56 protein-coding genes (1 of these 56 running past the window's edge) are annotated in these 55,937 nt (G+C 61.8%); 25 read left to right on the top strand and 31 right to left on the bottom strand.

What is annotated here, in order from left to right:
• Both EET67_RS21575 and EET67_RS21570 read right to left on the bottom strand, forming a co-directional pair.
• Positions 1-356 carry the 5' portion of a hypothetical protein gene (locus tag EET67_RS21575; RefSeq protein WP_128628286.1) on the bottom strand. It extends 274 nt beyond the left edge of the window, so only the first 356 of its 630 coding nucleotides appear in the window; it begins with the start codon at positions 354-356; its stop codon lies beyond the left edge, outside the window.
• A gap of 111 nt (positions 357-467) precedes the next feature.
• The gene (locus EET67_RS21570; protein WP_128628285.1) at positions 468-746 is read right to left on the bottom strand and encodes a hypothetical protein; all 279 of its coding nucleotides are present in this window, start codon (positions 744-746) and stop codon (positions 468-470) included.
• 185 nt (positions 747-931) lie between these two features.
• On the opposite strand from EET67_RS21570, the gene EET67_RS21565 reads away from it, so the two are divergent.
• From EET67_RS21565 to EET67_RS21550, 4 genes are all read left to right on the top strand, one after another.
• Positions 932-2,371, top strand: a complete 1,440-nt coding sequence (locus tag EET67_RS21565) for a chloride channel protein (RefSeq protein WP_245451116.1) — start codon at positions 932-934, stop codon at positions 2,369-2,371.
• A 263-nt stretch (positions 2,372-2,634) separates the two neighbouring features.
• Complete coding sequence (locus EET67_RS21560) at positions 2,635-3,096, top strand: Panacea domain-containing protein (protein WP_128628284.1); 462 nt, start codon at positions 2,635-2,637, stop codon at positions 3,094-3,096.
• The gene (locus EET67_RS21555) at positions 3,050-3,424 is read left to right on the top strand and encodes a hypothetical protein (RefSeq protein WP_128628283.1); all 375 of its coding nucleotides are present in this window, start codon (positions 3,050-3,052) and stop codon (positions 3,422-3,424) included. The genes EET67_RS21560 and EET67_RS21555 overlap by 47 nt, the downstream gene beginning before the upstream one ends.
• 299 nt (positions 3,425-3,723) lie before the next feature.
• On the top strand, positions 3,724-4,041 hold the full coding sequence (locus EET67_RS21550; protein WP_210211149.1) for a hypothetical protein: 318 nt from the start codon (positions 3,724-3,726) through the stop codon (positions 4,039-4,041).
• On the opposite strand, the gene EET67_RS21545 is transcribed toward EET67_RS21550, so the two are convergent.
• From EET67_RS21545 to EET67_RS21500, 11 genes are all read right to left on the bottom strand, one after another.
• Positions 4,022-4,468, bottom strand: a complete 447-nt coding sequence (locus EET67_RS21545; RefSeq protein ID WP_128628281.1) for a hypothetical protein — start codon at positions 4,466-4,468, stop codon at positions 4,022-4,024. The two genes, EET67_RS21550 and EET67_RS21545, sit on opposite strands and share 20 nt — an antisense overlap.
• Positions 4,465-4,953 carry a hypothetical protein gene (locus tag EET67_RS21540; RefSeq protein ID WP_128628280.1) on the bottom strand — a complete coding sequence of 163 codons (489 nt, stop codon included), beginning with the start codon at positions 4,951-4,953 and terminating at the stop codon, positions 4,465-4,467. Before EET67_RS21540 ends, EET67_RS21545 begins: the two co-directional genes overlap by 4 nt.
• A gap of 248 nt (positions 4,954-5,201) precedes the next feature.
• The gene (locus EET67_RS21535) at positions 5,202-5,846 is read right to left on the bottom strand and encodes a head decoration protein (protein ID WP_128628279.1); all 645 of its coding nucleotides are present in this window, start codon (positions 5,844-5,846) and stop codon (positions 5,202-5,204) included.
• A 144-nt stretch (positions 5,847-5,990) separates the two neighbouring features.
• Complete coding sequence (locus EET67_RS25715) at positions 5,991-6,158, bottom strand: hypothetical protein (protein WP_165899993.1); 168 nt, start codon at positions 6,156-6,158, stop codon at positions 5,991-5,993.
• On the bottom strand, positions 6,155-7,132 hold the full coding sequence (locus EET67_RS21530; RefSeq protein ID WP_128628278.1) for a hypothetical protein: 978 nt from the start codon (positions 7,130-7,132) through the stop codon (positions 6,155-6,157). The genes EET67_RS25715 and EET67_RS21530 overlap by 4 nt, the downstream gene beginning before the upstream one ends.
• Before the next feature lie 93 nt (positions 7,133-7,225).
• The gene (locus EET67_RS21525; protein ID WP_128628277.1) at positions 7,226-7,546 is read right to left on the bottom strand and encodes a hypothetical protein; all 321 of its coding nucleotides are present in this window, start codon (positions 7,544-7,546) and stop codon (positions 7,226-7,228) included.
• The gene (locus tag EET67_RS21520; protein ID WP_128628276.1) at positions 7,543-7,815 is read right to left on the bottom strand and encodes a DUF6074 family protein; all 273 of its coding nucleotides are present in this window, start codon (positions 7,813-7,815) and stop codon (positions 7,543-7,545) included. Before EET67_RS21520 ends, EET67_RS21525 begins: the two co-directional genes overlap by 4 nt.
• Positions 7,802-8,722, bottom strand: a complete 921-nt coding sequence (locus tag EET67_RS21515) for a hypothetical protein (protein WP_128628275.1) — start codon at positions 8,720-8,722, stop codon at positions 7,802-7,804. Before EET67_RS21515 ends, EET67_RS21520 begins: the two co-directional genes overlap by 14 nt.
• Before the next feature lie 67 nt (positions 8,723-8,789).
• Positions 8,790-9,002: a hypothetical protein gene (locus EET67_RS21510; RefSeq protein ID WP_128628274.1), complete on the bottom strand. Its 213-nt coding sequence runs from the start codon at positions 9,000-9,002 to the stop codon at positions 8,790-8,792.
• A gap of 104 nt (positions 9,003-9,106) precedes the next feature.
• Positions 9,107-9,778, bottom strand: a complete 672-nt coding sequence (locus tag EET67_RS21505; RefSeq protein WP_128628273.1) for a hypothetical protein — start codon at positions 9,776-9,778, stop codon at positions 9,107-9,109.
• Entirely contained in the window at positions 9,775-11,106 is a 1,332-nt protein-coding gene (locus EET67_RS21500) for a tyrosine-type recombinase/integrase (protein WP_128628272.1), read from the bottom strand. Before EET67_RS21500 ends, EET67_RS21505 begins: the two co-directional genes overlap by 4 nt.
• A gap of 364 nt (positions 11,107-11,470) precedes the next feature.
• On the opposite strand from EET67_RS21500, the gene EET67_RS21495 reads away from it, so the two are divergent.
• Positions 11,471-14,752 (top strand): adenylate/guanylate cyclase domain-containing protein, encoded by a 3,282-nt coding sequence (locus EET67_RS21495; RefSeq protein WP_128628271.1) that lies wholly within the window; start codon positions 11,471-11,473, stop codon positions 14,750-14,752.
• Between the two features lie 19 nt (positions 14,753-14,771).
• Positions 14,772-15,455, top strand: coding sequence for a peroxiredoxin-like family protein (locus tag EET67_RS21490; RefSeq protein ID WP_128628270.1), 684 nt, complete (start codon positions 14,772-14,774; stop codon positions 15,453-15,455).
• A 139-nt stretch (positions 15,456-15,594) separates the two neighbouring features.
• Here the strand turns inward: EET67_RS21490 and gstA are convergent, their stop codons facing one another.
• Together gstA and EET67_RS21480 are read right to left on the bottom strand one after the other, a co-directional pair.
• Positions 15,595-16,200 (bottom strand): glutathione transferase GstA, encoded by a 606-nt coding sequence (gstA, locus tag EET67_RS21485; protein ID WP_128628269.1) that lies wholly within the window; start codon positions 16,198-16,200, stop codon positions 15,595-15,597.
• 121 nt (positions 16,201-16,321) lie between these two features.
• Positions 16,322-16,639 (bottom strand): helix-turn-helix domain-containing protein, encoded by a 318-nt coding sequence (locus tag EET67_RS21480; protein ID WP_128628268.1) that lies wholly within the window; start codon positions 16,637-16,639, stop codon positions 16,322-16,324.
• A 285-nt stretch (positions 16,640-16,924) separates the two neighbouring features.
• Here EET67_RS21480 and corA point away from each other — a divergent pair, with 285 nt between their 5' ends.
• The 3 genes from corA (at position 16,925) to EET67_RS21465 (ending at position 18,885) form a co-directional block, all read left to right on the top strand.
• Positions 16,925-17,896, top strand: coding sequence for a magnesium/cobalt transporter CorA (gene corA, locus EET67_RS21475; RefSeq protein WP_128628267.1), 972 nt, complete (start codon positions 16,925-16,927; stop codon positions 17,894-17,896).
• Between the two features lie 63 nt (positions 17,897-17,959).
• Positions 17,960-18,421, top strand: coding sequence for a MaoC family dehydratase (locus tag EET67_RS21470; RefSeq protein ID WP_128628266.1), 462 nt, complete (start codon positions 17,960-17,962; stop codon positions 18,419-18,421).
• A complete protein-coding gene (locus EET67_RS21465) occupies positions 18,418-18,885 on the top strand; it encodes a MaoC family dehydratase (protein WP_128628265.1) in 468 nt (155 codons plus the stop codon). The genes EET67_RS21470 and EET67_RS21465 overlap by 4 nt, the downstream gene beginning before the upstream one ends.
• A gap of 434 nt (positions 18,886-19,319) precedes the next feature.
• Here EET67_RS21465 and EET67_RS21460 read toward each other — a convergent pair whose 3' ends face one another.
• From EET67_RS21460 to EET67_RS21425, 8 genes are all read right to left on the bottom strand, one after another.
• Positions 19,320-19,865: an adenine phosphoribosyltransferase gene (locus EET67_RS21460; RefSeq protein ID WP_128628264.1), complete on the bottom strand. Its 546-nt coding sequence runs from the start codon at positions 19,863-19,865 to the stop codon at positions 19,320-19,322.
• Positions 19,866-19,989: 124 nt separating this feature from the next.
• Positions 19,990-20,850, bottom strand: a complete 861-nt coding sequence (locus tag EET67_RS21455; protein ID WP_128628263.1) for a cytochrome c1 — start codon at positions 20,848-20,850, stop codon at positions 19,990-19,992.
• 27 nt (positions 20,851-20,877) lie between these two features.
• Positions 20,878-22,182, bottom strand: coding sequence for a cytochrome b (locus EET67_RS21450; protein ID WP_128628262.1), 1,305 nt, complete (start codon positions 22,180-22,182; stop codon positions 20,878-20,880).
• 20 nt (positions 22,183-22,202) lie between these two features.
• Positions 22,203-22,766 carry a ubiquinol-cytochrome c reductase iron-sulfur subunit gene (petA, locus tag EET67_RS21445; RefSeq protein ID WP_128628261.1) on the bottom strand — a complete coding sequence of 188 codons (564 nt, stop codon included), beginning with the start codon at positions 22,764-22,766 and terminating at the stop codon, positions 22,203-22,205.
• Between the two features lie 221 nt (positions 22,767-22,987).
• Positions 22,988-23,305 carry a DUF6665 family protein gene (locus tag EET67_RS21440; RefSeq protein WP_128628260.1) on the bottom strand — a complete coding sequence of 106 codons (318 nt, stop codon included), beginning with the start codon at positions 23,303-23,305 and terminating at the stop codon, positions 22,988-22,990.
• Between the two features lie 11 nt (positions 23,306-23,316).
• Positions 23,317-25,185, bottom strand: a complete 1,869-nt coding sequence (locus tag EET67_RS21435) for an ABC transporter ATP-binding protein (protein WP_128628311.1) — start codon at positions 25,183-25,185, stop codon at positions 23,317-23,319.
• Positions 25,186-25,278: 93 nt separating this feature from the next.
• On the bottom strand, positions 25,279-27,147 hold the full coding sequence (locus EET67_RS21430; protein ID WP_128628259.1) for an ABC transporter ATP-binding protein: 1,869 nt from the start codon (positions 27,145-27,147) through the stop codon (positions 25,279-25,281).
• Positions 27,148-27,217: 70 nt separating this feature from the next.
• Positions 27,218-27,592, bottom strand: a complete 375-nt coding sequence (locus EET67_RS21425) for a hypothetical protein (protein ID WP_128628258.1) — start codon at positions 27,590-27,592, stop codon at positions 27,218-27,220.
• Between the two features lie 282 nt (positions 27,593-27,874).
• Between EET67_RS21425 and EET67_RS21420 the strand changes: the two genes are divergently transcribed.
• Both EET67_RS21420 and soxR read left to right on the top strand, forming a co-directional pair.
• Entirely contained in the window at positions 27,875-28,333 is a 459-nt protein-coding gene (locus EET67_RS21420; RefSeq protein WP_128628257.1) for a tRNA (cytidine(34)-2'-O)-methyltransferase, read from the top strand.
• Between the two features lie 166 nt (positions 28,334-28,499).
• Positions 28,500-28,955, top strand: coding sequence for a redox-sensitive transcriptional activator SoxR (soxR, locus tag EET67_RS21415; RefSeq protein WP_128628256.1), 456 nt, complete (start codon positions 28,500-28,502; stop codon positions 28,953-28,955).
• Between the two features lie 107 nt (positions 28,956-29,062).
• Here soxR and EET67_RS21410 read toward each other — a convergent pair whose 3' ends face one another.
• The gene (locus EET67_RS21410) at positions 29,063-29,320 is read right to left on the bottom strand and encodes a hypothetical protein (RefSeq protein ID WP_128628255.1); all 258 of its coding nucleotides are present in this window, start codon (positions 29,318-29,320) and stop codon (positions 29,063-29,065) included.
• A gap of 90 nt (positions 29,321-29,410) precedes the next feature.
• On the opposite strand from EET67_RS21410, the gene hemF reads away from it, so the two are divergent.
• The 4 genes from hemF (at position 29,411) to EET67_RS21390 (ending at position 32,387) form a co-directional block, all read left to right on the top strand.
• On the top strand, positions 29,411-30,325 hold the full coding sequence (gene hemF, locus EET67_RS21405; protein ID WP_128628254.1) for an oxygen-dependent coproporphyrinogen oxidase: 915 nt from the start codon (positions 29,411-29,413) through the stop codon (positions 30,323-30,325).
• Between the two features lie 440 nt (positions 30,326-30,765).
• Positions 30,766-31,473: an alpha/beta hydrolase gene (locus EET67_RS21400; protein WP_245451114.1), complete on the top strand. Its 708-nt coding sequence runs from the start codon at positions 30,766-30,768 to the stop codon at positions 31,471-31,473.
• 341 nt (positions 31,474-31,814) lie between these two features.
• On the top strand, positions 31,815-32,072 hold the full coding sequence (locus EET67_RS21395) for a DUF1344 domain-containing protein (protein ID WP_128628252.1): 258 nt from the start codon (positions 31,815-31,817) through the stop codon (positions 32,070-32,072).
• A gap of 129 nt (positions 32,073-32,201) precedes the next feature.
• Positions 32,202-32,387: a DUF1059 domain-containing protein gene (locus EET67_RS21390; RefSeq protein ID WP_128628251.1), complete on the top strand. Its 186-nt coding sequence runs from the start codon at positions 32,202-32,204 to the stop codon at positions 32,385-32,387.
• A 40-nt stretch (positions 32,388-32,427) separates the two neighbouring features.
• On the opposite strand, the gene EET67_RS21385 is transcribed toward EET67_RS21390, so the two are convergent.
• From EET67_RS21385 to EET67_RS21375, 3 genes are read right to left on the bottom strand one after another with little or no spacing between them, the layout of a single operon-like run.
• On the bottom strand, positions 32,428-33,696 hold the full coding sequence (locus EET67_RS21385; RefSeq protein ID WP_128628250.1) for a CCA tRNA nucleotidyltransferase: 1,269 nt from the start codon (positions 33,694-33,696) through the stop codon (positions 32,428-32,430).
• Positions 33,693-34,325, bottom strand: a complete 633-nt coding sequence (locus EET67_RS21380) for a CoA pyrophosphatase (RefSeq protein ID WP_128628249.1) — start codon at positions 34,323-34,325, stop codon at positions 33,693-33,695. Before EET67_RS21380 ends, EET67_RS21385 begins: the two co-directional genes overlap by 4 nt.
• Positions 34,326-34,328: 3 nt before the next feature.
• Positions 34,329-34,961 carry a DUF1285 domain-containing protein gene (locus tag EET67_RS21375; RefSeq protein ID WP_128628310.1) on the bottom strand — a complete coding sequence of 211 codons (633 nt, stop codon included), beginning with the start codon at positions 34,959-34,961 and terminating at the stop codon, positions 34,329-34,331.
• Positions 34,962-35,098: 137 nt separating this feature from the next.
• Between EET67_RS21375 and EET67_RS21370 the strand changes: the two genes are divergently transcribed.
• The 4 genes from EET67_RS21370 to EET67_RS21355 are packed head-to-tail and all read left to right on the top strand — an operon-like array spanning position 35,099 to position 41,934.
• Positions 35,099-36,103, top strand: a complete 1,005-nt coding sequence (locus tag EET67_RS21370; RefSeq protein ID WP_128628248.1) for an AAA family ATPase — start codon at positions 35,099-35,101, stop codon at positions 36,101-36,103.
• The gene (locus tag EET67_RS21365) at positions 36,103-37,023 is read left to right on the top strand and encodes a DUF58 domain-containing protein (protein ID WP_128628247.1); all 921 of its coding nucleotides are present in this window, start codon (positions 36,103-36,105) and stop codon (positions 37,021-37,023) included. Before EET67_RS21370 ends, EET67_RS21365 begins: the two co-directional genes overlap by 1 nt.
• Positions 37,020-39,848 (top strand): DUF4159 domain-containing protein, encoded by a 2,829-nt coding sequence (locus EET67_RS21360; RefSeq protein WP_128628246.1) that lies wholly within the window; start codon positions 37,020-37,022, stop codon positions 39,846-39,848. Before EET67_RS21365 ends, EET67_RS21360 begins: the two co-directional genes overlap by 4 nt.
• Position 39,849: 1 nt before the next feature.
• Positions 39,850-41,934, top strand: coding sequence for a hypothetical protein (locus EET67_RS21355; RefSeq protein ID WP_128628245.1), 2,085 nt, complete (start codon positions 39,850-39,852; stop codon positions 41,932-41,934).
• A gap of 828 nt (positions 41,935-42,762) precedes the next feature.
• Here EET67_RS21355 and EET67_RS21350 read toward each other — a convergent pair.
• The 4 genes from EET67_RS21350 to EET67_RS21335 form a co-directional block, all read right to left on the bottom strand.
• On the bottom strand, positions 42,763-44,562 hold the full coding sequence (locus tag EET67_RS21350) for an ATP-binding protein (RefSeq protein ID WP_128628244.1): 1,800 nt from the start codon (positions 44,560-44,562) through the stop codon (positions 42,763-42,765).
• A gap of 101 nt (positions 44,563-44,663) precedes the next feature.
• Positions 44,664-45,848, bottom strand: a complete 1,185-nt coding sequence (gene choV / locus EET67_RS21345) for a choline ABC transporter ATP-binding protein (protein ID WP_128628243.1) — start codon at positions 45,846-45,848, stop codon at positions 44,664-44,666.
• Positions 45,845-46,699, bottom strand: a complete 855-nt coding sequence (gene choW, locus EET67_RS21340; protein WP_128628242.1) for a choline ABC transporter permease subunit — start codon at positions 46,697-46,699, stop codon at positions 45,845-45,847. The genes choV and choW overlap by 4 nt, the downstream gene beginning before the upstream one ends.
• Before the next feature lie 186 nt (positions 46,700-46,885).
• Entirely contained in the window at positions 46,886-47,833 is a 948-nt protein-coding gene (locus tag EET67_RS21335; RefSeq protein WP_128628241.1) for a choline ABC transporter substrate-binding protein, read from the bottom strand.
• Positions 47,834-48,106: 273 nt separating this feature from the next.
• On the opposite strand from EET67_RS21335, the gene EET67_RS21330 reads away from it, so the two are divergent.
• The 6 genes from EET67_RS21330 to EET67_RS21305 form a co-directional block, all read left to right on the top strand.
• Positions 48,107-49,195, top strand: a complete 1,089-nt coding sequence (locus EET67_RS21330) for a coiled-coil domain-containing protein (RefSeq protein ID WP_128628240.1) — start codon at positions 48,107-48,109, stop codon at positions 49,193-49,195.
• 417 nt (positions 49,196-49,612) lie between these two features.
• Positions 49,613-50,758, top strand: a complete 1,146-nt coding sequence (locus EET67_RS21325; RefSeq protein ID WP_128628239.1) for a hypothetical protein — start codon at positions 49,613-49,615, stop codon at positions 50,756-50,758.
• Positions 50,759-50,917: 159 nt separating this feature from the next.
• Entirely contained in the window at positions 50,918-52,828 is a 1,911-nt protein-coding gene (locus tag EET67_RS21320; protein ID WP_128628238.1) for an AAA family ATPase, read from the top strand.
• A 174-nt stretch (positions 52,829-53,002) separates the two neighbouring features.
• A complete protein-coding gene (locus EET67_RS21315) occupies positions 53,003-54,289 on the top strand; it encodes a DUF6638 family protein (protein ID WP_165899992.1) in 1,287 nt (428 codons plus the stop codon).
• 12 nt (positions 54,290-54,301) lie between these two features.
• Positions 54,302-55,426, top strand: a complete 1,125-nt coding sequence (locus EET67_RS21310) for a DUF2333 family protein (RefSeq protein ID WP_128628237.1) — start codon at positions 54,302-54,304, stop codon at positions 55,424-55,426.
• Between the two features lie 139 nt (positions 55,427-55,565).
• A partial coding sequence (locus EET67_RS21305) for a formate--tetrahydrofolate ligase (RefSeq protein ID WP_128628236.1) occupies positions 55,566-55,937 on the top strand: 372 nt, incomplete at its 3' end.

Here is a 55,937-nt window from a genome sequence, read left to right as displayed (position 1 = left end):
TCGTAATTGTTGAACGTTCCGCCGGCCGTGGAGCTTAAAAACGGTTCTCGCCATTTGGTATCTGCCCGAACATGAATTTCGTGGACGTCGATCTGCGATCCGCGGAATTTGTCAGTGACTAAGTGACATTCAATGAGCCTTCGCATGCAGACCGAAGCCACGCCGATTGCACTTTCCAGCATGTGATAAGGGTTGTGAGGAGTATCAGCATCGGCGAGGGCCTCATTAAGATGCTGTAGAATTCTGCGCTTTTGCTCCGCAAGTTCATTTTTCCACGTGTAAGACTGCCAATCTGCGGATGCGACCCCACCCAGTTTCGGTTTTTCCGCAATTCGCCGATTGATGTCGTCTGTCACGTTGTCCTCAATAGATGAAGAAGCTGCTTCGTTTGGTAACGTGAGTATCGCTGCGGCATCGACTGACGGCAACGGGCGCACAAGGCGCGCCCGTTGTGAACGGGTTTCTGGTCAGTCGCGGGCGTCAGGTGCATGGCGAAGTTCCAACGCCTTTGCGGCCGCCCGCTCGGCACAGTTGATGATCAGGCGCCTCCCGAACCTTCTCTCGGCCAACGTCTCCCGAACAGCATCCATGTCGGTGAGGTCGACACCTGCCGTCTGCAATTCAGGCACCATCAATTCGATGACCACGCCCTCTGCCGCTGTGCGCATGTCGCCGTCCATCTCGACGATCTCTGCGGTAGCGGCTGCGGTCTGGTCGGGGAACGCGTTCGTGGTGATGATATTCATGGGAAAGCTCCGTTGCTTGAGGTTGATCAAGGATCGAGACGAAGGGTCTGACTTAACGGGAAAGCCGCCGGGTTTTCAGGCCCGGCGGCCTCGGACTCAAGCAGAAGCCATGCGGTGCATCGCACGGACACGTAGGCGGAGATTCGTGCGGAATGCAACTCCGATAGGCTCGGTCGCTTGCCTTCTTGCCTGGTTCTACGATCGGCCTTGCCGCGAGTGTTCCGCTTGCCTATGCAACGGCCTTACTCAACTTTCAGCCCTCAATCTCGATGCGCCACTTTAATCTCGTTGAACTCGCCGTGATGCTGGCCACAGTGGCGCAGTGGCTTGTGCTGGCAACCATCATCGGTGCAATTGTCGGAACCGGCACCAGCCTGTTTCTACACGGGCTGTTCGTCACGACGGGCCGCTCCGCTGGTATCCCGCTATGGCTCCAGATGATGCTGTTGCCTGCCGGCGGGCTTTTGAATGGTCTCCTGCTACATTACGGCTATAGGGCCAATCCCACTGGTTTGAAGGATTCGATCTTCGCGGCGGTGAATACCCAGGCGGGCCGGATGCCGTTTCGAACCATCCTGATCAAACCGGTCGCGGCCATCATCACGCTTGCCAGCGGCGGTTCTGCCGGCAAGGAGGGACCCTGCTCGCACATTGGCGCATCGCTGGCCTCTGCGATCGGCAAGGCGCTGCGATTGAATACGGAACTGCGGCTGCGGATTGTGGCCTGTGGTGTGAGCGCGGGCTTTGCCAGTGTCTTCGGGACACCAATTGCCGGCGCCATCTATGGCGTCGAGGTGCTGGCGATCGGGCGTATCAGGCACGATTTCCTGTTCCCGGCCATCGTTGCCGGCGTTGCATCCTACCACGTCAGCATCCTGTGGGGTGTTCCCTACCAATATTACCAGTTTCCTGCGCTCCCGATCCTCTCTGAAGTGCTGTTTCTGAAAACAGCGCTGCTCGGCGTTATCTGCGGCATTGCCGCCCTCGTATTCGTGGAACTCGTCTATCGTGCCGCCGGGCTTTCCATCTATTTGAGGACACGGTTCCGAGTTTGGCCGCCCTTGATGCCGCTTGGCGGTGGTGTAGTGCTCGCCCTTCTGATCCTCATTATCCCAACCGATTACCTCGGCCTTAGCCTTCCTCTGATGGATCGGGCGCTCGCAGGAGAACCAATGCCGTACCTCGGTTTCCTCTGGAAGAGCCTGCTAGTGGCCATCACCATCGGCTCGGGCTTCTACGGCGGCATCGTCACGCCCCAGTTTGTTATCGGCGCCGTAGCGGGCAGCGCCTTTGCTCCCCTGCTCGGTATGGACCCAATGCTCGGTGCGGCCGTTGGCCTGTCCAGTGTGGTAGCGGCGGCATCGAATACCCCGATTGCCGCCGTCTTGATGGGTGTCGAACTGTTCGGGGGGTCGGTTGGTACGCTGTATATTGCGGGCGCCGCGATCGCAGCCTATCTCATGATCGGGCATCGGAGCATCTACCCCGAGCAGCGTCTTGCCTATGCAAAATCATCATGGATGCGCATTCGGCCCGAAACAGCGGTGGAAACGGAAAAAGCCAAACTGGCGTACGGCTTACTGCGCTGGTGGGGTCGGCGGCATAAGAGATCAAAGACGCGCTGACTTCCGGCAAATGTCCGGGTGGCAATTTTTTAAGTTGCTGGAATTGTGGAGATAATCGCAGAGGCGGAAACACAGATGTCCGCTTTGTCCGGCGGGCATGTCCGCTTTGGAAGTACCGGGGAACGATCAGGCGCCTGTGCGAGCAGCCGATGGTATAACACTTCCTCAAAATCTTCCCTATATGATTAGATAGAAACGCATGCACTTATTCGCATTGCTGGAATCAAAGCGTCTGTGTACGATCCGTGAATAGGGAGGGCAGGATGATGACTATTGATGTTGAAAGCGCTGCCCGTTTTATTGCCGAGTGCACCGGCTGGAAGGCGACCAACCTCACCATTCAGAAGATTCTTTACCTTTCCCAGGTTGTGCATCTTGGGCGCACTGGCGAGCGTCTGGTCGACACAGATTTTGAGGCTTGGGATTATGGCCCTGTGGCACCCGAGCTTTACCGACAGTTGAAGGGCTTCGGCTCTAAACCAATTCCCGAGGCGGTTTTCTGGCAGGCGCGCAACATCTCCGCAAAACCGGCGGCTGAAACTCTGCGGGAGGCTTGCCAGCATCTGGGGAAGAAATCAGGCGGCGATCTGATAAAGAATACACATTGGTCGGGCGGGGCATGGGCCAAGCGTTATATCCCTGGCGCAAATGTTCGTATATCCGCCGAGGATATGCTTGATGAGTACAGAAATCGCGTGCGCCGAAGCTCCAGCCAAGCTGCCTGATCAAGTCTTTGATATTCCGCCAGACGGCAACGGTCAGCTAGACAAGCTGATCGAAAAAATCGAGCGCCTTGAAACTGACCTCACGACTGCAAAAGATGTGCGGCGTGAAGAACGCTTCTACTGGATTTTTGCGGCAGACTTTCTGTTCAACCTTATACTCATAAAATACTTAGATAACGTTGCACTGTTCCTTATAATGCTCGTTCCACAATTGTTTGTTCTCGTGGGGCTGGCTCGATATCTCGGTGTTGATTGGGCGGTGGAGCCGATCGAACGGTCGCTTAAATGGTTCTCGGATCAGGTAAAGAGGCCTAGCGGTAAGGAATAGCGCGCACGGCGCTTGCCAACCGCCCGCCAACGGCCAGCATCCCGGCCACACGCGGCACCCAGCGCGCGTCCAAGCTTTTCTGGCGGTGAGGGGCGGCAAAGGCTTGTTGCGCGCCAGCGGGCGCGGTATGCGGGGATATGCTTGATAGGAATGTTTGCCTCCATGGCGTTTGGTCCCCCGACCTTGTCGGCGACACGCTGATCGATGCTGCATGGCTCGCGATTATCGCCGGCGGCCGAGTGAGGCCAGCAGGGATCAGGAGCCTGATGCCTGATCTCGCCATGTCTGGAGCCGAGCGCATGGCAGTGGGATGGGATTACATCATGCCGATCGACGAGGACGAGCTTGATCGCCAGCGTCGCCGGCGGCTCTCGCCGGCGCGGGTCTCGTTTCTTGAGCGGGCGATGTTCTGGCCGGAAATCTATCTCAAGGATGAAGGCGGTGCCGCACGTATGTTGCAGCTTTGGCTCCGCTGCAAAACCAGCCGTAAGCGGTTTGTCAGCGAATTGAAACGTCGCGGCCTGGCAAGGGCGACCGCTTATCGCAAGAGGGACAAGGCACTATCGATCATATCGGTCGGCCTCGATCGGGATGGTGTCAGGATGGTTGCTGACTGATCGCCTGGGCGATCGCCTCGGCGCCTTCGCGCGGGATTGTCAGCTTCACCATAGCGGTGTCTGCGTCCACATAGGCAACGAAGCTGGCTTTGCTCTTGGCGACCACGCCGACGACAGGACCGGCGATCTCACGATAGGGCTTTTCAGATGGAGGCGCGACCGGATCGCGTGCCGCGAGAATTTCAAGATCGAGCCGACCGCCTCGCTGCGAATGAATACGGATATAGCCTTGTTCCGCGAGGGCAGCGAGTAAGTCGCCTTGATGTCGTGAGGACTGCTGGGCGGCTACAGCCAAGGGCATCGACCGGCCACGGTATCTGCCTTGGTCGTTGGATGCCGCTGCGATGGCGACGGCGAGCCGGCAACCGGCATTACTAATCTTCGGATTCGCGGCGATGTCGCCAAGCCAGGCGGTGGCCGAGTTCATTGGTCGTCCTCTTTCATGGATGGATCGTCCTGGCCGGTCACCAGGCGGTGCCTACCGATGGTAAGGTCGCGCTTGAGGCGGGCTATATCGATCGCGACGATGGCATCCAATCGGCGCCGCTCGGCGGGATTGCGGGTCATCTGTGCTGGCAAACCTTGCAGCGACTCTACATAGATTTCGGCGGCGTGGTCATAGGCTTGGAGTGCCTCGTCCATTGTAATCAAGTGGCGATCCTCGCGCGCCATGCGGCGCTCGATCGCGGCCAGCTTGGCGTCGGTCAGCGGGCTGGATGCGACCTGCTCTGCCTTCTCCCGACGATCGTCACGGTATTTGAAGTAGCCCTGCACCACCGCGACGAGCGGGTATCGGCCATGGGCGATCGGCTGAAAGTAGCCAGCCTTGGATAGCTGCCGGACGCGCTCGTCGGAGATCATCAGCAGGCGTGCGGCTTGCTGCAACGTGATGGTACCTGCCGGCGCGTTCATCGGGACTGATCTCCTTGTTTTCTGAGGCTTTCAGCGGCTTCAAATCCAAATCCAAATGCATTTTTCAAAATCTGAAAAACGCGAAAATCCGGCAGTCGCGCGGGCCCGCCCCCCTGCCCAGGCCGCCGAAAGGGACCCAAAGGGGGGGAGGGGCAGGACGGCGATGAGCCGCCGTCCTGCATCTGCGCGGGGAAGCCATCCCGCGCGTCCTCGTAGCGCACAGGATCGCCGCGAGGGTTGAGAGATCATCAGCAACGAACAATAATACCTAGCCGCGCGAGCGCGCCTTTGGCGATTGTCTTTTCGGCGTCGGTGATGCTGGCCGGCCAGGCCACACAATTCGCGTTCGCTTCCGCATCGCGGACGATCGCAGCGATCTTCACCGTCTCGCCAACGCCAGTCGTTGCCGGATAGATCGCGAGTCCGGCGATCGGCAGGCCGGCGTCGGCGTCAAAGGAAACATGCTGCCATGCGTCGGCGTCGCCGGTCACTACGACATAAAACTCGTCGCCGGCTGCGGTCGGGGTCGTGCCGGCGGTGATCGTCAGACTGATCTCGCCAGGAAAGGGCGTGCCGTGCACCGATTCGCCGATGTAATGTCCTGCGGGGTCCTCCCACGTCACGTGTGTCGCATCAGTGGCAACACCCCGATAGCGGCCGGGGCTGACGGCGGTGCTAGCGCCGGGCGACCCGACCGCGATGGTGGCATCACCTGCATTCTCGGCGCCGACAGAAGCGGTGGCACTGACCTTGGCCGGATCGGCCGTCCGGCACACAACGCTGTTGGCCTCGATGATCTGCTCGGCGGCAATGGTGAGGGATTCGCGAGATCGCTGGCCATTGGCCTCTCTCATCACGAACTCGCCGGGATGACGCCCTTCGGTCTGCATCATGATTTCTCCTAAACGGATGAGTGAGCAGGAAACGGCCCGCCCGATGCGACAGCGCCATCATCGGCGTACTGCTCGGCAATGATTTTCGACCAGTTATTGTCGGTCGATACGCGATCTTGGCCGAGGACGGCGAGCGGATCGGGATCACCTTGCGGCCGCGGCCTGCTTCGCAAGGGCAGCTTGGTCGATGACCTGCGCTGCAAAGTCCGGCGTGGCCTTGGCTGGTACATCTGCGGCAGTCGGAGCCGCTGTCTGCCCCGCCGGCTGGTTGTGGGCCATGAGGCGGCGCATAGTGATCAAGTGGCTGCTCATGCAAAAAACTCCTGAACTTCGAGAACAGCGCGGGGATCGCAATCTCGGCGGCGAGTGATGGCCGTGCCCTCGGCCGCGGCAGCGGCGATGTAGGCTTCCTCATCGAATTCGAGGGCGAGCTTCCGATCGAGCAGGCGGGAGAAGGCGGAATCACGCTGCTCATCCGTCATGGCGTCGGCAAAATCCAGCTTCTCGGCCTCGGCATGGAGCCGGGCAAGGATTTGGTCGCGATGCAGCCATACGACGAATGGTGACGCGACATCAGAAACGAACATCTCACCCGTTCGTCTTAGGCGAAGGACCCGTTCGAGATCAGTCGGACCATCGGTCGCGTCTCGCACGCAGATTTTCGGCTGGCCGACCGAAGCCAACCGATCTACCTGGCTGGTGATCTCGGCCTTGAGGTCAGCTAGTGGAAGCGGTGCAGTCTCGATTCTCGTCCATTCTTCATCACAGCCAGAAAGCTGCTGGCGGACGCGCTCGACCGCCTGCCGGAAGGATTCGCCACGCGTCAGCTTGACTGGTGGGAGCGGCTGATGCGCGAGATGGCCGCCGTGGCCGACGTAAGTTCCAAGCCATCGGACTAGATCGGGAAGGAAAGCAAATTTTGACCATTCCGCCTCGGCTGCCTCCCGCGCTGCATCGGCGCGATCGACGCGCTCCTGGGCGGCGCGGACACGATCGTCGAGCCGCTCCGCGTCTTCGTCGGTCAAAGCGAGGCGGTTCGACGAGAGCATGGCTTCGTCCACGGAAATGGAAAATCCTATCCGGCGTGTTGCTCGGCTGGCCGCTGATTCCTGGCTGGCAGTGACGATCTTGACCCGCGCAAGGTCAGTGCGCTCGTCGTTCAAGCGGTTCCATGCTGCTAGCAAGGCTTCGTGGGCGCGCAAGCTCGCGTCGCACAAAGTGCGGACCTTCTCCCAGCTCTCGCGCGGCAGATGCTCAAAAAGTTGGCGGTGGTCTTCGAAATCCAAAGTGATCGTCTCCTGTGGTCAATAGAGACGATAGGCGACGGTTTCAGCCGCCGCTATTTCGCAAACTTTCGGGCGATATCGTTTTCTCTCGCGTCAGCGAGGGCGATGCTCTCGCCAGATTTGCGTGAGGGAGTAGTAGCGGCGGCCCTCGACCTTGAGCGAAATACGATCCCGCAATTCGTAAAGTTTGGTCGCTTTGAAGGGGCCATGAGCGGCAGCATTTTCGAGGTTCTGCCATTGCCAATATGGATCGCTCGGTATCACGCGAGGCGGCGGCCATGTCCGGTCGGCATGGTCATCGACATGCATCTTGAGCGCCTCGATCTCGCCGCCCAGGCGCGCCTCGATGGCGCGCAGGCGTTCCATCGCTGCTGAAAGATCGGCGCGGATCGCTGAAAGTTCGGCGCTGGTCATCCGGCACCGCCCGCGCGATCCTCGACGAGATAGATTTGCTGCTGGACTGCATCATGGAACTTGCGGACCTGATCCTCGACGATCGGACGTGGGACACCTGCGTTGAGCATCGGCCAGGCGATGCCATCGACCACGGCCTGCCAGTACCTCTCCGCGTCATCGTCGTTATTCTGCATGATCGTCTCGGCCACTTTGCGCACGAATGACCGGCGCCGCGAAGGCGGAAAGGCGAGCACCTTGGCTGTCAGATTGAACTCAAGCTGCCGCATTGCGCTTCCTCCCGGACTTTGGTGCCGGACTGAAAATTCGCGGACGCCAGTCGATCCCGATCCGCTCCGATTTAGCCGGGTCCTCGTAGTCCCACCAGGATGACGCAAAGTTGGGCGCGCCGGCTGCATCCAAGGGTACGATCCTTGCGTCCATGACGAAATCGCCGCTCTCTTTCAGTTGAAGATAACAGGTCGAACCATCAAAACCGATTTCCTCGACATAGCTGATGCCAGATGTTGTTTTGACCTGATCACCCTTCCTATATCGACAGACCGGATGGCCGGACGCGCTTAACGCGTCCGGGCCAATTGATGTTTCATCCATATACTGATGATCTACATCGGCGGGCGCGCCATGCGCCCGCCTGGGATCGTTAGAGGGATCGTTACAAGGATTCCCCTGCGGATTCCCGGAGGGTTTACCATTCTTTTTCCGCAGGGTTTGGTGATCATTTTCCGCAGGGTTTGCCTCATTCAAACCCTGCGGTTTCCCGAGGGGTTTGGGGATAAGAAGGACTGGCCGATATCTGCTGGTATTCCCTTTGCCGCCGAGGGTTATATCCGCCTCAAGGTGGCCTCGCTCGACGAGAGCTTGGATACCCTTTCTGGTTTGAGTCACGCTGCGGCCGATCATCCGGGCAAGCGTCGCGATCGCCGGCCAAGCCTCCATCGTTTCAGGGTGAAGGAATTTCGCGGCCATGTAGATCGCGGCTGGCGCGGAGGCCGGCGGCATGGACGCATCTGCTGCCACTTGCAGGAGCCATTTGAATTTGAATGCGGTCAGCCTGGCTTTAGCCGAGCTTGCCTTCCCGGCCTCCCGGTCATAATATAAGTGCTCTGCATTTTCCTGACCTGCCTGCCGGCACGCTTCAACGTGCCGCCGGCTTTTTCTTTGCGCAGCCGTCATGACAGCGCGCCGGCTGTGACGGCGGCCACCAACAGGATGGCCGCAGCATAGGCGAGAAGGTCCAGCATCACGCGGCCTCCGAGGTCGAGGTGACGACTTTCGCCTCGATCCAATCCCGCGTCCACTCTCGCGTATAGAGACATTTGGCTCCGAACTGTATGTATTTCGGGCCGGTGCCCCTCACGCGGTGCTTTTGTAAGGTCGATGCGCTGAATAGCCCACGAAATTCAGGGTCGGCGGCAATCTCCTTATCTGAAAAATACTGGCGTTCTTGTTCCACGTTTGCGGCTCCTTCCAAAGCGTTGCGATGGAACGAACACGCCTGAAATCTCTTAGATGGTCGATGCGGATTGCCGATAAGAAAAACGGCAAGCAAAACAGATTCTACGCCGTCGCGATGAAGGCTCTTTTCAGCGTGTCATCGAGATCGGCATGACCGATCGGCAATTCGTAGTCGACCCACATTTGATAGGCGACACCTCGAAGGTCTTTTCCTCCGTTTGCCGGAACTGCTTGCCCCGAAGTAATAGCGGACCATGCCGTCCGGATTTCCGCTGCAAACATGTTCGCGAGGTGGTTCGTCTTGTCACCTTTACGCATAGGTTTCTTAATCCCTGCCAATATCTCAACCCGGTCGGCAAACCGCTTTCCCAAATCGATTGTCTCCGCTGTGAGATGAGGCGTGCCGTCTGACGCGAATACGGCTGGTCCAAGTAGACGCACTTCCTCCGCGAGATCGTGCTCGATCTCTGCGATCAAGCTCCGCATTTTTTTCACCTGCGCCATCCAGTGATCGGATGTGTCTTTGTCAGTGTCGAGAGTTTTGCGATGCCATTTCAAAGCCGCATAATTGCCTATCGCCTGATCAAGAGCGTTTTCAAGCCGCTCCACCGCGTCCGCCGCGGGGATTTCCAGGTACCCTTTCGCGACAAGGCTCTCCATCATCACCTCGAACTCGAAAGTCTCACCCTTTTCCCGCCGCTCTAGCCCCCGAGCGAATCCTGCTATTTCATCACCAAGAGCGGCTAGTAGTCGTTGGCGCCATAGCGTTCTCACGCGCTAGCCCTCCTGAATTCGACCACCTCGCCCTTGTCCTCGACGGCGCCTGCAATCCCCATGGCGGCGGCCACGGTCGCCGCCGTCTTCTCCGACACCGCGCGAACCGGATCGTCGGCAAAATGCGCATATCTTTGCGTCATCGCCGGCGTCGAGTGGCCGAGAAGCTTTCCGATGACCGGCAGGCTGGCACCGCCGGCCGCAGCAAAGCTGGCGAACGAATGTCGGAGGTCATGCAGGCGAAGCCCATCCAGCCCGGCGTGACGCCGGATCGGTATCCAGGCGCTATCCAGATTGCTGCGCGGCGCCGGCTTCTCGGCTGTCGAGGACCGGCCCGGAAAGACGAAGGAGCCGCGCCGTGGCACCTGCGACAGAATCAGCGCGGCCGGGGCGGGCAGCATGACTGCCCGCCGGCCCGTCTTCCCGTGAACCGTGATGATGCCCCGCTCGAGATCGACCTGATCCCAACGCAGGTGGAGAACTTCCCTCAATCTGCACCCGGTGAAAACCAAAATGCGCAAGGCGGCCAAGGCATCTGGATCGACCATAGTCCGACGATCGCCATGCGGTACAAACTTCGCGCCTTCCTTGGACTTCAACTCCCATGGCAGGCCAACTGTCTCGGCCTCAATCATCGCTGCGCCGAGGCGCTCTACCTCGGCCAGCGACAAGAATCGCTCGCGGCGGTTCTTCTTGTACATCTTGACGCCGACAGCGGGGCACGTCCCCTCGCCGATTAGGCCGGCCTCGGCGGCGGCGGCATACAGGTTGCGCAGACACTCAAGCATCGCGTTCGCAGCAACCGGCGTGCCGGCCATCTTTGCGTGCAGGCGCGACACGTCCGCCTTGGTGATCGCGTCCATCTTCCGACTTCCGAAGGCCGGGCCCGCGTGCTTCCGCATGATGCTCTGGTAGTTTCGAACGGTGCCGATCCGCAGCTTTGCGGAGAGTGGCTGCGCTTTGGCGATAATAGCCGCCGCGTCGTAGTGCTCTTTCGCGAAGTCAGCGAGTGTCGGCACCTGCCGGCTCTTTGCCCGGCCGGCGGCAGGATCGCCGCCGGCAACGACCTCGGCTGCAAGCTGCTCCGCAATGGTACGCGCCTGATCCGGTGTCAAGACGCCGCCGCCTTCCCTTTCCCGGCCGATCGTGACGCGGCGAGTTATACCGCCCCTGCCCTTCGTCGAGCGATATTCGAACGCATATGAGACAGTGCCATTTGCGTTCTTGCGGGCCTGAAATCCGACCAGCTTATCATCGCGGATGATGGTCCCAGCAGCCGCATTCAGCAGGCTGTCGATTGTCCTTTTACTGATCCTGACCTTCGCCATGTCTTCCCTCCGTATCGCGACCCGTGTCGCGACCGGAGTGCGACATGAGCGGCAAATGTTTGAAATCGATGGAAAGGAGGTAAGGCCGGCTGCGACGAATAATCAAGCAAATACCGTCACTTATGCAAACCATGGCAAAACGATGAAACGGCCGGCAACCGGATCGTTCAAGTTCAACACCTGATCGCCCGCAAATAAATCCCCCTGGTCGGCTGCGGTAGCTTCTAGCGCAACTGTGTGGACGCCCTCGCTCCGACAAGCATCTTGTCCTTACGAGGCTACAGGCTCATTGTAGGGAGAAAGCGGGCGACTTCAGGTACGCCCGGCGCTCGATAGCGCCAGGGCGGTTGCAGGTTCTCGATCCATGAACTGCGCCAGTTGCGGTTTCGAGCTCCAGAGCGGCTTTGCCTTTTGCCCCAAATGCGGGGCAGGACAACCCAGGGCTTGCCCTGATTGCGGGCATGTCTGTCCGGCAGATTTCGCCTTCTGCTCCGAATGCGGGGCCAAGCTCGCCGGCGCATCGAAGCCCCACAGCAAGGATAAGACCGTCTCGCCGGCCGCTACGCCTATATCGCCGCCAATCGAGCCGATAGCGGAAGCAGAACCTCAAACCATTGGCCACGATGCCGACCGCCGCACGGTGACGGTGCTCTTTGCCGATCTCAGTGGTTTTACGGCGCTCAGCGAACAGCTCGACCCCGAGGTGATGCAGGCGATGCAAAACGAGCTGTTCGAGGAGATGACCGCGGCGGTGCAGAGTTTCGGAGGCTTTGTCGACAAGTTCATAGGCGATGCGCTGCTTGCCCTGTTCGGCGCACCTGTCTCGCATGAGGATGACCCGGAACGGGCCCTGCGGGCCGCTCTCGATATGATAAGACGGACGGCGCTGATGGAGGAGCGCTCCAAGGCGCTCGGTTCGCCGCTGATGCTCCATATCGGCATCAATACAGGACAAGTGGTTGCCGGAGCCTTCGGCGCCAGCAATGTGAAGTCCTATTCGGTTACCGGCGACACGGTGAATATCGCTCAGCGCCTGCAATCGATCGCGGCACCGGGCGAAGTGCTGGTGGGGCCGCTCACCCATCGGCTGACCAGGCATGGCTTCGCTTATGAAGCCCTCGGAGACATCGCCCTTCGCGGCAAAACCGGCCGTATCCTCGTCCATCGGCTAAAGGGCGCCCTTGATGCGCCCCGCGCCGCACGGGGGCTGGAGACGCTTGGGCTCAACGCACCGCTGATCGGCCGCGACAGCGAGTTGGCCCAGCTTCTGGGGTGTCTCGAACTGGCCTGCAGCGGCTCAGCCCAGCTTGTAAGGCTCGCTGGAGAAGCCGGAATCGGCAAGTCGCGGCTGGTGCAGGAATTCATCGCCCGCCTCCATGATGATGAGCGGTTCGCCAATGTCGCCATCAGACAGGCAGCCTGTTCCTCGCTCGGCGAACAGTCCTACGGCGTGTTGGCAGCCGTGGTGCGCAGCGCGGCCGGCATGCCGCAATCCGCCCCACCGGAGGAAATGCGCCGGAAACTTGCCGCGCTTCTGGAAGAACTCGGCCTGCCGGACGAGGAGATGGGTCGGCTGATGCCATTATTGTTCCACGTCCTGGGATTGGGCGACCCTGACGCGGCCCTGCAGCATGTCGAGCCGGAACAATTGCGGCGGCAGATCCTCTTTGCGATCCGCACGATCTTCGAGCGGCGCCTGGCGCTGTCGCCCTTGCTGATCGTCGTGGAAGACCTGCACTGGGCCGATGCCGTTTCCCTGGAAGCCTTGCGTTTCGTGATGGATCGGTTGGAGCGCACGCGCCTTCTGCTGCTGGTGACGCATCGGCCGGGGTCGGAGCGCGATCAATTGGAGTCGGGCAGGATCAGCCATACCGCCCTTCGCCTCGGACCATTGAAGGCAGCCGACGCGCAAAGATTGCTGGACGTCCTGCTGGGGCAGCCCTCCGATCGACCACTGCTGGCGCTTCGCGATGGAATTCTGCAACGTGCCGGCGGAAACCCGCTTTTTGTGGAAGAAATCGTGCGCGGGCTGATCGAGACCGGTACGCTCGCCCGTGACGGCCAGCATTGGCGGATCACCTCTGCCGAAGCGGTTGCCGAAATTCCGGCAGCACTCCAGCCAATGCTGCTTGCCCGCGTTGACCGGTTGCCGCCGGCGGCCCGCAGGCTGGCGCAGGAAGCGGCGGTGCTTGGTCCGCGTATCGATGCCGCGCTGCTCAGGGCAACGGCCGCCGATCAGGCCGGGCTGGAGGCCAGTCTCGACCTTTTGTGCGACGCTGAGGTCATCGAGGAGATCGCCGCGCCGATTTCGTCACGATGCTATCGTTTCACGCAGACCCTGCTGCAGGATGTGGTCTATCACAACCTGCTGCTGCAGCGGCGCACCGAGATGCATGGGCGGGTTGCCACCGCACTTGAACGTCTCTATGGCGAGCATCCCGAGCGGCTGGATGATCTGACGCTGCTTGGCCACCACTTCAGCCTCAGCACGCAGCACGAAAAAGGCGCGCGCTACCTGACGGATGCCGGCGACCGGGCCCGCATGATCTATGCCAATGACGACGCGTTGCGCCTCTATCAGCAGGCACTTGACGCACTGACGGCGACGGACGGCGGGCCGCTGCGAATCCTGCTTACCGAGCGGCTGGGAGATTTGTGCGGGCCAGCCGGCCAGCGCGCGGCCGCCCAGGACCACTACCGGATCGCGCTGGATGCCTGCCGGGCATCGGGAGACAAGGTCGGCGCAGCCCGGTTATTGCGCAAAACCGGGCGTTTGTTGTGGGAGGCAGGCAGGCGCAGTCTGGCGCAAGCCCACTACGCCGATGCCGCCACATTGCTGGAGGACGCAGACGCACCGATTGAGCGCGCGCATCTGTGGCAGGAGCGCGGCCATCTGGCGTTCCGGACCGGCGACCATGCCCAGGCAGCCAAATGGGCAGATGAAGCGCTGGGTTGCGTGGGCGCCCTGCCGAAAGGCTCCGATGCGGGGATGCAGCACGAGGCAGCGCTGGCAACCGCCGAAGCGCTCAATACCAAGGCTGTCGCACTGGCACGGATGGGACAAGGCATCAAAGCCGTGGGCGAGGTGGAAAAAAGCGTGGCGGTCGCCGAGACCGCCGGCCTCCTGAGCGCCGCCTGCCGCGGCTACACCAATCTTAGCGTGCTCTACACCATAATCGATCCCGCCAAGGCCATGGAGATATGCCGGCGCGGCCTCGACGTTGCCCGCCGCATCGGTGACACCAGCTTCCAGGCGCGGCTGCTTGCCAATCTGGCGGTAGCCTCCTGCACCTTCACCGACCGATGCGCAGGCGAAGGCGTGCCGGCGGCGGAGAAGGCGATCGAACTCGATCGCGCGCTCGATCAGCGCGAGCATCTTCCCGTGCCGCTGATCGTGCTTGGACAGATCCACCAATGTCACGGCCGGCCGGAACTCGCTTTGCCCTGCTACACCGAAGCGCTCGAACTGGCCCGCGAAACCGGCGAACCCCAGTTGCTGTTTTCATGCTATGATGGGCTGGCCACATTGAATCTCGACCTCGACAACATGACCGAGGCCGATCGATATTTTTCCATGGCGCAAGAGACATGCGCCCGGCACGGGCTCGACCCTGAAGCCCTGTTCGTGCTGCCCTTTCTTGACTGAGCTGGAAAGGAGCTTGAAAATGTCGGCATCCCTAGACGTTGGACCACCACTGCAGCCGGGCGACCGCGCGCCAAACATCGTACTCGACGCGATCACGCGGGAGGGCCAGATCTCGCTGGACGATTTTCGCGGGCACAATCCCGTGCTGGTCGGGCTGTTCCGGGGCCTTCACTGCCCGTTTTGCCGTCGCCATATTGCGGCGATGGCGCAACTTGACCCGACACTGCGCGAAAAGGGCATCGAAAGCCTCGCAGTGGTCAATACCCCCATCGATCGCGCACGCCTCTATTTTCGCTACCACCCGATGCCCAACCTGCTTGCTGCCGCCGACCCGGAACGCACCTCGCATCGCGCTTTCGGCCTGCCCAACCTGGAATTCACCGAGAACCAGACCGAATGGCCGCACAAGATGGGCATGGATGCGGTGATGACTGCGCGGGTGGACGTGCCGGGTGAATTGCCGGAGCCGATGAACCCGATGGTGGCTGCCGAAATTCTAGATAAGGCGGATGCCTACGAGATCACCGAAGCGGATCAGCAGATGATCGCAACCGGCATGGGGCAGCTCGTCGGCCAGTTCCTGCTCGACCGCGACGGGGTGGTGCGCTGGTGCTTTACCGAGGTACCGGAGAACGGTCGCTACATGTTCACCGCGCCATCGTCGCAGGAGGTGTTGTCAGCGGCGTCTCGCATCGCCAGCTAAGGTTACAGTATCGGCCAATAAAGCGGCAGAACGAACAGGCCGGTCGAAACCGGCGGTGTGACTGTCCTCACCTTGCGAAGAACGCCGGGGCCTGCGGCACCCGGCGTTCATAGGCACATAAGCGAGTGCGCTCAACAGATCAGGCAAGACCTTCGGCACGAAGGGTCTTCTGCACGGCAGGCCGCGCGGCAACCGTTCCAAGGTAGCGCTGGATGTTGGCGAAGGGCGAAAGGTCGAAGCCGATGAACTTCGCCCAACCCAGGACGGTCCACAGATAGGCATCAGCGGCAGTGAAGGTATCGCCCATAAGATAGGAGCGGCCGTCGAGCTTCTGGTCGACATATGCCAGCCGCCGCGAAAGATGCGCGCGGTTGATCTCCTTGGTGGCCTCGGGCGTGTCCGGCTTGAAGAACGAGCCGAAGACCTTGTGCAATTCGGTGGCGACAAAGGCCAGCCACTGCTGGACACGATAGCGGGCAATCTCGCCGGGCTTCGGCATCAGGCCGGTTTCGGGCTTCTGGTCCGCAAGATACTGCACCACGACCGACGCCTCGGTCATCAGTTCGCCATCCGGCAGCACCAGTGCCGGCACATAGCCGTTCGGGTTTGTGGCAAGGAAGTCCTGACCCTGCTCGGTCTTCTTGCTCTTGCCGTCGACACGGACCAGATCGAGATCGATGCCAGCTTCATTCGCAATGATATGGGGAGCCAAAGAACAGGCTCCGGGCATGTAGAATAATTTCATTTCAGGGATGCTCCAAACAAAAGTCCGAAGTTTCCGTCGCATATCGCGATTTGGCTTTCAAAGAACAAAGATGTGAACAGAGCGTTCGTCTTTTGAGATTACCGGCAGCGCTTGAAGGCGCCTACATGACACGGCTCGGTTCCTTGGCGAAGGGGCTCAGCCCAAGCCATTGCTGGATGGCTCCTGCAATCGACGGGTCGCCATCCAGTTCGAGATTGCCTTCATCGATCTCGCGGCGCAACTTGGCGACCCCCATCCAGATCGCGGTCATGGTTCTGAGCGGCGATCTCACCAGCAGACCCACCTCGAACCCGGGATCAAATGCGCACAGGTCAACGACGCTGCCATCTATCACGACGCCGCTACCATTGCGCTCGACCGAGACGATACCGGCCTTCTCAAGCTCCTTCAGTCGCTTGGAAAGCAGCGCCGGCGACATGCGCGGCACGCCGCGCCGCGGGCTTAAGCGCATTATCGCGCAGAAGGGACAAGAGCCGTCGCAGCCATCGGAACGGCGCGGCGGCCCGTCATTGCGGCGGGCAGGTCCCGCCCAAATGCCGCATTCTCGCTCCCTGAAAAACCCCTGGCTTGACCTGCAACGGCGCCGAGCCTAATTGGCGATTGCATCCGACTAGGGCTTTCTACGGAAATGCCCGTCTCATGCGGCCTGCAATCATGCGTCTTCATCAAGGCGCCTCCTCTCAGCAGCAAGGGAGACCCGGCGATGATCAGGGCATTTGTGGTGGAAGCCGGTCGCCTGCGGGGCGTGGAACTGACCCCGGATCGAACCGATGTCATGTGGGCCGACCTGCTGGCGCCGACCAGGGCGGAAGAAACCTTGATCGAGGAGTGGGTCGGCATCGGCATCCCCACCCGGGAGGAAATGGAGGAGATCGAAATCTCCTCACGCCTCTATGTCGAGGACAACGCCCTGTTCATGACGGCGACGCTGCCGGCGCAGACCGACGATGACCACCCGTTGATGTCGCCGGTCACCTTCGTTCTCGCAGGCAACCGCCTGGTCACGATCCGCTATCACGAGCCGCGTGCCTTCCAGACATTTCCCACGCGCGCGGAAAAGGTTTCGGTCGGCTGCACCAATGGAGAGACGATCCTGATCGGCCTTCTGGAAACGATCGTTGACCGCCTCGCCGACGTATTGGAGCGGGCCGGGCGCGATATCGATGCACTCTCGCACGATATTTTCCAATCGGCTGAGACCAAGGCCAACAAGCGCGACCGCAACTTCCAGAAAGTCCTGCAGACGATCGGCCGCAAGGAGGGATTGACCTCCGATATCCGCGACAGCCTGATGACGCTGCAACGGCTGTCAGGATTCCTCGGCAATGCCCTGGGTCAGGACAGGACCGGAAAGGAATTGCGGGCGCGGGTGAAGGTGCTGACGCGAGACGTGATGTCGCTCGCCGACCACGTGACGTTTCTGTCACAGAAAATCACCTTCCTGCTCGACGCAACGCTTGGCATGATCAATATCGAGCAGAACGGCATCATCAAGATATTCTCGGTTGCCGCGGTGGTGTTCCTGCCGCCGACATTGGTGGCGTCCGTCTATGGCATGAACTTCGACATCATGCCGGAATTGCAATGGCCCCTCGGCTATCCCTTCGCCCTCGGGCTGATGGTCCTCTCCGCAATCCTGCCCTTCTGGTACTTCAAACGACGCGGTTGGTTGTAGCGGCCTTGCCTGCCATCATCGGCAGGCCCACAATAAACGTTCAAATCTGAACGGGATTTCGGCATGACACAGAAGAAATGGGCCTATGAGGATTTTCCCGAGGGCGGCACGCTCGACCTCGGCACCAAACAGGTGACGGCTGCCGAACTGATCGCATTCGCCAGCGAGTTCGATGCCCAGCCCATGCATCTGGACGAGGAAGCCGGCAAGGCCAGCATTCTGGGCGGACTTTCAGCCTCCGGCTGGCATATATGCTCGATGTTCATGCGCATGATGTGCGATGCCTTCCTGCTCGATTCGACCTCGCAAGGGTCTCCCGGCATCGACTATACGCGCTGGAAAAAACCGGTTCTGGCCGGCGATACCTTGACCGGACGGAGCACGATCCTCGCAAAACGGACATCGCGCTCACGACCCAATCTCGGCTTCGTGACCATGCGCGCGGAGCTTTTCAACCAGAGAGGCGAATGCGTCTTCGAACTTGAAAACACCGGCATGTTTCTCACCCGTGAGGCCGCGGCATGACACTCGACGAATTCTTCGGTGTCGGCACCACCGTCACGCTGGGCTCGCATAAATTCGAGCCTGAAGAGATCAAGGCCTTCGCTGCAAAATATGATCCGCAGCCATTCCATCTGGACGAGAATCTCGCCCAGGGCAGCGTCTTCGGCCGTCTTTGCGCCTCCGGCTGGCACACGGCATCGATGTGGATGCGCTACAACCTGGCGTCACAGGCCGTCGAAGGCGAGCACTGGGCCGGGCCGGGGCCGAAGCCTGAATTCGGTCCCTCCCCGGGCTTCAAGAATCTCAAATGGCTGAAGCCGGTCTATGCCGGCGAAACGGTGACATTCACACGCACAGGCATCAGCCATCGGCCGCTCACCAGCCGACCGGGATGGCGTCTCCTGACCTTGCGCGCCGATGCCTTCGATTCTACCGGCGACAAGGTGCTGGAACTCGAAAGCGCGGTATTGGTGAAGACCGGCTGACTGCTGACAACCGCCGACTCGACTGACGTGGTAGCCGAGTTGCTCCGCATCCGGTCCGCTCTAGAGCCTTTCATGGTTATACGAAAGCAGTTCTGTTTGTCCGATGGCGAGGCGATCCGCCAGGAGGGCGGCGCCGGCCGATGTGGACCATCGGCCAAGTCCGGCCGACGCCGCGGGCGCCCGCCAGCGGCAAACCCTGCGGGCCGGGTGAATTCGGGCCAAATCCTTCGGGATTCGGACTTGGCCGTACCCCGGTACGCCCGGCGCCGAAGCCCTCGACCTTGTTCCCGAATTCCCTCCGGCAGAACGCTTCCGTATGACCATGAAAGGCTCTAGATAGAGACGACTTTTCCTTGAATCGCCATCTCGGTCTAAGCCTTTATTATTGAAGCATGATCTTGTCCGAAAAGTCTGCAACTTTTCGGGATCATGCTCTAATGTCCCGGAAATGACACCAGCGTCCTGACCGGCACATCGAGGTTGTCAAGCCGGGCACGCCCGCCCAGATCGGGCAGATCAATGACGAAGCAGGACGCCACGATATCGGCCCCCATCTGACGCAGCAGCTTCACCGCCGCTTCGGCAGTGCCGCCGGTGGCGATGAGATCATCGACGAGGATGACCTTTTCACCGGCCTCAACCGCGTCCTTGTGCATCTCCATCTCGTCCAGACCGTATTCGAGGCTATAGGCTACGCGCACCGTTTCATGCGGCAGCTTGCCCTTCTTGCGGATTGGAATGAAGCCTGCGGAAAGCTGGTGCGCAATCGCGCCGCCCAGTATGAAGCCACGCGCCTCGATCCCAGCGATCTTGTCGATCTTCGAGCCGGCATAAGGCTGCACCAGCTCGTCGATCGCACGGCGGAACGCGCGCGCATTTCCGAGCAGGGTAGTGATATCGCGAAACATGATTCCGGGCTTCGGATAGTCTGGAATGTTCCGGATCGCCGACAAGAGTGTGTCTTCAAGCGAGGGTTTCATGAGCCGGATTCCGTTGATGCCTATCTTTGCAGCGATGTTGCCCAAAAGAAAAGGGCGCCGGAGCGCCCTTAGTCTTGGAGCTTGAATGTATCCGTTACGGCCGGGCAGGCTGCAACGTCCACCCTCAATGGGCGACGTTCGACCACACCCTGCGCTTGGTCAGATAGATCAGCGCGCCGAACAAAAGCAGGAACGCCATCACGCGAAAACCGGTCTGCTTGCGCGCCTCCATATGCGGCTCTGCGGCCCACATCAGGAATGCGGAGACGTCACGCGAATACTGGTCGACCGTCTGCGGTGAGCCATCGTCGTAGGTAACCTGGTCGTCCGACAGCGGCTTAGCCATGGCCAGCGACTTGCCGGCGATGAAGTATGGGTTGTAGTGCGTGCCTTCGGCGATTTCCATGCCTGCCGGCGGCTCCTCGTCGTAGCCGGTCAGGAGAGCATGGATATAGTCAGGTCCGCCTTCCGCATATTGCGTGAAGATGTCGAAGACGAAGGTCGGGAAGCCGCGCTCCGCCGAGCGTGCCTTGGCGATCAGCGAGAAGTCCGGCGGCGCAGCGCCATTATTGGCGGCAGCAGCAGCGGCGTGGTTCGGGAACGGCGCCGGGAAATGATCGTTCGGCGTCGCCTTGCGGGTGAACATCTCGCCATCGGCGTTCGGCCCGTCCTCGACCTCATATTCCGCGGCGAGCGCCTTCACCTGGGCTTCGGTGTAACCGAGGTCCTCGAGGGTACGGAAAGCGACGAGATCCATCGAATGGCAGGCCGAGCAGACTTCCTTGTAGACCTTCAGGCCACGCTGAAGCTGAGCCTTGTCATAGGTACCGAACGGCCCGGAGAACGACCAGCTTTCCTGGGTGGGCTTGTGGATAGGGAAGTGGGTGGGTTCGGCTGCACTATGCTCTTCCTGAGCAAGGGCGGCGCCGAGCGCGCCTGCCGTTACCAGGCCGAATACAGTCAATCCGGTGAGAATCTTTTTCATGCGAACATCCCTCTCAAAGATTCTCGCTTAGCCTCTGGTTTCCGGCGATGCCGTCGCACCGGCAGGATGGCCCGCACCACCGGACTTGTTCTTCTCAAGCACCGCCTCGGTGATCGAGTTGGGCAGCCTGCGCGGCGTCTCGATAATCCCGAGAACCGGCATGATGATCAGGAAGAACGCGAAGTAGTAGAAGGTCGAAATCTGTGCCAGCGCTACATAGACGCCTTCCGCCGGCCGCGAACCCAGCCATCCAAGGAAGATGGCGTTGGCAACGAAGAGCCAGAAGAACAGCTTGTACCACGGACGGTAGACAGCCGAACGCACCTTCGACGTATCGAGCCACGGCACGAAGAACAGCACCGCGATTGCGCCGAACATGGCAAGCACACCGCCGAGCTTGGAATCGATCGGCCCGATATTGAAGGTGATGGCGCGCAGGATCGCGTAGAACGGCAGGTAGTACCATTCAGGAACGATATGGGCCGGCGTCTTCAGCGAGTCGGCAACGATGTAGTTGTCCGGGTGGCCGAGATAGTTCGGGATATAGAAGACGAAATAGGCGAACACGGCCAGGAACACGATCATGCCGAACGCGTCCTTGATGGTCGCATAGGGCGTGAACGGGACCGTGTCGGTCTTCGACTTCACCTCGATGCCGGTCGGATTGGTCTGGCCGACGACATGCAGCGCCCAGACATGCAGCACCACGACGCCGGCGATCATGAACGGCAGCAGGTAATGCAGGGCAAAGAAGCGGTTGAGCGTCGGATTGTCGACGGCGAAGCCACCGAGCAGCAGTTCCTGGATCCAGGTGCCGACCAGCGGAATGGCGGTGAAGAAGCCGGTGATGACCGTCGCACCCCAGAAGCTCATCTGACCCCAAGGCAGCACATAGCCCATGAAGCCGGTCGCCATCATCAGCAGGTAGATGATGCAGCCCAGGATCCACAGCAGCTCGCGCGGCGCCTTGTAGGAGCCGTAGTAGAGCCCGCGCATGATGTGGATATAGACCGCGATGAAGAACATCGAGGCGCCGTTGGAATGCAGGTAGCGCAAGAGCCAGCCCGAATTCACGTCGCGCATGATCTTCTCGACCGATTCGAATGCCAGGCCGGTATCGGCGGCATAGTGCATCGCCAGCACGACGCCGGTGAGGATCTGCGCCACCAGCATGATCGAGAGAATGCCGCCGAACGTATAGGCGTAATTCAGGTTGCGCGGCACCGGATAGGAAACGAATGAATCATGGACGAGGCGCGGCAATGGCATGCGCGCATCGATCCAGCGTCCGATGCCTGATTTGGGCGTATAGGTCGAGTGTCCACCGCTCATGGAAATTAATCCCCTCTTCCTCAGCCGATCCGGATCGTGGTGTCGGAAATGAATGCGAATGTCGGCACCGGCAGATTTTCAGGCGCCGGGCCTTTGCGGATACGGCCGGCCGTATCGTAGTGCGAACCATGGCATGGGCAGAACCAGCCGCCGAAATCGCCCTGCTGGCCGAGCGGCACGCAACCCAGATGCGTGCACACGCCGACCATGACGATCCAGTTTTCCTTGTCCTTGCCGGCCGAGCGATCGACGTCGGTCGCCGCTGCATCGCTCGCCAGATTGGCATTGCGGGCAACCGGATCCTTCAACTCTGCAAGCTGCACATCCTGCGCCGCCTTGATTTCCTCAGGGGTGCGGTTGCGGATGAACACCGGCTTGCCGCGCCATTTCACTGTCAACGACATGCCCGGCGTCAGCGAGGAGACATCAACCTCGATCGACGAAGCGGCAAGCGTTGAAGCATCCGGCCGCATCTGGTCGATGAAAGGCCACGCGACGGCGCCAGCGCCGACGACGCCGGCCATGCCCGTCGCCACGTAAAGAAAATCACGACGGCCTGGATCGATCGTATCGTTTGCGCTCACGGGATTATGATCCTTTCGCCTTAACCCTAGGCCGGCGGTAGAGCCATTGTCCCCGCTCTCTCTGTCGCCAACCTGACCCCATGCGGAACGGGCTGACGAATTCCTCCGGCATTCGGGGATGGGTTTATGCGTGAAGCCCGCTCTTGTCCAGACTGGACAATGGGGACAGGGCAGATTGTCGCGGGGGGTCGCGGCAACGCGCAAAACGGCGCAGTTGCAGCCTATGCCGCGCCCAGCCGCACCAGGACCTGGTTGGGAATTTGAAGGTCGCGGATCACATCGTCGTGCCGGCGCAGACCGCAAAGTTCGCGCTGGATGAAATAGGCGTGAACTGCCGCGGCCGCCTCCTTCAAGAGACGCACCCGTTCATCCGGTGATTCTCGCGATGCTTCCCTCAGCCTTGCCAGGCAGATTTTCGCTCGCTCTCCCGCCCGGCCAAGCGATGCCGCCATTTCGGCAAGCATTTCATGCTCAAGCACATTGACCCCGCTCTCCGGCGCCGATGTGCTTGAATATCTCCTTGGCGGATAAAGCGGCACAGCCGTCCCCTCTATTCGGCAGCCAGCCGGTTGCCGAGAAAACCGCCCGACTGGCGTTTCCAAAGCTGTGCATAAAGGCCGTCACGGGCGATCAGTTGCGCATGCGTCCCTTCTTCCACGATCCGGCCTTCATCGATGACGATCAGCCGGTCGAGTGCGGCGATCGTCGACAGGCGATGGGCGATGGCAATCACCGTCTTGCCCTCCATCATGCGATAGAGATTGTCCTGAATGGCTGCCTCGACTTCCGAATCGAGCGCCGAGGTCGCCTCGTCGAGAATGAGGATCGGCGCGTCCTTGAGCATCATGCGGGCAATCGCCACGCGCTGCCGCTGGCCGCCCGACAGCTTGACGCCACGCTCGCCGACATGGGCATCATAGCCTTGACGGTCGTGAGGATCAGAAACCCCGGCAATGAATTCATGCGCTGCCGCCCTCTCGGCCGCATCCTCGATTTCCGCCTGGGTGGCGCCTGCCCTGCCATAGCCGATATTGTCGCGGATCGAACGATGCATCAGCATCGCATCCTGGCTGACGACGCCGAACTGTGCCCGCAGCGAAGCCTGCGTGACGGCCCGCACGTCGTGGCCATCGATCAGGATGCGCCCCTTTTCCACATCGAACAGGCGCAAGGCCAGATTGACGATGGTGGTCTTGCCCGCACCCGAGGGCCCGATCAGCGCGACGCGCTCGCCCGGCCGCACATGCAGGTTCAGGTTTTCGATGACGCCGCCGCCCTTGCCATAGTGGAAGGACACATTTTCGAAACGGATGTCGCCGCTGGCGCGCGGCAGGACGATTGCATTGGCAGCGTCACGGATGGCCGGGCGGACGGATATGGTGCGGGTGGCATCCTGCACGGTCGCGTAATTGCGCACCAGCCCGTTGATATTGAACATCATCCAGCCGGACATCTGGTTGAGCCGGAACACAAGGCCGAGGGCCGCGGCGATGGCCCCGGTGGAGATGCCGCCCCCAGTCCATTTATGGATGCAGATCGCGGCGATCGATCCCATCATAAGCCCGTTCAGCAGGGCCACAGACGCGCGTACCGTCGTGATCGCCCGCGTCAACCTGATGACAGCCACCAGAAAGCGCTCCAGCCCGTCCCGGACATAGGCATGCTCGCGCCGACCGCTGTCGAACAGCTTCACCGCCACGATATTGGTGAAGGCGTCCACCAGCCGCCCGTTGAAGATCGAGCGTTCGTCGGCGGTGGCGCGCCCGGCCCGCCGCATCTCCGGCAGCAGGAAGCGGACGATCGCGGCATAGCCAATGAACCAGACGCCCACCACGACGCCCAGCCACGGCTCGACCGTCGCCAAAATGGTAATTGCCAGCACGATGAAGGTCAGGAACGACCACATGGTCTGCAGAATATTGACGATGAAATCGCCGACCGCCTCGCCGCCCTGCATGATCTTGGTGGCGATGCGGCCGGCAAAATCGTTCTGGTAGAAGGTGTAGGGCTGCTCGATGACCCGCCGGAACGCCTGCCAGCGCACCATCGAATAAAAACCCGGCACCACCACCTGCTGCTCGACCACCGCGGAGGCGATCAGGACGACCGTTCGCACCACCAGCAGGAGGGCAAGCAGGGCTGCCAGTTCCGGCCAATGTTCGGTGATCAGCGTTTTCGGATCGGCCCGATCGAGGAGGTCGATCAGCCAGCCGATAGACCAGTAAAGTGCCGCATCGACGGCGCCTGCAAGTCCACCGACGATCAGGAGGGCAATGAATGGGCCCTTGGCCTGCCTGGCGAAATAGAGGATGAAGCGCCAGGCATCCGCCGGCAGCACCTCGCGGTCGGTGTCCTGGAACGGATCGACCCAGCCCTCGGCCTTGCGCCACAGCCTATCGCGCCAGCCGCCCTCCTTCATCTCGCCTGCCTTTCCGTCGAACCGACGCGAAACATCATCCGCCATGATTCCCATATGGTACATGAGTGCGGCCCGGAAAAGCCGCGCCGTGCCTTACTCGGCCGCCCGTTCGGTGGCCACGCTCTCGATTATCGCTTCGCTCGGCAGGAAGCCGCCCGATTGCCGGGCCCAGAGCTGCGAATAAAGTCGGCCGCGCGCAACCAGCTCGTCATGCGAGCCTTCTTCCACGATGCGGCCCTGATCCATGACCACCAGCCGATCCATCGCCGCAATGGTGGAGAGGCGATGCGCAATGGCGATCACGGTCTTACCCTCCATCAGCCGATAGAGGTTTTCCTGGATCGCCGCCTCCACCTCCGAATCGAGCGCGGAGGTCGCCTCGTCCAGTATCAGGATCGGGGCGTCCTTCAGCATGACGCGGGCAATGGCGATGCGCTGCCGCTGGCCGCCCGACAGTTTCACGCCACGCTCGCCGACATGGGCGTCGAGGCCTTTCCGGCCCTTGGCATCGGAGAGTGCCGCGATGAAGTCGTCGGCCGCGGCGCGGCGCGCCGCTTCCAGCACCATCGCCTCATCGGCGTCAGGGCGGCCATAGACGATGTTGTCGCGCACCGAGCGGTGCAGCAGCGAGGTGTCCTGCGTCACCATGCCGATCTGCGCGCGCAGCGAATCCTGCGCGACCCCGGCAATATCCTGGCCGTCGATGAGGATGCGCCCGCGCTCCAGATCGTAGAAACGCAGCAGCAGATTGACGAGCGTCGACTTGCCAGCGCCGGACCGCCCGACAAGACCCACCTTCTCGCCCGGGCGGATGGTCAGCGACAGATCGTCGATGACGCCCTTGCCCTTGCCGTAATGGAAGCCGATGCGCTCGAACTCGATATCTCCCCTGCTGACGGCGATCTCGCCCGCACCGGGCTTGTCTTCCACCAGGCGCGGCAGCGAGATCGAATTGATGCCGTCCTGTACCGTGCCGATATTCTCAAACAGCGCGGAGACTTCCCACATGATCCATTGCGACATGCCCCACAGCCTGAGCACCAGGCCGATGACCACTGCGACAGCGCCGATGGAGACGGCTTCGTCCAGCCACAGCCAGATCGACAACGCCGCGACGGAAAACAACAGCAGCGAGTTGATGAGGTAGAGCAGGCCATAGATGCTGGTGACGAGCCGCATCGACCGGTAGACCGTGTCCATGAAGATCGCCATGCTTTCGCGCGCATAGGAGGCTTCGCGCCGCGCATGCGAAAACAGCTTTACTGTCTGGATATTGGCATAGGAATCCACTACCCGGCCGGTCATCACCGAGCGGGCGTCCGCCTGCTCCTGCGACACCTTGCCGAGCCGCGGAATGAAATAGCGCAGCATCAGCACATAGGCGACGAGCCACACGACCAGCGGCGTCGCCAACCGCCAGTCGGAAGACCCGACGATAACCAGCGTGCCCAGGAAATAGACGACGACATAGTTGAGGACATCGACCAGCTTGATGACGCATTCGCGCACGGCAAGTGCTGTCTGCATCAGCTTGGTGGCGATGCGGCCTGCGAACTCATCCTGATAGAAGGTCATCGACTGCTTGAGCAGGTAGCGATGCACGTCCCAGCGGATGCGCATCGGATAGTTGCCCATCAGCGTCTGGTCATGCACAAGCGACTGCAACAGCGCCATGCCCGGCAAAAGCACGACGACCACGAAACCCATGGCCGCGAGCTTCCAGCCTTCGGTCTGCAGGAAGGTCTCGCGATTCTGCGCCGACAGCCAGTCGACGATCTGGCCGAGGAAGCTGAACATCCACACTTCGGCCAGCGCAATCGCGGTGATCAGCAGGCCGGTGGCGGCAATGTAAGGCCATGTGCCGCGCGTATAATGCAGGCAAAAGGCGATCAGCGTCTTCGGGGGCTCGACCGGCTCTCCGGGGGGAAACGGGTCGAGTCGTTTTTCAAACCAGCGAAACATCTTTGTTCTCTATCGAAGCGTTGGGCGATGCGCCTTGTCGGCACGGATTCGGAATGGACCTGTACTGACGCTAGGTAACTGGCTTTCCGGCAATGTAAGGCATCCGCGTAGCCGTGCCGATACCGTCCTCGTCTGCTCCTGACATGGTCGTGGCAGCAGCCTTGCGGCCGGCTGGCAGGCCGCGAAGCCTGCCAAGCCAGCCAAACAGGCGTCGCAGAGGCGGTAGCCGGCCGTGATCGGGGCCAGCCATGCGCATGTCGATGTCGGCGAGTTCGCCCCGATGCGGACGCACGTCCCTTTCCGGATAGGCAAGCGGCACCGATGCGCCGACGCCTAGCGCCCAGGCTGCAAGCTTCCGGTCATGCAGGCTGACAGCATCCCGGCCGGGCCGGTGAAGCGAAAAATCGCGTGGGGCATTTAGCCCCTTTGGCAGGCGGGAAGACATCGTCGGATTCCTTCGGAAGCTGGAAAAGAGTTCCGGCGGAAATCGAGACGATGAAGCTTTGGAATGTCAGGAAGAAAAGCGTCGAACCGAAACCGCCGTCAGGCCTTAGGCCGGAAGACTGGGAGCAAGAACACATGTGTCATCATGCCTGCCTCCGTCGGTTCGAGTTGACAACGGCCGCCTTATAGACCCATTCGCGTTAAAACACCACGCGGACGCGTCCAATTTCTGTGACTGAGCCGGCGGTGTGACGACTGTGCCACAGTTTAGCGAGGCTTCATATTGGCCCACGGCATCCGTATCGCGCTTTACCAACCCGACATTGCCGGCAACACCGGCACGATCCTGCGCATGGCCGCCTGCTTCGGAATTGCCGTCGACATCATCGAGCCGGCCGGTTTCGATCTCTCCGATCGTGCCCTGCGGCGCGCCGGCATGGATTATCTGGAAATGGCCGCGCTCACGCGCCATCTCGATTTCGCGAGCTTCGAAGCGTGGCGACAGGCTGAAGGCCGCCGCCTGCTGCTGTTTTCCACCAAAGCCGCCCTGCCCTACGCCGAATTCCGCTATGGCGACGGCGACATAATATTGCTTGGACGCGAATCGGCGGGCGTACCCGATCACGTGCATGATGCGGCTGACGCCCGCCTGCTCATTCCCATGAAGGGCGGCGGCCGCAGCCTCAATTTGGCGCTGAGTGCTGCTATCGCCGTCAGCGAAGCGATCAGGCAGATCGGCTGAATAGTCCTGCATTCCGATAACGAATGACCATGCCGCCATCCGGCGGCCGATCCTCACCGACCCTGCAATCCTGAAGCGCATGAACATCAAGGCGTCCTTCCATTTGCACTGCGAAGGACATCTTGATAAAACCTCAACTTAAGTTGAGGTCAAGCAGGAATTCGACATGGCCAGGGAATTCTCCGTCGGCGAGATTGCCCGCCGCAGCGGCGTCGCTGTTTCGGCGCTCCATTTTTACGAAAGCAAGGGCCTGATCCGCAGCCATCGCACCGCCGGCAACCAGCGACGCTACAGTTCGGACGTGCTGCGGCGGGTCGCCGTCATCCGTGTCGGCCAGGAGGTGGGCATCTCATTGGCCGAAATCGCCGCCGCCCTTGAGTCCCTGCCTGATGGCCGCACCCCCACACGCCAGGATTGGGCTATCTTGTCGCAAGGCTGGGCCGCCGATCTCGACCGCCGCATCCTTCAGCTACAGAAATTGCGCGACGGCCTGAGCGGCTGCATTGGCTGCGGCTGCATGTCGATCGACCGCTGTCCCATGTACAATCCGGACGATCGGCTCGGTGCGGAGGGACCAGGTCCGAGGCGGCTTCTCATCGGAACCATGAAAAAGAGTGGCTGAACCGGCTAAAGCGAGATGACTTTTCCTTAGATCGCCCCCTCGCCCTAAATCTTTGTTCTTGAAGCATGATCTTGTCCGAAAAGTCTGCAACTTTTCGGGATCATGCTTTAATCCGATGAAGGCAAACGCCTTATCGTGAATTCGATCACGTCGCCCGGACGCTCGAACCAGCTTTCGATGGTGGTCCAATAGGCCTGCTTGGGCCACCGCTCAAACCATTCCCGGGCTTTTTGTCTTGCATCGTTGCGCGGCAGCACGAAAGTTTCACGCAGGAAACCGTCGCGCGGCCGACGCTCGCGTTCGGCCCGGCTTTCGCTCAATCTCTTCTTCAGACCATCAAGTGGCGGTCTCGCTGGGGTACGCACGAGGAACTCCTTGACCCTGAACAAAGACAGATTAGGGATCGCACCGGAAAAGACGAGTCATTTGTACAAGACAGCGAGTGGAGACCACCCATGCATGGCCTTGAGATAGCGGCGGGACTACCGACCGATATTGAAGACAAGAAGGAACGGGCCCGTCTCTGGTTCGAGGAACTGCGCGACCGCATCTGTGCCGGGTTCGAGCAGTTGGAGGACGAATTGACCGGTCCCCAGGCCTCCTGGGCTGCCGGGCGCTTTGAAAGAACGCCCTGGCAACGCGAAGAAGGCAAGGGTGGCGGCGGCATCATGTCGATGATGCGCGGTCGCGTTTTCGAAAAGGTCGGCGTGCACACCTCCACGGTCCATGGCGAATTCTCGCCCGACTTCCGCAAGCAGATGCCGGGAGCCGACGAGGACCCGCGGTTCTGGGCAAGCGGCATCTCACTTATCGCCCATCCGTGGAACCCGAATGTTCCCGCCGTCCACATGAACACGCGCATGGTGGTCACTTCGCGGCAATGGTTCGGCGGCGGCGCCGATTTGACGCCGGTGCTCGACCGCCGGCGCACGCAGGAGGACCCCGACACGCTGGCTTTCCACAAGGCCATGCAATTTGCCTGCAACAAGCATGCGGCGGTCGCCGACTACGACCGCTACAAGACGTGGTGCGACGAATATTTCTATCTGCCGCATCGCAACGAGGCGCGCGGCATCGGCGGCATCTTCTTCGACTGGCTGCATTCGCCCGAGGAAAAAGGCGGCTGGGAAGCCGATTTCCGCTTCACGCAGGATGTCGGACGTTCCTTCCTGGTCGTCTACCAACATCTGGTGCGCAGGAATTTCGACATGAACTGGACTGACAGCGACCGCGAGGAGCAATTGATTCGCCGTGGCCGCTACGTCGAATTCAACCTGCTCTATGACCGCGGCACCATTTTCGGCTTGAAGACCGGCGGCAACGTCAACTCGATCCTGTCGAGCATGCCGCCCGAAGTGAAATGGCCTTGAACGCGATAGCGTGACATTCTGGCGACATTAATGCCGAAATATTAACGGCTGTAAGATTGCGTGGTGACGGCGACGCTGGCGAGCGGTAAAAACAGCTTCGCAAGCGAGCCGGCCACGTGAGCCGATGGCAGGTATTTTTCCAAGCCCGGTCTGGACCGGGCCCTCCATGGGTATCATGGGCAAAGCCGCGCTCGCTGACATTTTGGTTAACGTTTAGCTGACAATGTCGGGACATGGCCAAATTATCTCTCATCAGCATTCTGTCTGCCGTTGCCATTCTCTCCTTGACCGGAATGGCCGCCTCGCGTGATCTTTCAGACTGTGAAAACGGGAAGGTAACTGCGACGACCGGCAACCAGATCGCCGTCACGGCGCGAGGTTGCCCGGATGCGTCGGCAGGCCCGTCCGGCAAAGTACATGCGCCCATTCCGGCAAAAGCGATGATCAAGCAAGACGAGGCCCTGCCTGAAGCCGATGATTTGCTGCCGGCTGTTCCGAGCACCGGTTCAGTGATGCGGGCCAAGGACTTTGTCGTTCTCATCAAGCGCCCCGAAAACGCGGACGGCGAAACATTGGTGCTGCTTCACGGCTCCGGCGGCAATGAAACCACCCTCATGTCGCTCGCCGCACGGATCGCGCCACGTTCGGTGCTGATGGGCGTGCGTGGGCGTATCACCCAGGATGGAAACAAGCGCTGGTACAGGCGCCTGACCCCGACCAGCTTCGACCAGGGCGACATACGGCACGAGGCGGCAGCTTTCGCCGATTTCCTGCAGGACGAAGTCAAGGCCGGGTCGCTCGATCTCGATCACACCACCTTCATCGGCTATTCCAACGGCGCCAACCTGCTGGCAGCACTGACATTGCTGCATCCCGGCCTGGTCGAACGGGCGGTGCTGCTGCGGCCGATGTCGGTATTGCACAAGATCCCGCCCACGGATCTGTCGCCACTGCGCGTCCTGATGGTTGCCGGCGCATCCGACACCACCTACGTCCCCTTCGCATCAGCGCTGGAGACCATGTTGCGCGATCACGGCGCGCGGATCGCCGCCCATACGATCAAGGCCGATCATGGGCTCGGCAAACAGGACGTCAAGATCGTCAGCGAATGGCTGGCACGGTCGAACGCGGTTTCGCTGAACCAGTAAGCCGGCCTGCAGAAAAAGGACTGGCCCGCCTCGGGCGCCTTGCGAAAGACAAAATCTCCGCTATCCGGCGCTCTTTGTGGTAAGAATGGCGAATATTCTGCATAATCATGGCGTTTACATGTCAGATTACGACCACAGCGCCAGTAAACTTAAGTATATTATGGCGTTTTCGCTGCCAGAAAATTTCTTTTTGGTATAATATCCCACACCTGAAAGTTCATTATACATATTCACCAGGCCGGGAACCGCCGGCGGTCCGCTTTGCGGCCGCGACCCGACGCGACCTGACGGCCTGTCTCCAGGCGATATTATCGAGATTCGCTTGATAGAGAGTGATTGCCATGCGCACACTTCTGATACCGGCAGCGATCGCTGCCCTGTTCGCCACTTCCGCTGTGGCCCTTGCCGCCCAGCACACCACCGGTACGATCAAGACCTTCGATGCCAAGGCCATGTCGGTGAAGCTCGCCGATGGCTCGGTCTATATGCTCCCCAAGACGGTCAAGCACCCCGCGCTGAAGGCCGGCGAAAAGGTCGATATTTCCTGGGATAACTCCGGCAAGAACCGGATGATCGAATCCGTCACCATCGTGAAATAGCCTCACACGACCGCGTTGAAACTGAAGGCGGAGCCTCCCACTCCGCCTTTTCTTTGGTCCCGTAGCTGGGATGGCACTATTTTATGTTATGCTATCTCTTCACCCGGAAAATGACGGAGGAGAAAAGCGATGAAGGAATTCCACTGCGGATCACTTGTCCCCGGCTGCGACTGGCATACGCGCCATGAAGAGGAAGCCGAAGTCATGCGGCGCGCTGTCGAGCACATGCGCGAAACCCATGGCGAGACGATCATCCGCGAAACCATGCTGGAAGCGATCCGCTCCCGCATCGAGAAAACGCGGGACGCGGCCTGACCCGATGCCGCAAACCATGCAATCGGCTTGCGGATTGCGGTCACGCCTTCAGTTTTGCGGCGGCGCGTTCAAGCAGCGCGCCGCGATCCAGCGTGAAGCCGGATTCGATCCATAGCGCTTCCAGTTCGCGCAGCAGATCGCCCAGTTTGCGGCCTTGCGCGACGCCAAAATCAGCCAGATCACTGCCCTTCAGCGGAAATACGGGCCGGTTCCACGTCTCGGCAAAGCCAAGTTGCCGCGAAAATCCACCTGCTTCCACCAATGCATGATCGTCTTCGACCGCGCGCCCGCGCGCCGCTGCAAGCGCCAGCCTGAGCCGGTCGATGATACCGCCGGGGTTGCCGCGATAGAGAATTTTCGCCAAAGCGCCCTCGGTCCGCTCCGGCGACGGTGCCTGCGCAAGTGCCCATTGCGCCAGCCGGTCCGTTTCCGCTTTTGACAGTCGAAGGCGGGCGGCCATCTGAACAAGGCGCTCGCTGTCGGGCGGGACGATCGCCGCAAGCCGCAGCAGCGGATCGGGTGCCCAGCCGAGATCGCGTTCCGTCTTCACCAGCGCATGGATGGCATCGATGCCCCACTTCTCGCTTTCGGGCAGGATGCGTGTGAGGACGCCTGCCTGCCGCATCCACAGCAGCGCGCGCGAGGGATCGGGGGCAGCCAGAAGTTTCTTCAGCTCCGCCCAGATGCGTTCGGCCGAAAGCCGGTCGAGCCCTTCCTTCAGCCGCGCACAAGCCTTCAGCCCCTCGGCATCCGGGCGTCCCTCGCCATACCAGGCAAAAAAGCGAAAAAAGCGCAGAATCCGCAGATAGTCTTCGCGGATGCGCGCCTCCGGATCGCCGATGAAGCGCAGCCTGCGGCTTTCCAGATCGGCAATCCCACCGACCAGATCGATCACGCTGCCGTCGGCCGTTGCATAAAGCGCATTGATGGTGAAATCCCGCCGCTCGGCATCGAACTCCCAGTCCCGTCCGAATCGCACCTTGGCATGACGCCCATCAGTCTCGACATCGGCGCGCAGCGTCGTCACCTCATAAGGCTTGCCATTGGCGATAACAGTGATCGTGCCATGGGCGGCACCCGTCGCCACCGCCTTGAACCCCGCTTCCTCGGCAAGACGGGCGGTATCCTCCGGCCGATTGGTGGTGGCGATATCGACGTCCGAAACCGCCTGCCCCAGAAGCGCGTTGCGTACCGCGCCGCCGGCAATGCGCGCCTCCTCGCCATACTGGCTCAGTACGGCCAGAATCCGCTGCAAGGCAGGCGTGTCGAGCCATTTCGCCTTGCCGGCAATTGAGGCCTGGCCGCTCATGCATAAAGCCTTTCATAGAGCGTGCGGATGATACCGGCGGTGACGCCCCATATGCGCTGTCCGCCATAGGGCATGTCGTAATAGACCCAGGTGCGGTTGTCCCAAAGCCTGCTGCCCTGGTGATGATTGGCCGGGTCCATCAGGAAGCGCAGCGGCACCTCGAAGGCGGCATCGACCTCATGCTGGTTGATGCTGAGGTGAAAACCGGGCCGGACGATGCCAAGCACCGGCGCGATGCGATAGCCGCTGCCTGCGACATAGTCCGGCATGCGGCCGATGACCTCGATGTAATTGCGCGCGAGCCCGATTTCCTCTGCCGTTTCGCGCAATGCGGCAAATTCCGGCGAAGGATCGCTCTGGTCGATGCCGCCGCCGGGAAAGGCCACCTGCCCGGAATGATTGCGCAGTGTCTCGGCGCGCTTGGTCAGGATGACCGAGGCTTCCTCGCCGCGATCGACGATGGGGATGAGCACGGCAGCCTCACGCAACCCATCGCGCCTGATCAGATGGCTGAAACCGGGGTTGAAGCGATGATCGCCATAGTCATCATCGGCTTGCGGCCCTTGTGCATTGGCCGCGCGCAGGCGAAAGGCGTCGGCAGAAAACGGCGAGACTTGCGGCATGTCCATCGTTCACCCGTTTGCCAGTCGCTTGAGCTTTTCGGCCGGCATGATCGGATAGATTTGCCCATGTGAGCGCACCGCAAACATCAATTCACCGTCGATCTCGATCTCTTCGCCATATTCGACCAGTTCATACATCACCGGTCGCGCGACCAGCGCCTCCAGCCGCCCGCGCACCAGCACATAGGGCTTCAATCCGCCGGTTTCATCCTCGTCGACGAAGCGCATCGGATGGTCCGGGCCGGCCTCCACGACATCACCGACATTTGTCCTGAAGGTGATGCGCTGCCCGTCCCCCACACCGCTTACATCCATCTCCACTGCCACGAATGGCGCATCGACAACGCGGATGCCGACCTTCTCCACCGGCGTCACCAGATAGGTCTTGCCGTCCGCGTCCTTGCGCAGCACGGTGGAGAAAAGCTGCACCAGCGGCATGCGGCCGATCGGCGTGCCGAGATAGAACCAGGTGCCATCCGGCCGGATCTCCATGTCGAGATCGCCGCAAAACTTGGGATTCCAGCGTTCGACCGGCGGCAGGCCCTTGCCGGCGCGCGTCGCCCGGGAGATCAGAGCCTGCAAGCCGCCAGTGTCTGGGGCGCCGACCAGGCTCTCTTTCGAAGTATCACCCTGATTGTCCATGGTCACGAAATAGTCACTGTTGTTGCGCTTGTCAGCCATATTGGGTGATTTAAGTTCATTCATCAGCGTGGCAAAGATGGTAATGACGGCAAGGAACGTTGCCGGCCGACGTTCCGGACAGTGAGGATCGAAGCGGCATGAGCGCAATCATCAAGGAAGCGGCGATAGACGAAAGGGAGATGGTAGCCTTGGCCGAAAAGGCTCTGGCCGACATCTCCAGGATCCGCGAGGGTGTGGGCCGCGTCATTTTCGGCCAGGAAAGCGTCGTAGAGCGCGCGCTGGTGGCGCTGCTTGCCGGCGGCCACGCACTTCTGGTCGGCGTTCCGGGCCTGGCCAAGACCAAGCTTGTGGAAACGCTGGGCATCGTGCTCGGCCTTGATTCGCGCCGCATCCAGTTCACGCCCGACCTTATGCCCTCCGACATTCTCGGTTCCGAGGTGATGGAACAGGACAAGGCCGGCAAGCGCTCCTTCCGCTTCATTCCGGGTCCGATTTTCGCCCAGCTGCTGATGGCAGACGAGATCAACCGCGCCAGTCCGCGCACGCAGTCGGCCCTGTTGCAGTCGATGCAGGAATATCATGTCACGGTCGCGGGCATGCGCCATGACTTGCCGGCCCCCTTCCATGTGCTGGCAACCCAGAACCCGCTCGAGCAGGAAGGCACCTATCCGCTGCCCGAAGCCCAGCTCGACCGCTTCCTGATGCAGATCGACATCCTTTACCCCGACATCGAGGCCGAGCGACGCATCCTGCTGGAGACGACCGGCGTGGAAGATGCCAGCGCCGTCAATGTCCTTACCGCAACGCGGCTCCAGGAAATCCAGCAGCTCATCCGCCGCATGCCGGTGCCCGAAAGCGTGGTCGAGGCGATCCTGAAGCTGGTCCGCTCCGCACGTCCCGGCCAGGGCGATGTCGAGACCGACAAGCATGTCGCCTGGGGCCCCGGCCCCCGCGCCAGCCAGGCATTGACGCTCTGTGCCCGCGCGCGTGCGCTTTACGACGGGCGGCTGGCGCCCTCGATCGATGACGTCAAGGCGCTTGCCGAACCGGTGCTCCAGCACCGCATGGCGCTGACTTTTGCCGCCCGCGCCGAGGGCATGAGCGTCCGCAATGTGGTGGGGCGGCTGGTGAAAGGCATCTGATGGCGCGTATCGGAGAGGCGTCTGCTCCGGTCGGGACAAGCAACGCCCTTGCCCGTGCAAGGCAACGCGCCTCCTTCGTGCCGGACCTGCTGATCGAGGCCCGCCGTGTCGTCAACACCGTCATCGGCGGCTGGCATGGGCGGCGCAAGCGCGGAATCGGCGAGAATTTCTGGCAGTTCCGGCCCTATGTCGAGGGCGAGGCCATTGCCCGCATCGACTGGCGCCGCTCGGCACGCGACGACCACACCTATGTGCGTGACCGCGAATGGGAGGCCGCACATACCGTCTGGCTTTGGGCGGACCCGTCGGCTTCCATGCTCTACAAATCCGGCACTGCCAAGGTTTCGAAAGAATCCCGCGCGCTGGTGCTCATCCTCGCTCTCGCCGAATTGCTGTCGCGCAGCGGCGAGCGCATCGCATGGCCGGAACTCACCGATCCTTTCACCGCGCGAAACGGCGCCGAGCGGCTGGCCGCGCATCTGTCGCAGGCAACGGAAATTCCAGCCCGGCCCGACCTGACGCAGATCCGGCGCTTCTCCGACATCATCCTCGTCAGCGATTTCCTCGATCCTGTCGAGGAAACGCAAGGCTGGCTCGACGCGCTTGCCCGCCATGGCGTGCGGGCGCATCTGATCGAGGTCTCCGACCCGGCCGAGGAGACATTCCCCTATAGCGGCCGCACCGAATTCACCGATCCGGAGACCGGCGAGAAATTGACCTCGGGCCGCGCTGAGATGCTGAGCGAGGATTACCGCCTTCTCTATCTGGCGCGACGCCACGAACTTGCCTCATGGTGCAAGCGCCTGGGCTGGAGCTACACCGTCAACCACACCGACCGCCTCGCCTCCGAGGCGCTGGTGCGAGTGCATATGGCCCTGACCGCCGATGGCGGCGGATACGCCGCCGGGGTCCGGGCATGAACTGGCTGGCTCTTTCCTTCGGATTCCCCGCCATTTTGTGGGGGCTGCTGGCTCTGCCGGTGATCTGGTGGCTGCTGCGGCTCACCCCGCCGAAGCCGCAAATGGAAGTGTTTCCCCCACTGAAAATCCTCGCGCGGGTCCTGAAGCGCGAAGAGACACCACACCAGAGCCCATGGTGGCTGACGCTGCTGCGGCTGCTGATGGCTGCCCTGATCGTGCTTGCGCTTGCCGAACCGGTATTCAATCCGCGCGAAAGATTGCCGGCCGCCGGCGATGCATTGGCGCTTGTCATCGACAATGGCTGGGCGAGCGCGCCCGACTGGGACCGCCGCGTCGCCACCGCTGAACGGCTGATCACCGATGCGGGTGCCACCGGCACGCCGGTGCTGCTGGCCTTCACCGCTGAAAAGCCCAATGCCGAGATCGGCCCCTTTGACGCCCAGGCTGCGCGCGACCGGCTGCGGGCCACCCAGCCACGCCCGGTTCCGACCGATCGGCCCGCCATCTACGCACGAGTCGCGGCAGCACTCGACACGCTGCCCGGCGCCAGCGTTGCCGTGCTGGCGGACGGTCTTGCGGCTCAGGGTGACGAGGCGGCATTCGAAACCCTGTTCGGCAAAGCACCGGCGCAGGTGATATGGGCGGTGCCCGAGCGCCTCGCCACGATCGGCCTGAGTGCCGCCGAAAACCAGCTCGAAGGCTTCGAGATCACCGCGATCCGGCCAGGCGGCAATGCCGCTCCGCGCCAGGCCACCGCCGGGGCATTCGACGACAAGGGCCGCCGCATTGCCGATGCAACTCTGACCTTCGCCGCCGGCAAGGAAACGGCGACCGGCCGCATGCAGGTGCCGTTCGAACTGCGCAATGATTTCGCCTCGATCTCGATCGACGGCGAGAGCCATGCCGGCGCCGTGCGCGTACTCGATGAAAATTCCAAGCGCCGCCGGGTCGGCCTCCTCTCGCAGGCCGAAGCCGACCAGGCGCAGCCGCTCTTGTCGCCGCTCTATTATATCCTCCGCGCGCTCGAGCCCTTCGCCGACCTTGTCGAGCCCTCAAACGCCGATCTCGCCGATGCCATTCCGCAGCTTCTGGCGCAAAAGCCAGCAATGATCGTCATGGCCGATGTCGGCAACATTCCCGATACGGCGCGCAGGCAACTGATCGAATGGGTCGACAATGGCGGCACGCTGGTCCGCTTTGCCGGGCCGCGGCTGGCTGCCGCCGGCAATGACGAGGAACTGCTGCCGGTGCGCCTGCGCACCGGAGAGCGCTCGCTGGGCGGCGCGCTCTCCTGGACCGAGCCGCAGCCGGTCACCGAATTTCCCTCCACCGGGCCTTTCGCCGATCTCGCGCCGCCGAGCGAAGTGACCGTGAGCCGGCAGATCCTGGCCGAGCCCACCGCCGACATCGTCGACCGGACCTGGGCCAATCTTGCCGACGGCACGCCGCTGGTGACCGGCGCCAGGCGCGAAAAGGGCACGGTGGCGCTGTTCCACATCACACCTGAAGCGACCTGGTCGAACCTGCCGATCTCCGGCAGCTTCGTGGAAATGCTGCGCCGGCTGGTGCAGCTGTCGCGCAACCAGGGCACTGCCGCCGCCGGCGCCGACGGCAGGGTGGCGACCCTTGCGCCCTACCGCATGATCGCAGCCAATGGCGCGCTGGAGCCGCCGACACCCGATGCAAGGCCATTGACCAGCGGCCAGGGGCCCGTTCCCGTCACCATCGAAAACCCGCCTGGCCTTTACGGCACCGAGGAAGGCGTGTTCGCCCACAATCTGCTTGGCGCGGATGCCACGCTTGCGCCGCTGGCGCGGCCTCAAATTCCTGCCCCGGTCACCGAAATGCGCTACGCCTTCGACGAATCGCGCGACCTGAAGGGGCCATTGGTGGCCGCTGCCCTGCTCTTGATGCTGCTCGACACGCTGGCGGTGTTCTGGATGGGCGGGATGTTCGCAAGGCGGCGGCGCGGCCTCGCGCATGGTGCAGGCACGGCGGCAATCGTGCTGCTGGCGGCCGGTATCGCCCTCACCGCATTTTCATCCACTGCACAGGCGCAGGATTCCAGGCCGGGCGACGCCGAGGCGATCGAGGCGATCGCCACCACCCGCCTCGCCTATGTGCTGACCGGCAATCCTTCCGTCGATGCGATCAGCCGCGCCGGGCTCGACGGCCTGTCGCGCTTCCTGATCGAGAAGACGGCGCTCGAACCCGGCCTGCCCGCCGGCGTCGACATCGCCCGCGACGAACTCGCCTTCTATCCCATCATCTATTGGCCGATCGACCCCAACGCCGCGATGCCGTCCGAAGACGCCATCGCCCGCATCGACGCCTATATGCAGCAGGGCGGCACCGTGTTGTTCGATACCCGCGACCAATATGCCACCGGCATCGATGCCGGTTCGGCGAGCCCGGCCACGCAGCGGCTGCGCGACATCCTCGACCACCTCAACGTGCCGCCGCTGGAGCCGGTGCCCGAGGACCATGTGCTGACCAAGTCCTTCTTCATCCTGCCGGAATTTCCAGGGCGCTTCAGCGGCGGTCCGCTCTGGATCGAAGCCTCGCTCGATGCCAGCAATGTCGACAACCGCCCGGTGCGCACCGGCGACGGCGTGTCGCCGATCATGATCACCGCCAATGATTTCGCCGGTGCATGGGCGATCGACGCGAGCGGCGCGCCGATGCTGCCGACGGTGCCCTCCGACTTCATGCAGCGCGTCTATGCCTATCGCGCCGGCGTCAACATCGTCATGTATATGCTGACCGGCAACTACAAATCCGATCAGGTCCACGTGCCGATCCTGCTTGAGCGGCTGGGGCAGTAGCATGAACTGGTCGCTCGCCTTCGAACCGCTCCTGTCATGGCCGCTGCTTGCCGCCGTGCTTGTGCCGCTTGCGCTGCTGGCGCTCATCGGCCTGTGGTTTCGCCAGCGCGGTGCGGTGCTGCGCGCGCTTGCCCTTTTGGCGCTTGCCGCTGCCCTCATCAACCCGGTGCTGCTCGACGAGGAGCGCGAGCCGCTGCAAAGCGTGGTGGCGCTGATCGTCGACCGCAGCCAGAGCCAGGACATAGGCGAGCGCACCGCCGAGACCGACCGGGCGCTTGCCGGGGTGCAGGAACGGCTTGCCCGCCTCAAGCAGTTCGAGGTGCGCGTGGTGGAGGCCGGCAAGGCCGATGCCGCCGACGAGCGCACGCAGACAAGGCTGTTCGGCGCGCTCGACAGCGCGTTTCGCGACGTGCCGCCCTCGCGCATCGGCGGGGCGATCATGATCACCGACGGGCAGGTGCATGACGTGCCGGCGGGCGCGCCCAACTTCCACGCGCCGCTGCATGCGCTGATCACCGGCGAGGAAGGCGAGCGCGACCGCCGCATCCGCTTCGAAAAGGCGCCGCGCTTCGGCATCGTCGGCAAGCCGCTCGACTTGACCTACCGCGTCATCAGCTCGACCGGCGAAAGCGGCGAGGTCGATGTGCGCGTCTCGGTCAATGGCGAGCAGGTCGCGGTGGAGCGGGCGACGATCGGGCGCGAGATGCCGCTGGAGATCACCGTTCCCAGCGCCGGCCGCAACATCGTGGAACTCGCCATCCCCCGCGCCGAGGGCGAACTGACCGACACCAACAACCGGGCTATCGCGCTGATCGACGGCATCCGCGAGAATTTGCGCGTGCTTCTGGTCTCCGGCGAGCCGCATGCCGGCGAGCGCACCTGGCGCAACCTGTTGAAATCCGACGCCTCGGTCGATCTGGTGCATTTCACCATCCTGCGCCCGCCCGAAAAGCAGGACGGCACGCCGATCAACGAATTGTCGCTCATCGCCTTCCCGACCCGCGAGCTGTTCGTCGAGAAGATCAATGATTTCGACCTGATCATCTTCGACCGCTACCAGCATCGCGACGTGCTGCCGATCCTCTATTACGACTACATCGCCGAATATGTGGAAAAGGGCGGCGCGCTGCTGATTGCAGCTGGCCCCGAATATGCCGGCGACCAGTCGATCGCGCGCACGCCGCTGATGGCCGCCCTGCCCGCTTTGCCCAGCGGCGAGGTGATCGACCAGGCCTTCTATCCGCGGCTGACCGACATCGGCAAGCGCCACCCGGTGACGCGCGGGCTGGAGGGATCGGCCACCGAGCCGCCGCATTGGAGCCGCTGGTTCCGGCTGATCGGCATCGATAGGCCCGAGGGCGAGGTGGTGATGAAGGGCGCCGACGACCGGCCGCTGCTGCTGCTCGACCGCAAGGGCGAAGGCCGCGTCGGCATGTTCCTGTCCGACCAGGGCTGGCTGTGGGCGCGCGGCTTCGAGGGCGGCGGCCCGCATGTCTCGCTCTACCGCCGTATCGCCCACTGGCTGATGAAGGAGCCGGAGCTTGAGGAGGAGCGGCTGACGGCGAGCGGCCGCGGCATGGTGCTGGACGTGCGCCGCCAGACCATGAGCGACGACCCGGGTGCGGCACAAGTGATCACGCCTTCTGGCAAGGCGCTGACCGTGCCGCTTGCCCAAGGCGAGCCCGGCATCTTCACCGGCAGCGCCGAGGTGAACGAGATAGGCCTCTACCAGGTCGCCAATGGCGATCTGACCGCCCTTGCCCATATCGGCCCGATCAACGCGCCGGAATTCGCCGATGTCGTCTCGACCGAAAATGTCGTGCGACCCGCGACCGATGCGACCGGCGGCAGCGTGCGCCGGCTGGCGGCAGGGGGGCTTGGCGGGCTGACCGGCAGCCTCAACCTGCCGGCCGTGGTGCCGGTGCGCGCCGGCGGCGACGCCTCGGGGCGCGACTGGATCGGGCTTCGCACCACCAATGACAGCACGCTGAAATCGGTGAGCCGCGTGCCGATGTTCGGCGGCTTCTTCGGCCTCGGCCTGCTTCTGCTGGCGCTGGGCGCCATGTGGTATCGCGAGGGGCGGTAGCGAAAGCGCGTCCTTTGCAGAACCTGGGTTCCTCGCCCCTCTGGGGAGAGGTGCCGAGCACAGCGAGGCGGAGAGGGGGTACTTTTGAAGGAGGGCAATCCTCTTACGTCTCCATTGTGCATCCGGCACTGATGCCCCCTCTCCGGTTTGCTGCGCAAACCACCTCTCCCCCGCGTTGCGGGGGCGAGGAACCCAAGTCCTGTAAGGTTTTAGCCACAGTTTTCCGTTGCCACGCCCGCAAATTGCGTCTGGCCATTGTCAAAGAGCCGGGAAGCGGGGCGCTGGGCCGTGCCTTCCGTATAGTAAATACGTGGCGCGACCTTCGCGCCCCGCCGGTGCCTGTCCCGAAGTCGACCGGTCACAGCGCTCAAATCCCCCATTTTTCATGGGCGAAGAACGCCGCGGTTTCTCTGCAAGCCTGCGGGCCGGGCATTTGCGCTCAACCCCAGGCCCGCCGGCCTGTCTCGGGCCCCTGCGTGCCCATGGGTACCACGCCATGGGGGAGGGTCACCGCCGCCCTTCCTGATCCCGGTTCTAGACCCGGTTCCCGCAAGGGCAGTGCGACGATTATGGGAGAGGGCAGAAGGGGGTGGATAGAATTTTGGGAATTGCAGAATTGAGCAACGATTCGCGCAAAGAAACAGGCGAATATTTTCTACAAGGGAACGTCTCGATCCGACCGCATCTCGGTCGTTCCTAGCTATGCGGCCCTCTGGACGCCACCGTTCGGGGCGAATCGACTTGCCGCACCATCGGCTCTGTTTGCCGACCGGAAACCATTGGCGGTGAACAGGATATGCGGTCAATCGTTCATCCGCAGGCTAAGTCTTATGGCTTGGACAGCGAAGCGACCAGCCAGTCCAGCTCCGTGCGTGCGGACGAAATGATGCTAGCATACGAGTGCAGCGATATCGAATCGAGCAGATTGCGGGTGTCGAGTGTCACGGCACGCCCCTTGCCGACCATCACGATGTCCATGGTGGCAGTCGACGATAGCCGAGACGATAAGTCGTCTCGATACTTCTCTGCCTGGGATATGTCATCACGGGTGATGTTGTGCGACGGGCGCTTGAACTCGATCAGCAGGTACTTGTCGCCATAGTCCTGGGACAAAAGAAGGTCCGGACGCTTCGCAGCTCGGCTGCCTTTGAACGCCGTATTGCAATAGGTCTCGATAACCTTATGCAGGGTGGAGTTCGAGGACATCACCGAATATTTTCGGCCAAGAAGCCACAGGTTTGTTTCGAACGCTTTGTGGGCGTCCTTTTCGAGAGTTTGCGGATTCTGCACGAGCTGATCCAGGAAGTTGAGAAACTCCAGCCGGCGGGACGCTTGTGCGCCGATGGTAGCGAGTTCGATAAGGCCGAACTCCTCCAGCGATTCGGCGAATGAACCCACATCGCCCTTGCTCAACCTCCCGATGCGGTCGAGAACTGCCCAGTAGGTATCATGCTCCATGGCATCAAGCGCGACGTCGGCAATCGTCGTGATGCGATCCTCGCTCTCGCCATAAAACTTCTTCAGGATTCGGTTGAGGGCCTCCTCGGCATATTTGCGACGGTATTCTGGCAGCTTCGCAAGACGGTGGTTGATCTGCCTCTGAAGACGAGCCTTCTGGAGGCTGAGATCCTTGGCATGGGTCTCTTTTAGCCCCGCTTTGACCTGCGTCCGAACGTATAAGCGCGCCTCTTGGTAGGCCTTACTGTTCTCCAAGATGCTCCCCCAGTCCGCTGTGACGAAGTCCTCAACTCCCGATAGTTCGACTTCGCCGTAGACGCGCCGCGCAAGCTTGGACGGGATCTCCTCGTCTTCGTCCAGGCCGAACAGCATCGGCTTTCCGACCGCCTTGCCGTCGACCTTCAAGATTATTCCTGACGACCGCGGCAGGCGCTTCCCGTCGGCGATTGTGAAGTTCAGGGTCACTTCCCCAACGGTCGGTAGTTGAGCAGTTGTTTGGGTGGTTGTTCCGGGTACATCCTGCACCGAAAGCGGCAAGCCGTTGACAAAAACCTTGAAAGCGTCCTCCCGTCCATATTCGTAGATGAGAACCTCCCGCAAGCGATCTGGAGTCGGAAAGTTCAGTCGACTGTCGAGTTTGGTCAACGTAACTGTCGTTCCACTGTCGACATCATTGATGTCATCCTCGATGAACGGCAGAGGCACAGCCTCAAGGTCTTTTTGGTTCTCGACCAGTTCGTTCTTGTCGATTAGGAGCGTGCATCTGCGCCGCCGCGCTACGGTGACGACTTCCATCCGACTGGCGATCGTAAGGCCGGCGAACTTGCCGATCCCCTTACGTCCCTTGACTTTCCGGTTGAACTTGTTCGTTCGTTCGCCAGTGCGAGTCCTCTTGTCACTTGCTATATTTAGGTACTCGCCACGTACCTCTGACGCTGTCATTCCCGTGCCATCGTCGCGGACTATGACGGCGTCATCGGTTAGTGGTTCGGGAAGGATGATCCAGACATTATTGGCGTCGGCGTCCCAGGCATTGTCGACGAGTTCCTTCAGTGCCGCTTCGCTAGATCGATACGTTTCACCTAAAACTCGTGTCAGCCGCGTGTTCACCGCGAAGTGCGCGATCTCGTTCACCCATCCCCCCGATACTAATCGTTGCAGCAGCTTCATAGCAGTCAATTCCGACGACGCCTAATGGCGGGCCGCTGCCTGACCGCTTTCCACCCCAATATTCGCCAATGGTGCCGCAGTGGGTTCTATCGCCCGCGCCCTCACTTCCTCAACACCGCGCTCAACACATCCCTGATCCCGATCGCTCCCACGAAGCGCGACGAGTCATCGAACAGCGCCACGGGAGCCGTCTGGCTGCGGTTCATGGCAAGCATCACCGTCTTCAGCGTGGTGCCGGCCTTGGCCCAGAAGACGCGCGGCGCATCCGGCGGCAGCGTCTCGACCTCGTCGCAGGAGACCCAGATCGCCGGCTGGCCGTTGCGCTCGGCCGCCGTTACCAGCCCGTCGCTGTCGAGGCGGAAGCGCGTGGTGCGGCGCCGGTCGAGCCAGACCCAGCCGGGCTCGTCCGACGGCTCCAGGTCGCGCCGGTCGCGCATGACGTTCCAGGCCGTCAGCACCGAAAGCGGGTTCACATTGGCGATGAAGTCGCTGACATAGTCATTGGCCGGCTTGAGCACGATGTCTTCGGGCGTGCCGGTCTGCACGATGTGGCCGCCCTCCATGATGGTGATGGTGTTGCCGATCTTCAGCGCCTCCTCCAGATCGTGGCTGACGAAGATGATGGTCTTCTTCAGCTTGGACTGGAGCTGCAAAAGCTCGTCCTGAAGCTTGGTGCGGATCAGCGGGTCGAGCGCGGAAAACGGCTCGTCCATGAGCAGGATCGGCGCCTGGGTGGCGAAGGCGCGCGCCAGCCCCACGCGCTGCTGCATGCCGCCGGAAAGCTCATGCGCGTATTTCTTGGCCCATTGCTCCAGCCCGACCAGCTTGAGCTGGGTGGCAACGCGCTCCTTGCGCTCGGCCTCCTTGACGCCGGAAAGCTCCAGCCCGAAGCCGACATTTTCCTCCACCGTGCGCCAGGGCAGAAGGCCGAACTGCTGGAACACCATGGCCACGCATTCGCGGCGGATCTTGCGCAGCTCGTTTTCGCCGCAGGTGACGACATCGGCCTGCCAGCCCTTGTCATGCACGATGACCTCGCCTCGAGCGACCTCGTTTAGCCCGTTGACGGCGCGCAGCAGCGTCGACTTGCCAGAGCCCGACAGGCCCATCAGCACGGATATCTCGCCCTCTTTGACCGTGAGGTTGCAGCCGGCGCAGCCAAGCACGGCGCCGGTCTTTTCCAGGATCTCGGCGCGCGAGGCGCCCTTGTCGATCATCGCCAGTGCCTCGGCGCGCGCCTTGCCGAAGACGATGTCGACATTGCGGAAATCTACAGCGGCGGTCATTTGGCGCCTCCCGTGCCGATGCGGCTCATGCGGTCGAGAATGATGGCGACGATGACGATGGCCAGGCCGGCTTCAAGGCCGAGCGGGATATTGACGGAGTTGAGCGCCCGCACCACCGGCTTGCCAAGCCCGTTGGCGCCGATCAGGGCGGCAATGACCACCATGGACAGGCACAGCATGATGCACTGGGTAAGGCCGGCCATGATGGTCGGCAGGGCGGCGGGCAGCTCGACCTTCCACAGGAGCTGGCGCTTGGTGGCGCCGAAGGCCTCGCCGGCCTCCAGCATCGGCGTCGGCACCGAGGTGATGCCGAGATAGGTGAGCCGGATGGGCGCCGGACAGGCGAAGATGACGGTGACAATGAGGCCGGGCGCAATGCCCAGCCCGAACAGGATCAGCACCGGGATCAGATAGACGAAGGTCGGCATGGTCTGCATCAGGTCGAGGATCGGCTGCAGGAAGCGGTAGCCGCGCTCGCTATGGGCGGCCCAGATGCCGATCGGCACGCCGATGGCCATGGAGGCGGCGGTGGCGGCCACCACCAGCACCAGCGTCTCCACCGTTTCCTTCCACAGGCCTTGATTGACGATGAAGAGGAGCCCGAGCGCCACGGCGATGGCGAGCTTCCAGGATTTCTGCAGATACCAGGCAAGGGCGGCGACCAGCGCCACCACCACGATCGGCGGCAGCCATAATATGCCATCGACAAGACTGTCGAGGACGACGGTCAGGCCGTTGGCGATACTGTCGAAGAACCACTCGAAATTGACGGTGAGGAAGTCGAAGAACTGCTTGCCCCAGCGCCCGAGCGGAATCTTGAAACTGGCGATGAGTGCCGAAACGGGATCCACGAAGCCCCTCCTTCATGTTGGATCTGGAGCTTGATCCCGAAAAGTGGGCACTGGTTTTCGGAAAAGATCATGCTCCATCAAAGAGATGGAATGTGACGCCAATTCAAGGAAACGTCATCTTATTTTAGCGCGGCGGCCGATCCTCGCGGGTGGCCGCCGCTCAAGCTCATGGCAGATGCCGGCGCGTCAGAGGCCGAGCGCCGACTTTACCGCAGCAGCCGCATCGCCGCCATCGAATGTGGTGACGCCCGAAAGCCAGGGAGTGACGGCATCCGGATTGGCCTTCAGCCAGGCGGTGGCGGCAGCCTTGGGCTCGGCGCTGTCATTGAGGATCGCGCCCATGATCTCGTTTTCCATCTGCAGCGAGAAGACCATGTTTTTCAGCAGCGCGCCGACATTCGGGCATTCGGTGGTGTAGCCGGCCCGCACATTGGTGGCGACGGTGGCGCCGCCGAAATTGGGCCCGAACACCTCGTCGCCGCCGGTCAGATATTTCATGTCAATATTGGCGTTCATCGGGTGCGGCTCCCAGCCAAGGAAGACCACGTCCTGCTTGGAATTGGCCGCCTTGCTGACGGCCGCCAGCATGCCGGCCTCCGAGCTTTCCACCAGTTCGAAGCCCTTGAGGCCGAACTTGTCCTGCTCGATCATGTCGAGGATCAGGCGGTTGCCGTCATTGCCGGCCTCGATGCCGTAGATCTTGTTGCCGAGCTTGTCCTTGAACTTGGCGATGTCGGCAAAGTCCTTCAGGCCCGCATCATAGACATAGGTTGGCACGGCGAGCGTATATTTGGCGCCTTCCAGATTGGTGACGATAGTCTCGACCGACTTGTCTTCCAGATAGGGCTTGATGTCGGCTTCCATGGTCGGCATCCAGTTGCCGAGGAAGACGTCGATATCCTTGCTCTTGAGCGAGGCATAGGTGACCGGCACCGACAGCACCTGCACGTCGGGCGTGTAGCCGAGCGCTTCCAGGATCACCGAGGCAGTTGCCGTGGTGGCGGTGATGTCGGTCCAGCCGACATCGGAGAAACGCACGGTCTTGCAGCTTTCGGGCTCGGCGGCGAATGCGCTTCCAGAATAGATCAGGGCCGCCATACCCAAGGATATGGCGAGTGATTTGGTCGGCGACATGGAATTCTCCCATTGTAAATCTTGGCGACGCGGGTTGCGGCTTTTTCTTCCGCGTGGGGCCTAAACCCAAACATCATTTTGCTGTGGTTTCAAGCGGTAAGGCAGAAGCTTGCACGTCGCAGACTATTCTTTCAGCGACATTTTCGCCGCATCGGCAACGCCTGCCGCAAGGAACGAACCGAGCGGCATTGCGCACGGCGCTGTCTTTCAATGAAAAGGCGCCGCTCCTATATTGGCGGTCCGAGCGGATGTGAGAAACGAGGAGGAGGCCGGATGGCGACGCTGCAGAATTTCGATGCCGAGATTGCCCGCACCAAGCAGGCCGCCGAGGACATGCGCGCCAGGATCGAGCAGTCCGGCGCGCTCCTGGAGAAATTCGCCCAGGCCGACCAGAAGATCGGCGCCGCCGATTTCGACATCGAAAACGCCCGCATCGAGGACGTGCTCAGGCAGCAGAAGGTGATGGAAGGCAACATCGCCGACCTGATCATCGGGCTGGAGGACGCCACCAACGTCTTCGGCGCCGAATTCGAGAGCATGAAGAACTATACGGGCTGGGAAAACTTCATCGGCCTGTTTTCGGCCCGCAGGAAGCAGCGCATGCGTACCGACCGCGTGCGCAACATGTCGCTGGCCGGAAACCTGCAGGAGTTGCTGACGAAATCCGACACCATCGTCGGCATATTGAAGGCGCAAAAGCAGGTGCTGGATTCGCGCTACAAGACCTCCGAGACCAGCCTTGCCCAGGTGATCGAGCGCCGCAAGGCAACGATGGGCAGCCTGGAGGCGACGCAAAAGCGCATAGAGGAGCTGAACCCGCTTCTGCTCGACATCGAAAACCGCATAGCCGCCTCGACCAGCCAGAAGGAGCGCACGGAACTCGAAGGCGAGCGCTCCAGGCTTGCGACCGAATATAACGAGGCGCAGGCCAAGGAGCAGGAACTGCTGGCCGAGAGCCAGACGCTGGAGCGCTACACCTCGATGTTCCAGACCTTCGTGGATTCGCTCAACAACCAGATCGCGGCGCAGAATACGCTGATCAACAAGCTGACCATCGATACCGAACAGCGCATCGTGCTCTACAAGGCGCTGGAGGATTCGCTGAAGACGGCCGCCCAGCAGGAAGTGGCCCATCGCATCAACACGCTCGGCAGCCAGGTCGACAACACCGCGGAAGAAACCATGGCGGGCATCGGTGCGGCCGCGCAGAAGCATATTGGCGACCTGCTTGAACTGCATGAGAAGAACATGGTCGCAACCGCCGACATCCAGCGGCGCAAGAAGCTCGCCGACGACGCTTTTGCCCGCCGCTTCGAGGACGTGATGAAGAAGCACGACGCCTCCGCCTATGTGCGGGCGTGAACGACAGGCAATAGCCTTGCGCGTCATGACACCCCCCTCTGCCCTGCCGGCTATAGCTGGCCTTTTACCCTCCCCCTTGTGGGGAGGGTCGGCGAACGATCCTTGCAAAGCAGGGTTCGCGAGACGGGGTGGGGGTCCGAACAAGGCCAGTGAACTTTTACACCCACCCCGATCCTTACGGATCGACCCTCCCCACAGGGGCAGGATAGTTGCATATAACGGGACCGACCCCCACTCCGCCTCGCTTCGCTCGGCACCTCTCCCCCTCAAAAGGGGAGAGGAAGGGTGCCAGCCTTGCGGACAGCGTTTCCTCTCCCCCGTCGACCGGGGGAGAGGTGGTTTGCAAAGCAAACCGGAGTGGGGGTCGAAACCCAAATGCGATAGCCCTCTCCACAAGGGGGAGGATGAGGCTGTACCATGACCGCCGCGACCGACGACGCCACGCGCTATTTCGCCGCCATCCGCGCAGCACTCGGCGGGCTCGAAATCTTCATGCGCGACGACCGCTCGCCGCTCTACAAGCATGGGCTGGTTGCCGGCATCGTAGCCGAATACATCGCGCGGCTGGAAAAATCCTTTGCCTGCTGGCACAACCGGCTCGGCTTCATGGAGAGCTTCCGCATCGGCCGCGCCGAAAGCGGCTTTCCGGTGTTCCAGAATGTGCTGGAGCTGGAAAACGACCGCCGCACGGCCAGCGAGCGGCTGGCCACCATTCCCAAACCGACGGAACTGCGCGCCGAGATGGCCGACTTCATCCTGCGCCACAAGGAATTTCCGACCGCCCTGCAGCGCTCCATGGCCGAGCGGCTTTATCTGGAGGATGTCGATGGCGGCGAGACCTTTGCACCTTTCCTGCTGGCGCAGACGGCCAAGGTGTCAGTCAATCCCAAGACGCAGCGGCCCTATTATCTGGTGCATTGGGCGGCATTCGACGGCAGCGCCAACCTGCCGCTGGTCTATATGCTGACGGTCGAGGATTCCTCTGACGATATCGTGCGCCAATTGGTGACCGGCGACGGCAGGCTCAACGACAAGGTGGAAATCCCGCTGCCGGTGGAAGGGCTGCTCAATCCGGAGCTTGCTCATCGCTTCGACGATTTCACCGAGAAGAATTCGGCCTATACGCTGTCGCCAATGACGATCGCCTCCAATCTCGACAAGGATTTTGCCGAACTTCATCCCAAGCAGCTGCGGCGCGTGGTGCTGGGTCCGTTCTATTCGGCCGGCATCACCGAACACAATTCGACAGTCAGCGGCGTGCTGTCGAAAGTGCGCCGGCCGCAGGATGCCTGGCTGCTGACCTGGACCATCCAGGAAGTCTATTCCAAGGGCGAGAAACCCGGCCGGCGCGGGCTGTGGTCGAGCGAGCCTTCCTCGGAAGAATTCTTCATCAATACGGATGATCTGGAAGCCGCCCGCCAGGGCGTGAGCCATTACGAGAAACACGCGCTCATTCCACATGAGGCCTACCAGGCACTCTATGCGGCCGGCGAGGCCGACAAGATATTCGGCGGCTTCAAGGTGCATATTTTGTCCAAGGGCCGGGTGATTTCGGATGTGTGAAGCCCCCTCACCCGGCCTCCGCTTCGCTCGGCCACCCTCTCCGGGAGAGGAAATCGGAAAGGCCGCAACCTTCCTCTTCTCCCCGACGGGGAGAAGGTGGCCCGAAGGGCCGGATGAGGGGGTATTTCGGCGCCCAGCCAGTTGCATCGGAGGCTTTCCATGGACACCGGCCTGACCACCATCGCCGAAGCCGATATCGAAAAGCACAACGCGACCGCGCAGGGCATGATCACGCGCATCGTGGTGCTGGAGGACGGAGGCGGGAAATCCGGCGCCGCCCTTGCCGGCACCGGGCGACGCTTCGTGCCGACCATTTCCACCGGCTCGGTGCGCAAGACGCGCGAGGTGGAACTGTCGAAGACGGTGGCTGCGCTGCGATCCGGCGACCCGCTGATGAGCATCGCCCAGCACACGCTGCTCTACCGGGTGCGCAGAGGCATCGCGGTGGCACTGGCGATTGCCGACGTGTTTGCCCGCAGCGGCGAATTGGAAAGCCTGCAGGCAAAAAACACGCGCGCCCCGCTGGAGGGCGAGGACGCGGCCCATTTCAAGAAGTTGCTGTCGGCCTCGGCCTATGTCTCGGCCTTCAGCCTTGCCTCCTATCTGGCGCAGCTGATCGACGGCGAAGGCGAGCCGCCCAACGATATCCATGAACCGGATTTCCTGTTCGACACGCCGCAGGATGCGCTGAAATCGCTGGTTGCGGGGCTGGACGGCGCGCTTGAAGGCGTCAAGGACGATACGGAATTGACGACGCGCGCCCGCGCCTTCGCGCGCATCACGATCGAAGGGCTTTTGACGCGAAAAGGCCGATTCGACGGGCTTGGCGCCTTCGAGAACGCACATATCCGCCTCGACGCCGATGATTTCACCCTGGACGGTTTCGACGTCGCCCCCGGCCGCAAGGCCCGGCCGCTGGTGATGACCTTCAAGAAGCCGAACGAAGTGGTCGGCAACCACATCGCCAAATATCAGTCGATCAAGCTCGCCAAGATGCTGATGGCCTATGATTTCGAGCGCGAACTGAACCCCTTCGTCGAGCTTGGCGGCTTCCTGTTCACCTTCATCGGCGACGGCTCGCCCGGCACCGGCAAGACCACGCTGATCCAGATGATCGCGGGCCTGCTCAACGATTATTGCCAGGTCGCTTCCTACCCCTTCGTCTATGAGAATTTCGGCGTCGACCAGATTTCCTCCTATCAGGGCAAATCCGGCCAGAGCTGCAAGCAGTTCATCACCAATGTGCTGAACCCGCGCGCCATCGGCTTCGGCACGGTGGACGACATCGACCAGGTGGCGGCGCGCCGCTCCGACGACCGGGCATCCGCCGGGCAGCAGGAAATCACCGGCGTGCTGATGGAGGCCTTTTCGGGTGCCTCGACGGTCATCCGCGGCAATTGCTCCTTCGGCATGTTTTCCAACTATCCGGAGAATGTGGACGACGCGCTGCGCCAGCGCGCCGGCGCCCGCTGGCTGGTAGACGGGCCGCAGAGCCGCGACGACTATATCGACATTTTCACCCTGCTCGCCGGCAAGAACCACCAGATCCCGCTCGGCAAGCACGATCTCTATGCCGCGCAGGAGATCAAGCGCGCCGTAGCGGATGCCTATGAGGGCCACGACCGGCCGCAGGAAGACGGGCTGATGCAGGTCCATGAGCGCTTCATGAAAGAGAATGGCGCACCGAAGACGCTGGCCGATATCGGCACCTATCTGCATATGATCAAGCAGGCCGAGCCGCGCCTGACCGGAAGGGCGATCAAGAACATCACCGACGCCATCAAGATGCGGGCGATGGATATCGAACTGCCGGACGAGTGGTTCGAGAAACCGGAAGCCTTCATGCACAAGGGCTATGACGACAAGAAGGCGATGATCGAGGAACTGCGCGGGCCGTTCTCGATGACAATGGTGATGCAGGAGATCAACCGCTACGCCGACAGCGAGTTCCGCTATTCCGACCGCGCCGACGATGCCGCGGTAGAGAAGATGATCCGCGATGCCCGCCTGCGCGAGCGGGCGGCGAGGGAGATGGAGGAGCGCAAGGCCAAGGGGACCTGGGATGCGTGAGAAGGCCCCCCTCTCCGTCTCGGGCTTCGCCCTCTACACCTCTCCCCAAAGGGGCGAGGAACCCAAGCTGGAAAGGCGCCGGCACTGCGGCAGCGTTTCCTTGCCCCTTTGGGGAGAGGTGCCGAGCGTAGCAAGGCGGAGAGGGGTTCTCCCCGTGAACGGGGAGAAGGAATAGTGAACCTCCTGCGCGACAATGAGCTGATCTATGGCAGGCTGCTGGCGGTCGAGGCGCCGCATCTGGTCGAGCGCTATAACAAGGCGCTGGCGGCCTTCGGCCTGACGCAGACGAAACTCGCCTCCTTCGAGATCGACCGCAGCGGGTTTTCCCCGCAGGTAGCCGAGGAACTGGGCGACCTGAACTATCTCGATCCCAACCAGGTCAACCGCCGCTTCGTCATCCTGACGCCGGCGCAGGCCGAACTGCCGGTGGTACATACGGCGTTTTCCAACACCTCGCAGCTTCTCTACGAATTCTTTTCCAGGAATTCGCGCGCCATCGATGCGCTGACGATCAAGGACGTGATCTATGGCGAGATCGAGGATTCGGTCGCCATGGTGGAGGATATCGAGGACCTGTTGTCGATCAGCCAGGTCGAGTTCCGGGTGCTGTCGGCCGAAGACGTGCTGGGCAAGGCGGCCGAGCTCGGACGGCTGGTCGACCGGCTGAAACAGGAGCCCGACGCCTGGCGCGACGACGCGATGCTCAATCAGATGGTGGAACTCGCCAAGGTCTGCGGCGACATCCGCGAGAACGCGCTGGTGCCCGACCAGGTGATCTTCCGCCACAATGCCTTCTGGACCAGCCATTTCGGCGGACTCTATGTCTTCGTCGATCCCGACATGACGACCGTGATCAGCGATCCGGCCGCACCCGGTTTCCGCCGCTCGCGACCCTGGCAGGTGAGCTACCTGTCGATCCACGACGCCGACCGCGTCTTCCATTTCCTCGCCTCCACCGGCCGTCTCGAACTGCCGCGCGCCTCATGGATCGAGGCCTCGGACTATCTCGAGCACCGCGCCGAAATGGCGATCCTGGCGCTGATCCGTGAGGCTGAACCGGAACGCGACATCGCCAATGCCGACAAGGTGTGGCTGCAGACCTGGATCCACGGCCATGCCGATATGATCAATCGCGACGGCATTTTCCCGTTCCTCAACGCGGCCAAGCGCGAGATCAGGCAGCTTGGCCAGATGCGCATGGAGGAGGTCGCCCCGCAGCATCGCTTCCAGGTGGTGCGCGCCAAGCCGAACCACCCGGACGCCTGGCTGACCAGCCGGCTGATCTCCGATTTCGTGCCGGCGGATTTCGTCTCGCGCTATGTCTTCAACAAGCAGGGCTTCTACACGGATTACGAGAAGCTTTCGGAGCCATGGCGATCCTTTGTTGTGGAGCGGCTGAAAACCGCATATCTGAACGACAAGGAGGCGTTGCGACGGCGCCTCTACGGCCTGACCGATTGAGGAAGACCAGCCATGCTTGATCCGATCGTGAATTTCGTCACTCGGATTTTCCAATGGATCGGCCGCTTGATCGGCCTGCTCATCGGCATCATCCTGTGGCCCTTCATGTGGGTCGGCCGCTGGTATGGCCAGCGCGGGCTGATCCTGAAGGCCGTCGGCGCGGTCATCGTGCTGACGCTGGTGGGCATGTACGGCTATTTCTTCTACGTCACCCAGTTCTGGAGCAACTTCAATCCGGACTATCCGGCAGAGCTGGCTCAGGCGCGCGAATCGACCGGCGCCGGGGACCCGGTCAGCTCGGCCGCCGGCGCTACCGGCCAGCCGGCGCAGAGCTGCAAGCCCTCGGCAATTGCCGGCACCACAGCCGATCTGGTCGATTTCAACGTCAACCAGAACGCCTGGATTTCCTCCATGGTGGTCTCCAAGCTCGGCCTGTTCGGCATCGAGTGGCGCAATACGCCCTTCTTCGACAACAAGGCGGCCTTCCAGCTCGGCATCAATCAGGTGATGCGCCGCACCACGACGGAGCTGGTAGATACGCTCGGCCGCGTGCGCGGCACCTCGCAGATCGACCAGAACCTGCAGGACGCGCGCACCGCGCTCGCCTGGAGCGAGACCGCCTGGTATATCGGCTTGCGCGGCCCGACACGGCCGACGCCCAGCGTCTATCGCGAGGCCATCGCCAAGCTGCGCGCCTTCAACTCCAGTCTCGAAAAATGCGGCGCCACCTTCGACGCGCGCGCCGACAATCTGATGCAGTTCCTCGACCGCATCGCCGGCGACATCGGCTCCACCTCCGACATATTGCGCCAGCGCATCGAAATCTCCGACGCCGGCTGGTTCGACATGCGCGCCGACGACCGCTTCTGGTTCGCCTATGGCCAGCTCTACGCCTATTACGGCATACTTGTCGCCGCCCGCTCGGACTTCGCCGCCATCATCGCCGAGCGCAACCTGACGGCGCTGTGGACGCGCATGGAGGGGCAGTTGCGCGCCTCGCTCGACGTGCAGCCATGGATCATCTCCAACGGCAACGAGTCGAGCGCCTTCTTCCCCTCGCATCTCGCGACCATGGGCTTCAACCTGTTGCAGGTTCGCTCCAACATCGTCGAGCTGCGGTCGGTGCTGGATCGCTGATCCGGACGCGGCCTGCTTCATTTGCGACTCTCGCATCCTGTCGCTTTTTGTGCATTGCACGCCTGTTTTGGGACGGCCAAGCCGGCTTGCAACGCGCTTCTATCCACACTCCGTGACCAGTCCAAAACAGGGAACATAGATGGCAGAGATCAAGTCGGACATTGAGATTGCGCGTGCGGCGAACAAGCAGCCGATCCAGGCGGTTGGCGAGAAGATCGGGATACCTTCGGAGCATCTGCTGCCCTATGGCCATGACAAGGCCAAGGTCTCGGCCGCCTTCATCAGAGAGGCGCAGGGGAACAAGGACGGCAAGCTGATCCTGGTCACCGCCATCAACCCGACGCCGGCCGGCGAAGGCAAGACCACCACCACGGTGGGCCTGGGCGATGGCTTGAACCGCATCGGCAGGAAGGCGATCATCTGCATCCGCGAGGCCTCGCTCGGACCGAACTTCGGCATGAAGGGCGGTGCGGCCGGCGGCGGCCTGGCCCAGGTCGTGCCGATGGACGAC

The sequence above is a fragment of the Borborobacter arsenicus genome, assembly GCF_003934165.1.
GTDB classification, from domain to species: Bacteria; Pseudomonadota; Alphaproteobacteria; order Rhizobiales; family Rhizobiaceae; genus Pseudaminobacter; species Pseudaminobacter arsenicus.
This window is presented reverse-complemented; position numbering and strand designations above follow the sequence as displayed.

What these genes read in the sequence shown, in the direction of transcription:
- EET67_RS21325 (WP_128628239.1), top strand. Translation starts at nt 49,613, where the DNA reads ATGACCGCCGCGACCGACGACGCCACGCGCTATTTCGCCGCCATCCGC.
- EET67_RS21460 (WP_128628264.1), bottom strand. Translation starts at nt 19,865, where the DNA reads ATGAAACCCTCGCTTGAAGACACACTCTTGTCGGCGATCCGGAACATT.
- EET67_RS21360 (WP_128628246.1), top strand. Translation starts at nt 37,020, where the DNA reads ATGAACTGGCTGGCTCTTTCCTTCGGATTCCCCGCCATTTTGTGGGGG.
- EET67_RS21520 (WP_128628276.1), bottom strand. Translation starts at nt 7,815, where the DNA reads ATGCGGCAGCTTGAGTTCAATCTGACAGCCAAGGTGCTCGCCTTTCCG.
- EET67_RS21490 (WP_128628270.1), top strand. Translation starts at nt 14,772, where the DNA reads ATGTCGGCATCCCTAGACGTTGGACCACCACTGCAGCCGGGCGACCGC.
- EET67_RS21350 (WP_128628244.1), bottom strand. Translation starts at nt 44,562, where the DNA reads ATGAAGCTGCTGCAACGATTAGTATCGGGGGGATGGGTGAACGAGATC.
- EET67_RS21320 (WP_128628238.1), top strand. Translation starts at nt 50,918, where the DNA reads ATGGACACCGGCCTGACCACCATCGCCGAAGCCGATATCGAAAAGCAC.
- corA (WP_128628267.1), top strand. Translation starts at nt 16,925, where the DNA reads ATGATCAGGGCATTTGTGGTGGAAGCCGGTCGCCTGCGGGGCGTGGAA.
- EET67_RS21555 (WP_128628283.1), top strand. Translation starts at nt 3,050, where the DNA reads ATGAGTACAGAAATCGCGTGCGCCGAAGCTCCAGCCAAGCTGCCTGAT.
- EET67_RS21310 (WP_128628237.1), top strand. Translation starts at nt 54,302, where the DNA reads ATGCTTGATCCGATCGTGAATTTCGTCACTCGGATTTTCCAATGGATC.
- EET67_RS21390 (WP_128628251.1), top strand. Translation starts at nt 32,202, where the DNA reads ATGAAGGAATTCCACTGCGGATCACTTGTCCCCGGCTGCGACTGGCAT.
- EET67_RS21500 (WP_128628272.1), bottom strand. Translation starts at nt 11,106, where the DNA reads ATGGCGAAGGTCAGGATCAGTAAAAGGACAATCGACAGCCTGCTGAAT.
- EET67_RS21365 (WP_128628247.1), top strand. Translation starts at nt 36,103, where the DNA reads ATGGCGCGTATCGGAGAGGCGTCTGCTCCGGTCGGGACAAGCAACGCC.
- EET67_RS21550 (WP_210211149.1), top strand. Translation starts at nt 3,724, where the DNA reads ATGGCAGTGGGATGGGATTACATCATGCCGATCGACGAGGACGAGCTT.
- EET67_RS21535 (WP_128628279.1), bottom strand. Translation starts at nt 5,846, where the DNA reads ATGATGCAGACCGAAGGGCGTCATCCCGGCGAGTTCGTGATGAGAGAG.
- hemF (WP_128628254.1), top strand. Translation starts at nt 29,411, where the DNA reads ATGCATGGCCTTGAGATAGCGGCGGGACTACCGACCGATATTGAAGAC.
- EET67_RS21570 (WP_128628285.1), bottom strand. Translation starts at nt 746, where the DNA reads ATGAATATCATCACCACGAACGCGTTCCCCGACCAGACCGCAGCCGCT.
- EET67_RS21380 (WP_128628249.1), bottom strand. Translation starts at nt 34,325, where the DNA reads ATGGACATGCCGCAAGTCTCGCCGTTTTCTGCCGACGCCTTTCGCCTG.
- EET67_RS21435 (WP_128628311.1), bottom strand. Translation starts at nt 25,185, where the DNA reads ATGAAGGAGGGCGGCTGGCGCGATAGGCTGTGGCGCAAGGCCGAGGGC.
- EET67_RS21480 (WP_128628268.1), bottom strand. Translation starts at nt 16,639, where the DNA reads ATGTCGCCGGCGCTGCTTTCCAAGCGACTGAAGGAGCTTGAGAAGGCC.
- soxR (WP_128628256.1), top strand. Translation starts at nt 28,500, where the DNA reads ATGGCCAGGGAATTCTCCGTCGGCGAGATTGCCCGCCGCAGCGGCGTC.
- EET67_RS21455 (WP_128628263.1), bottom strand. Translation starts at nt 20,850, where the DNA reads ATGAAAAAGATTCTCACCGGATTGACTGTATTCGGCCTGGTAACGGCA.
- EET67_RS21465 (WP_128628265.1), top strand. Translation starts at nt 18,418, where the DNA reads ATGACACTCGACGAATTCTTCGGTGTCGGCACCACCGTCACGCTGGGC.
- choV (WP_128628243.1), bottom strand. Translation starts at nt 45,848, where the DNA reads ATGACCGCCGCTGTAGATTTCCGCAATGTCGACATCGTCTTCGGCAAG.
- EET67_RS25715 (WP_165899993.1), bottom strand. Translation starts at nt 6,158, where the DNA reads ATGAGCAGCCACTTGATCACTATGCGCCGCCTCATGGCCCACAACCAG.
- EET67_RS21385 (WP_128628250.1), bottom strand. Translation starts at nt 33,696, where the DNA reads ATGAGCGGCCAGGCCTCAATTGCCGGCAAGGCGAAATGGCTCGACACG.
- EET67_RS21525 (WP_128628277.1), bottom strand. Translation starts at nt 7,546, where the DNA reads ATGACCAGCGCCGAACTTTCAGCGATCCGCGCCGATCTTTCAGCAGCG.
- EET67_RS21515 (WP_128628275.1), bottom strand. Translation starts at nt 8,722, where the DNA reads ATGACGGCTGCGCAAAGAAAAAGCCGGCGGCACGTTGAAGCGTGCCGG.
- EET67_RS21425 (WP_128628258.1), bottom strand. Translation starts at nt 27,592, where the DNA reads ATGTCTTCCCGCCTGCCAAAGGGGCTAAATGCCCCACGCGATTTTTCG.
- EET67_RS21335 (WP_128628241.1), bottom strand. Translation starts at nt 47,833, where the DNA reads ATGTCGCCGACCAAATCACTCGCCATATCCTTGGGTATGGCGGCCCTG.
- EET67_RS21375 (WP_128628310.1), bottom strand. Translation starts at nt 34,961, where the DNA reads ATGGACAATCAGGGTGATACTTCGAAAGAGAGCCTGGTCGGCGCCCCA.
- EET67_RS21400 (WP_245451114.1), top strand. Translation starts at nt 30,766, where the DNA reads ATGATCAAGCAAGACGAGGCCCTGCCTGAAGCCGATGATTTGCTGCCG.
- EET67_RS21560 (WP_128628284.1), top strand. Translation starts at nt 2,635, where the DNA reads ATGATGACTATTGATGTTGAAAGCGCTGCCCGTTTTATTGCCGAGTGC.
- EET67_RS21540 (WP_128628280.1), bottom strand. Translation starts at nt 4,953, where the DNA reads ATGAACGCGCCGGCAGGTACCATCACGTTGCAGCAAGCCGCACGCCTG.
- EET67_RS21450 (WP_128628262.1), bottom strand. Translation starts at nt 22,182, where the DNA reads ATGAGCGGTGGACACTCGACCTATACGCCCAAATCAGGCATCGGACGC.
- EET67_RS21395 (WP_128628252.1), top strand. Translation starts at nt 31,815, where the DNA reads ATGCGCACACTTCTGATACCGGCAGCGATCGCTGCCCTGTTCGCCACT.
- EET67_RS21495 (WP_128628271.1), top strand. Translation starts at nt 11,471, where the DNA reads ATGAACTGCGCCAGTTGCGGTTTCGAGCTCCAGAGCGGCTTTGCCTTT.
- EET67_RS21470 (WP_128628266.1), top strand. Translation starts at nt 17,960, where the DNA reads ATGACACAGAAGAAATGGGCCTATGAGGATTTTCCCGAGGGCGGCACG.
- gstA (WP_128628269.1), bottom strand. Translation starts at nt 16,200, where the DNA reads ATGAAATTATTCTACATGCCCGGAGCCTGTTCTTTGGCTCCCCATATC.
- EET67_RS21330 (WP_128628240.1), top strand. Translation starts at nt 48,107, where the DNA reads ATGGCGACGCTGCAGAATTTCGATGCCGAGATTGCCCGCACCAAGCAG.
- EET67_RS21370 (WP_128628248.1), top strand. Translation starts at nt 35,099, where the DNA reads ATGAGCGCAATCATCAAGGAAGCGGCGATAGACGAAAGGGAGATGGTA.
- EET67_RS21430 (WP_128628259.1), bottom strand. Translation starts at nt 27,147, where the DNA reads ATGTTTCGCTGGTTTGAAAAACGACTCGACCCGTTTCCCCCCGGAGAG.
- EET67_RS21545 (WP_128628281.1), bottom strand. Translation starts at nt 4,468, where the DNA reads ATGAACTCGGCCACCGCCTGGCTTGGCGACATCGCCGCGAATCCGAAG.
- EET67_RS21355 (WP_128628245.1), top strand. Translation starts at nt 39,850, where the DNA reads ATGAACTGGTCGCTCGCCTTCGAACCGCTCCTGTCATGGCCGCTGCTT.